General features: G+C 70.8%; 52 protein-coding genes and 1 tRNA gene (2 of these 53 running past the window's edge). 48 read left to right on the top strand and 5 right to left on the bottom strand.

Features of this window, described 5'->3' with window-relative positions; genetic code table 11:
* A protein-coding gene (locus BJ991_RS12175) for a RelA/SpoT family protein (RefSeq protein ID WP_179490356.1) crosses the window boundary here: on the top strand, window positions 1-790 show its final stretch. The gene continues 1,463 nt to the left of window position 1, outside the view; only the last 790 of its 2,253 coding nucleotides appear in the window; the start codon falls outside the window, past its left edge; it ends in the stop codon at window positions 788-790.
* Here BJ991_RS12175 and BJ991_RS12170 read toward each other — a convergent pair.
* The 3 genes from BJ991_RS12170 to BJ991_RS12160 form a co-directional block, all read right to left on the bottom strand.
* Window positions 777-1,340, bottom strand: coding sequence for a type IV toxin-antitoxin system AbiEi family antitoxin (locus BJ991_RS12170; RefSeq protein ID WP_179490354.1), 564 nt, complete (start codon window positions 1,338-1,340; stop codon window positions 777-779). The two genes, BJ991_RS12175 and BJ991_RS12170, sit on opposite strands and share 14 nt — an antisense overlap.
* A gap of 93 nt (window positions 1,341-1,433) precedes the next feature.
* The gene (locus BJ991_RS18845) at window positions 1,434-3,008 is read right to left on the bottom strand and encodes a DUF349 domain-containing protein (RefSeq protein WP_179490352.1); all 1,575 of its coding nucleotides are present in this window, start codon (window positions 3,006-3,008) and stop codon (window positions 1,434-1,436) included.
* Between the two features lie 76 nt (window positions 3,009-3,084).
* Window positions 3,085-3,396 carry a dioxygenase gene (locus BJ991_RS12160; RefSeq protein ID WP_179490350.1) on the bottom strand — a complete coding sequence of 104 codons (312 nt, stop codon included), beginning with the start codon at window positions 3,394-3,396 and terminating at the stop codon, window positions 3,085-3,087.
* Between the two features lie 132 nt (window positions 3,397-3,528).
* Between BJ991_RS12160 and BJ991_RS12155 the strand changes: the two genes are divergently transcribed.
* Window positions 3,529-4,908, top strand: a complete 1,380-nt coding sequence (locus BJ991_RS12155; protein WP_343048744.1) for a replication-associated recombination protein A — start codon at window positions 3,529-3,531, stop codon at window positions 4,906-4,908.
* 3 nt (window positions 4,909-4,911) lie between these two features.
* On the opposite strand, the gene BJ991_RS12150 is transcribed toward BJ991_RS12155, so the two are convergent.
* Window positions 4,912-5,418: a hypothetical protein gene (locus BJ991_RS12150; protein ID WP_179490348.1), complete on the bottom strand. Its 507-nt coding sequence runs from the start codon at window positions 5,416-5,418 to the stop codon at window positions 4,912-4,914.
* A gap of 137 nt (window positions 5,419-5,555) precedes the next feature.
* Between BJ991_RS12150 and BJ991_RS12145 the strand changes: the two genes are divergently transcribed.
* The 44 genes from BJ991_RS12145 to BJ991_RS11930 all read left to right on the top strand — a co-directional run bounded on the left by BJ991_RS12145 (window position 5,556) and on the right by BJ991_RS11930 (window position 55,044).
* The gene (locus tag BJ991_RS12145) at window positions 5,556-6,455 is read left to right on the top strand and encodes a hypothetical protein (protein ID WP_179490346.1); all 900 of its coding nucleotides are present in this window, start codon (window positions 5,556-5,558) and stop codon (window positions 6,453-6,455) included.
* A 210-nt stretch (window positions 6,456-6,665) separates the two neighbouring features.
* Entirely contained in the window at window positions 6,666-7,295 is a 630-nt protein-coding gene (rpsD, locus tag BJ991_RS12140; protein ID WP_179490344.1) for a 30S ribosomal protein S4, read from the top strand.
* A gap of 135 nt (window positions 7,296-7,430) precedes the next feature.
* Window positions 7,431-7,706, top strand: coding sequence for an ATPase (locus BJ991_RS12135; protein WP_179490342.1), 276 nt, complete (start codon window positions 7,431-7,433; stop codon window positions 7,704-7,706).
* Window positions 7,707-7,784: 78 nt separating this feature from the next.
* Window positions 7,785-10,445, top strand: a complete 2,661-nt coding sequence (gene alaS, locus BJ991_RS12130) for an alanine--tRNA ligase (protein WP_179490340.1) — start codon at window positions 7,785-7,787, stop codon at window positions 10,443-10,445.
* A gap of 10 nt (window positions 10,446-10,455) precedes the next feature.
* Window positions 10,456-10,929 (top strand): Holliday junction resolvase RuvX, encoded by a 474-nt coding sequence (gene ruvX, locus BJ991_RS12125; protein ID WP_179490338.1) that lies wholly within the window; start codon window positions 10,456-10,458, stop codon window positions 10,927-10,929.
* A 2-nt stretch (window positions 10,930-10,931) separates the two neighbouring features.
* On the top strand, window positions 10,932-12,701 hold the full coding sequence (gene mltG / locus BJ991_RS12120) for an endolytic transglycosylase MltG (protein ID WP_179490335.1): 1,770 nt from the start codon (window positions 10,932-10,934) through the stop codon (window positions 12,699-12,701).
* Window positions 12,671-13,537: a shikimate dehydrogenase gene (locus tag BJ991_RS12115; RefSeq protein ID WP_343048743.1), complete on the top strand. Its 867-nt coding sequence runs from the start codon at window positions 12,671-12,673 to the stop codon at window positions 13,535-13,537. Before mltG ends, BJ991_RS12115 begins: the two co-directional genes overlap by 31 nt.
* A 31-nt stretch (window positions 13,538-13,568) precedes the next feature.
* Window positions 13,569-14,822, top strand: coding sequence for a chorismate synthase (gene aroC, locus BJ991_RS12110; protein ID WP_179490333.1), 1,254 nt, complete (start codon window positions 13,569-13,571; stop codon window positions 14,820-14,822).
* On the top strand, window positions 14,806-15,381 hold the full coding sequence (locus BJ991_RS12105; protein WP_179490331.1) for a shikimate kinase: 576 nt from the start codon (window positions 14,806-14,808) through the stop codon (window positions 15,379-15,381). The genes aroC and BJ991_RS12105 overlap by 17 nt, the downstream gene beginning before the upstream one ends.
* A complete protein-coding gene (aroB, locus tag BJ991_RS12100) occupies window positions 15,378-16,454 on the top strand; it encodes a 3-dehydroquinate synthase (RefSeq protein WP_179490329.1) in 1,077 nt (358 codons plus the stop codon). The genes BJ991_RS12105 and aroB overlap by 4 nt, the downstream gene beginning before the upstream one ends.
* A gap of 38 nt (window positions 16,455-16,492) precedes the next feature.
* A complete protein-coding gene (locus BJ991_RS12095) occupies window positions 16,493-17,047 on the top strand; it encodes a GNAT family N-acetyltransferase (RefSeq protein WP_179490327.1) in 555 nt (184 codons plus the stop codon).
* A gap of 9 nt (window positions 17,048-17,056) precedes the next feature.
* Entirely contained in the window at window positions 17,057-17,515 is a 459-nt protein-coding gene (gene aroQ, locus BJ991_RS12090; RefSeq protein WP_179490325.1) for a type II 3-dehydroquinate dehydratase, read from the top strand.
* 130 nt (window positions 17,516-17,645) lie between these two features.
* Window positions 17,646-18,206, top strand: a complete 561-nt coding sequence (efp, locus tag BJ991_RS12085) for an elongation factor P (RefSeq protein ID WP_179490323.1) — start codon at window positions 17,646-17,648, stop codon at window positions 18,204-18,206.
* A gap of 9 nt (window positions 18,207-18,215) precedes the next feature.
* On the top strand, window positions 18,216-18,626 hold the full coding sequence (gene nusB, locus BJ991_RS12080; protein WP_179490321.1) for a transcription antitermination factor NusB: 411 nt from the start codon (window positions 18,216-18,218) through the stop codon (window positions 18,624-18,626).
* 43 nt (window positions 18,627-18,669) lie between these two features.
* A complete protein-coding gene (locus tag BJ991_RS18660) occupies window positions 18,670-21,693 on the top strand; it encodes a DEAD/DEAH box helicase (protein ID WP_343048742.1) in 3,024 nt (1,007 codons plus the stop codon).
* An 89-nt stretch (window positions 21,694-21,782) separates the two neighbouring features.
* Complete coding sequence (locus tag BJ991_RS12070; RefSeq protein ID WP_179490317.1) at window positions 21,783-23,357, top strand: Rieske 2Fe-2S domain-containing protein; 1,575 nt, start codon at window positions 21,783-21,785, stop codon at window positions 23,355-23,357.
* 102 nt (window positions 23,358-23,459) lie between these two features.
* On the top strand, window positions 23,460-23,993 hold the full coding sequence (gene pyrR / locus BJ991_RS12065; protein WP_179490315.1) for a bifunctional pyr operon transcriptional regulator/uracil phosphoribosyltransferase PyrR: 534 nt from the start codon (window positions 23,460-23,462) through the stop codon (window positions 23,991-23,993).
* A gap of 4 nt (window positions 23,994-23,997) precedes the next feature.
* Entirely contained in the window at window positions 23,998-24,960 is a 963-nt protein-coding gene (locus tag BJ991_RS12060; RefSeq protein WP_179490313.1) for an aspartate carbamoyltransferase catalytic subunit, read from the top strand.
* 38 nt (window positions 24,961-24,998) lie between these two features.
* Window positions 24,999-26,306, top strand: coding sequence for a dihydroorotase (locus BJ991_RS12055; protein WP_179492762.1), 1,308 nt, complete (start codon window positions 24,999-25,001; stop codon window positions 26,304-26,306).
* Complete coding sequence (locus tag BJ991_RS12050) at window positions 26,303-26,803, top strand: PH-like domain-containing protein (RefSeq protein WP_179490311.1); 501 nt, start codon at window positions 26,303-26,305, stop codon at window positions 26,801-26,803. The genes BJ991_RS12055 and BJ991_RS12050 overlap by 4 nt, the downstream gene beginning before the upstream one ends.
* The gene (carA, locus tag BJ991_RS12045; protein WP_179490309.1) at window positions 26,800-28,002 is read left to right on the top strand and encodes a glutamine-hydrolyzing carbamoyl-phosphate synthase small subunit; all 1,203 of its coding nucleotides are present in this window, start codon (window positions 26,800-26,802) and stop codon (window positions 28,000-28,002) included. The genes BJ991_RS12050 and carA overlap by 4 nt, the downstream gene beginning before the upstream one ends.
* Window positions 28,002-31,313, top strand: coding sequence for a carbamoyl-phosphate synthase large subunit (gene carB / locus BJ991_RS12040; RefSeq protein ID WP_179490307.1), 3,312 nt, complete (start codon window positions 28,002-28,004; stop codon window positions 31,311-31,313). The genes carA and carB overlap by 1 nt, the downstream gene beginning before the upstream one ends.
* A complete protein-coding gene (pyrF, locus tag BJ991_RS12035) occupies window positions 31,310-32,158 on the top strand; it encodes an orotidine-5'-phosphate decarboxylase (RefSeq protein ID WP_179490302.1) in 849 nt (282 codons plus the stop codon). Before carB ends, pyrF begins: the two co-directional genes overlap by 4 nt.
* A complete protein-coding gene (gene gmk / locus BJ991_RS12030) occupies window positions 32,151-33,047 on the top strand; it encodes a guanylate kinase (RefSeq protein ID WP_179490301.1) in 897 nt (298 codons plus the stop codon). Before pyrF ends, gmk begins: the two co-directional genes overlap by 8 nt.
* Window positions 33,048-33,147: 100 nt before the next feature.
* Window positions 33,148-33,402, top strand: coding sequence for a DNA-directed RNA polymerase subunit omega (gene rpoZ, locus BJ991_RS12025; RefSeq protein WP_179490299.1), 255 nt, complete (start codon window positions 33,148-33,150; stop codon window positions 33,400-33,402).
* Between the two features lie 120 nt (window positions 33,403-33,522).
* Complete coding sequence (metK, locus tag BJ991_RS12020) at window positions 33,523-34,716, top strand: methionine adenosyltransferase (RefSeq protein WP_179490297.1); 1,194 nt, start codon at window positions 33,523-33,525, stop codon at window positions 34,714-34,716.
* Between the two features lies 1 nt (window position 34,717).
* Window positions 34,718-36,757 (top strand): primosomal protein N' family DNA-binding protein, encoded by a 2,040-nt coding sequence (locus BJ991_RS12015; RefSeq protein WP_179490295.1) that lies wholly within the window; start codon window positions 34,718-34,720, stop codon window positions 36,755-36,757.
* An 8-nt stretch (window positions 36,758-36,765) separates the two neighbouring features.
* Window positions 36,766-37,689, top strand: a complete 924-nt coding sequence (gene fmt, locus BJ991_RS12010; protein WP_179490293.1) for a methionyl-tRNA formyltransferase — start codon at window positions 36,766-36,768, stop codon at window positions 37,687-37,689.
* A 17-nt stretch (window positions 37,690-37,706) separates the two neighbouring features.
* Complete coding sequence (locus BJ991_RS12005) at window positions 37,707-39,074, top strand: RsmB/NOP family class I SAM-dependent RNA methyltransferase (protein WP_179490291.1); 1,368 nt, start codon at window positions 37,707-37,709, stop codon at window positions 39,072-39,074.
* Window positions 39,075-39,114: 40 nt separating this feature from the next.
* Window positions 39,115-39,813, top strand: coding sequence for a ribulose-phosphate 3-epimerase (gene rpe / locus BJ991_RS12000; protein WP_179490289.1), 699 nt, complete (start codon window positions 39,115-39,117; stop codon window positions 39,811-39,813).
* Window positions 39,814-39,891: 78 nt separating this feature from the next.
* Window positions 39,892-40,155, top strand: a complete 264-nt coding sequence (locus BJ991_RS11995) for a phosphoribosyl-ATP diphosphatase (protein WP_179490287.1) — start codon at window positions 39,892-39,894, stop codon at window positions 40,153-40,155.
* Window positions 40,156-40,199: 44 nt separating this feature from the next.
* Window positions 40,200-41,042, top strand: coding sequence for an ATP phosphoribosyltransferase (hisG, locus tag BJ991_RS11990; RefSeq protein ID WP_179490285.1), 843 nt, complete (start codon window positions 40,200-40,202; stop codon window positions 41,040-41,042).
* 1 nt (window position 41,043) lies between these two features.
* The gene (hisF, locus tag BJ991_RS11985) at window positions 41,044-41,868 is read left to right on the top strand and encodes an imidazole glycerol phosphate synthase subunit HisF (protein WP_179490283.1); all 825 of its coding nucleotides are present in this window, start codon (window positions 41,044-41,046) and stop codon (window positions 41,866-41,868) included.
* Window positions 41,865-42,239 (top strand): phosphoribosyl-AMP cyclohydrolase, encoded by a 375-nt coding sequence (gene hisI / locus BJ991_RS11980; RefSeq protein WP_179490281.1) that lies wholly within the window; start codon window positions 41,865-41,867, stop codon window positions 42,237-42,239. Before hisF ends, hisI begins: the two co-directional genes overlap by 4 nt.
* Complete coding sequence (locus BJ991_RS11975; protein WP_179490279.1) at window positions 42,236-42,832, top strand: Trp biosynthesis-associated membrane protein; 597 nt, start codon at window positions 42,236-42,238, stop codon at window positions 42,830-42,832. The genes hisI and BJ991_RS11975 overlap by 4 nt, the downstream gene beginning before the upstream one ends.
* Window positions 42,833-42,874: 42 nt before the next feature.
* Window positions 42,875-43,105, top strand: a complete 231-nt coding sequence (locus BJ991_RS11970; protein WP_179490277.1) for a DUF6704 family protein — start codon at window positions 42,875-42,877, stop codon at window positions 43,103-43,105.
* A 1-nt stretch (window position 43,106) separates the two neighbouring features.
* Window positions 43,107-43,916 (top strand): indole-3-glycerol phosphate synthase TrpC, encoded by an 810-nt coding sequence (gene trpC, locus BJ991_RS11965; RefSeq protein WP_179490276.1) that lies wholly within the window; start codon window positions 43,107-43,109, stop codon window positions 43,914-43,916.
* A complete protein-coding gene (gene trpB / locus BJ991_RS11960) occupies window positions 43,913-45,121 on the top strand; it encodes a tryptophan synthase subunit beta (RefSeq protein ID WP_179490273.1) in 1,209 nt (402 codons plus the stop codon). Before trpC ends, trpB begins: the two co-directional genes overlap by 4 nt.
* Entirely contained in the window at window positions 45,118-45,915 is a 798-nt protein-coding gene (gene trpA / locus BJ991_RS11955) for a tryptophan synthase subunit alpha (RefSeq protein ID WP_179490271.1), read from the top strand. Before trpB ends, trpA begins: the two co-directional genes overlap by 4 nt.
* A gap of 54 nt (window positions 45,916-45,969) precedes the next feature.
* The gene (gene lgt / locus BJ991_RS11950; protein ID WP_179490269.1) at window positions 45,970-46,944 is read left to right on the top strand and encodes a prolipoprotein diacylglyceryl transferase; all 975 of its coding nucleotides are present in this window, start codon (window positions 45,970-45,972) and stop codon (window positions 46,942-46,944) included.
* A 69-nt stretch (window positions 46,945-47,013) separates the two neighbouring features.
* Window positions 47,014-51,618 (top strand): glutamate synthase large subunit, encoded by a 4,605-nt coding sequence (gene gltB / locus BJ991_RS11945; RefSeq protein ID WP_179490267.1) that lies wholly within the window; start codon window positions 47,014-47,016, stop codon window positions 51,616-51,618.
* Entirely contained in the window at window positions 51,611-53,077 is a 1,467-nt protein-coding gene (locus BJ991_RS11940) for a glutamate synthase small subunit (RefSeq protein WP_179490265.1), read from the top strand. The genes gltB and BJ991_RS11940 overlap by 8 nt, the downstream gene beginning before the upstream one ends.
* Before the next feature lie 50 nt (window positions 53,078-53,127).
* Window positions 53,128-54,576, top strand: coding sequence for a pyruvate kinase (gene pyk / locus BJ991_RS11935; protein ID WP_179490263.1), 1,449 nt, complete (start codon window positions 53,128-53,130; stop codon window positions 54,574-54,576).
* A gap of 78 nt (window positions 54,577-54,654) precedes the next feature.
* Entirely contained in the window at window positions 54,655-55,044 is a 390-nt protein-coding gene (locus BJ991_RS11930; protein ID WP_179490261.1) for an SHOCT domain-containing protein, read from the top strand.
* A 206-nt stretch (window positions 55,045-55,250) separates the two neighbouring features.
* On the opposite strand, the gene BJ991_RS11925 is transcribed toward BJ991_RS11930, so the two are convergent.
* A tRNA-Leu gene (locus BJ991_RS11925) sits at window positions 55,251-55,333 on the bottom strand.
* 39 nt (window positions 55,334-55,372) lie between these two features.
* Here BJ991_RS11925 and BJ991_RS11920 point away from each other — a divergent pair.
* Window positions 55,373-55,987 (top strand): response regulator, encoded by a 615-nt coding sequence (locus BJ991_RS11920; protein ID WP_179490259.1) that lies wholly within the window; start codon window positions 55,373-55,375, stop codon window positions 55,985-55,987.
* Window positions 55,988-56,039: 52 nt separating this feature from the next.
* Window positions 56,040-57,671 carry the 5' portion of a DNA polymerase I gene (gene polA, locus BJ991_RS11915; RefSeq protein WP_179490257.1) on the top strand. The gene runs 1,011 nt beyond the window's last position, so only the first 1,632 of its 2,643 coding nucleotides appear in the window; it begins with the start codon at window positions 56,040-56,042; its stop codon lies beyond the right edge, outside the window.

Here is a 57,671-nt window from a genome sequence, read left to right as displayed (position 1 = left end):
CGGATTCGTCAAGAGCACGCGTGCACGCAACAAGATCCGCGGCTGGTTCACGAAGGAGCGCCGCGAAGAGGCGATCGAGCAGGGCAAGGAGGCGATCGCGCGCGCGATGCGCCGGCAGAACCTCCCGTTGCAGCGCCTCATGAGCCAGGACTCGTTCGCCGAGGTCGCGCAGCAGCTTCGCTACGATGACGTCTCGGCGCTGTACGCCGCCGTGGGTGAGGGCCACGTGTCCACGCAGTCGGTGATCGAGAAGGTCACGGCTCTCGTGAGCTCGAACGACACGACGACGGGGCCGATCGACCTGCCGCCGATCGGGCGCACGCGGGCTCCGCGCGGCGGCGACTCCGGTGTGCTCGTGCGCGGCGCACCCGACATCCTCGTGAAGCTCGCGAAGTGCTGCACGCCCGTGCCGGGCGATGAGATCGTGGGCTTCGTCACGCGCGGCAGCGGCGTGTCGGTGCACCGTTCGGACTGCACGAACGTGCAGTCGCTCAAGTCCGATCCCGACCGGCTCATCGACGTGAGCTGGGCGCCCACGACCAAGAGCGTGTTCCTCGTGCAGATCCAGGTCGAGGCGCTCGACCGCTCCGGCCTCCTGAGCGACGTCACCCGCGTGCTGAGCGAGCACCACGTCAACATCCTGTCGGCCACCGTCTCGACGACGAACGACCGCCTCGCGCTCAGCCGCTTCGTGTTCGAGATGGGCGACATCGTGCACCTCGACCGCGTGCTCAACGCCGTCCGCCGCATCGACGCGGTGTACGACGTCTATCGCGTCACGTCGTCCTGACGGCGGGGCGCCGATCCCGCGCGAGTGCGTGCAGGAGCGGGAGCGCGCTGCGCTTGTTCGGCAGGCGTCCGTGCGCCTCGAGCCAGCAGATCGCGTCGTCCGCGAGACCCGGATGACCCGCCGCCAGGCCACGGGCGGCGTCGAGGTGATCGGAGTCGTCGACGCGCGCGACGTCGGCGAGCGTGCGGACCGGCGTCGTCACGAGGACGCCGCCGATCACGAGCAGGTCGGCGGGGTCGACGGCGAGGTCTCGATACACGAGACGGAGTCCGTGGACGTGGTGCAGTCGCCGCGGCACCGCCCGCTGCACTGTGTGGCGAACAGGCGGATCGTGACGCGCGCCGTGGATCCACGCGGCGCTCACGTGCGTCGCGGCGAGTGTGTCGCGCAGGATCTCACGCAGGGAGCCGGCCCGCAGCGCAGCCGTTTCGACGGCGTCAGCCGGGATGTACGCCTCGCCGAGGCCCACGAGGTGGCCGTCCAGGCACGCCGCCGACAGCTCCGCGGTGGACAGGCGGTCGTCGGCGAAGTACAGGAACGGCGATGGCACGTCGAGAGTCTGCCGGAACGGCGGATGCCGCATCCGTCGGCCCGGTGGGACTGTGGACAACCACTGCCAACCGCGCACCTGGGGGAGAGGTGATCAGCCCCCGAGCGCCTTGAGCCACGTGCGCCGCGCCTCGAGAGCCTCTTTCGCCCTCTCGACCGCAGCGTTGTCGCCGGACTTCTCGGCCGCCGCGAGCTCCTGCTCGAGCTTCTCGATCGCCTCCGTGAGCTGGCGCGTCATGTCGTTCGCGCGCGCCTTCGTCTCGGGGTTGTTGCTCTTCCAATCGGCGTCCTCACGTGCGCGAAGCGCCTGCTCGATCTTGCGCAGGTCGTCGTCGAGGGAGCGCTCGACATCGCGCGGGAAGATGCGACCGAGGTCGTCCCAGCGGCGCTGGATGCCGGTGAGCATGGAGCGAGCCTTGGTGAGGTCGCGCTCGTCCTGGATCGCCTTCGCCTCGACGAGCAGCTCGCGCTTGGCCTCGATCTTCTCGCGTGAGGCCTCGGCCTCGGCCGCCTCGCGCTCACCGCGCGCCCCGTAGAGCACGTCGCCGGCCGCCTTGAACCGCGCCCACAGGGCGTCGTCGGCCTTCTTGCCGGCGCGGCCCGCGGACTTCCACTGCTCGAGAAGCTCGCGGTAGGCGGCGATGCCGTCCTCACCCTTGGGCGCGAGAGCCTCCGCCTTCTCGACGAGCTTGGACTTGCGCTCCCGCACGGCCTTGTGGGCCTCGTCGAGCTGCGCGTAGAACTCGCGGCGCGCCTTGTCGAGGGTCGCACGAGCGTCGCGGAATCGCTTCCAGAGCTGCTGGCTCGTCGACTTGGGAAGGCGCGGCCCGTGCTGCTGCTGGGACTGCCACTGCTCGAAGAGGTCGGCGATCTCGGCCGACGTCTGCTTCCACTGGATCGTCTTCGGGTCACGCGCGGCGAGCGCCTCGGCGCGCTCGACGAGCTCGGCGCGGGCCGTGACGGCCTCTTCGACGGCCTGACGGGCGGCCGCGGCCTCGGATGCCGATGCCGCCGAGAGCTCCTCGATCAGGGCGTCGAGCCGCGCGCGAAGCGACGCGAGGTCGCCCACGGCGGCCGCGTCGGCGATCTTGTCGTGGAGCGTCCGGGCCGTCGCGCGCAGATCGGAGGCGGAGGCGCCGCCGCGGCGGTGGCGCACCTCGAGGAGCGTCACTTCGCTCGCGAGGTCGGTGAACTTGCGCTCGAAGTACGCGAGAGCCTCTTCGCGCGTGCCGTCGGGGAACTGCCCGACCACGCGCCACTCGGTGCCCTCGCGGACCGACACGGTGCCGTCGTCGTCGACGCGGCCCCACGGCTCGTCGCTGCCCGCGGATTCGGCGGCGGGGGCGTCGGAGGCGGGGGAGTCGGCGGGGACGGCCTCGTCCGTGGTCTCGGCGGCGGGCGTGGCATCCGCCTCTTCGGCCGCCTGCGCGGCATCTGCGGTCGCGTCCGCGTCAGCCGTGGCATCCGTCTCTTCGCCACCAGCCGTAGCCGCCTCAGCGGCCTCTTCCGGCTCGGTCGCGGCCTCTTCCGGCTCGGCGGCCTCCGCGGACGCGGCCGCGGAGTCGGGCGCCTCGACGGACTGCTCGTCGGGGGCGGCGGGCTGCTCGGAGACGGCCTCGGCGTCGAGGTTGTCGGGCGTTTCGGGAGTGGACTCGGCTGCGGAAGTCACGGGATGCACCTCATCGCGGCAGTGCGCCGCCTGCGGGAAATGGACGGCCCAAGCCTAGTACGGCGGGGTGAGCCGCTCAGGACGTCGCGGTCGGTTCCGGGGTCGGCTCGACGGAGTCGGTGGGAGTCGGCGTCGGCGTCGGCGGAGCCTCGGTCGGCGTCTGCGTCGGCGTCAGGCTGGGAGCGGGCTCGGGCGCGCCGGGACCGAGCGTGAAGTACGCGATCTGGCCGCCGACCACCGCGAGGATGAGGATGCCGCCCACGATGCCCGCGATGAGGTTGTCGCGCGTGCGGCGGCGAGTGCGTCCTTCGTGGAACTTCTGCCGAGCCTGATACAGCCGTGCACGTTCGCGCGCAGCGCGCGCTTCGCGTTCCTTGCCCGTTGCCACAGGACCTCCCTCACCCCGGTGCTCCGGGCCGGGTCGATCCTACAAACACGCAGGGGCCGGGCCAAACCGCCCGTCGGAGCGTCGGGCAGGTGGTGCGGAGCCCGCGTCGGCGGCCGCGGCTAGCCTGGTCGAGTGACTTCGCCCGCCGCTCTCTTCCAGGGGCAGACCCCGCTCGCCGTGCGCATGCGGCCGGTCTCGCTCGACGAGGTGGCCGGTCAGTCGCACCTGCTGCGGCCCGGGTCGCCGCTGGTCACCCTGGCGAATCCGGATGCCACGGCCAAGCCGGGCACGTCGGTGATCCTCTGGGGGCCGCCGGGCACCGGAAAGACGACGCTCGCGCAGGCGATCGCGCGGTCGTCCGGCCGCCGCTTCGTCGAGCTGTCGGCGATCACGGCGGGCGTGAAGGACGTGCGCGAGGTCATGCAGGACGCGCTGAACCAGCGCGACCTGTACGGGCAGTCGACGATCCTCTTCCTCGACGAGATCCACCGGTTCACGAAGGCGCAGCAGGACGCGCTGCTTCCCGGGGTCGAGAACGGCTGGGTGGTGCTCATCGCGGCGACCACCGAGAACCCGTCGTTCTCGGTGATCTCGCCGCTGCTGTCGCGGTCGCTGCTGCTCACGCTCCAGCCGCTCACCGACGACGACCTCGGGATGCTCATCGACCGGGCGGTCGACGATCCGCGGGGACTCGCCGGCGCCGTCGAACTCGGCCCGAGCGCACGAGAAGCCCTCATCCGCCTCGCATCCGGCGATGCGCGCCGCGCACTCACCGCGCTCGAGGCGGCGGCGTCGATAGCGGCCCCCGAGGAGGAAGCCGACGACGACATCGCGGACGATCGGGGCTCCGAAGACGGCGCCGAGGCCCCGACCCCTGTCGAGATCTCGGCCGAGCACATCGCGCAGGCGGTAGACCGCGCCCTGCTGCGGTACGACCGGCAGGGCGACGAGCACTACGACGTCATCAGCGCCTTCATCAAGTCGATCCGCGGCTCCGACGTCGACGCGGCGCTGCACTACCTCGCCCGCATGATCGAGGCCGGGGAAGACCCGCGGTTCATCGCGCGCAGGCTGATCATCTCGGCATCCGAAGACATCGGCCTCGCCGACCCGCAGGCGCTGCCGCTCGCCGTCGCCGCAGCCGACGCCGTGCAGTTCATCGGCATGCCGGAGGGGCGGATTCCGCTCGCCGAGGCGACGGTGTACCTCGCGACGACGGCGAAGTCGAATGCGGCGTACGTCGCGCTCGACAAGGCCATCGCCGACGTGCGGGCCGGCGGATTCGGCCGCGTGCCGGCCCACCTGCGCGACGCGCACTACCCGGGCGCCCAGCGCCTCGGGCACGGGAAGGGCTACAAGTACCCGCATGACTCCGACGTCGGGGTCGTCGCGCAGCAGTACCTTCCCGACGAGCTGCGCGACAAGCGCTACTACGAGCCGACGAACCACGGGCAGGAGCGCGACGTGCAGGCGCGGCTCGAGAAGATCCGTCGCATTCTCGGCGGCGGCTGAGGATCAGGCGGTGGCGGGCGCGCGTTTCGTGGGGTCCGAGCGCGCGCTCCCGATCGCGATGGCTCCGAGCAGTGCGAGCAGCGCGATCCCGCTCGTGGCGTAGTGGGCGAACGCCCAGGAGACATAGTCGGCGCCGCTGATCAGGAATGTGTCGGCGAGCGCCATGCCCGGCCCGAATGAGGCGACGAAGTACGCCGGAGCGCCGAGGACGAGCATGAGGAGGTGCGCCGTCGCCGCGGCGAAAGGCGTGGCATCCGCTCTTCCCGCGAAGAGAGCGAGCAGCCCTCCGGCCAGGAGCACGCCGAGGCCGAGGATGCCGATCGTGACGGGGATGCCGGGCGACTCGCCCATCCGCGCCATCTCGGCGTGGATCTCGCGCAGCGTCGCGCTTGGCACGGCCGCGAGCGGGTTCAGCACGATGATCTGGAGCGCCGCCAGCACGGCGTAGGCGGTGACGAGGAGGGTTCCCGAGATCGCGATCCCGATGGTGAGGCGACGGCGAGGGGGCATGCGTCGAGCATGCCGCACGTTCGCCCGCGCATCCAGGTGAGACGATCCGCGTCGTCGAGACACTCCGTGAGTGAGGCGGGCAGGTCCCGCCGCGTCGGCGTGCGACCGAGTGGGGAGCGATGATGCGGGAGAACCGGATGCCACGACCGGCCGTGCTTGGAGCGGTGGCGGTCGTCGCCGCCCTCGCGCTGGCCGGGTGCGCGACCCCTCGAGCGGGTTCCGTTCCGCCGGGAGGATCCGGACCCGACTCCGCGGCGCTGGTCACGACGAAGCATCCGGTCACCGTGCTCGACGACGGCGACGGCGCCGAGCTGTGCCTCGGGGCGATGGCCGCCTCGTATCCGCCGCAGTGCGGCGGGCCCTCCCTCGTCGGCTGGGACTGGAGCCGGTACGTCGGCGAGTTCGAGGACGCCGCCGGGGTTCGGTGGGGCTCGTTCATCCTCACGGGCACTTACGACGCGGACGCCGACGCGTTCACGCCGATCGAGGTCGCATCCGGGGCGGACTACGAGTGGCCGCAGGTCGACATGACCGACTTCGCGAGCCCGTGCCCTGACCCGGACGGCGGTTGGCGCGTCCTGGACGAGGCGAAGGCGACGTTCGAGGCGATGAACGCCACGTTCGAGCTCGCGGCGCGCCTCGACGGCTACGCGACAGCATGGATGGATCAGTCGCCGAATCCCGCCGCGCGTTCGGGCGACTCCGCTGGATCCGAGACGGGCATGAACGACCCGCTGCTCACGATCGTCAATGTGCGGGTGACCGGCGATCCGGCCGTCGCCGAGGCCGAGCTGCGCGAAGTGTGGGGCGGGATGCTGTGCGTCACCCAGGCTACGCGCACGGCCGCGGAGCTTCAGGCGATCCGGACCGAGATGATGGCGTCGACGCCCGGCGTGCTGTCGGCCGGCGAGAACGGACTCGCGGGCACGGTCGACGTCACCGTGGTCTACGACGACGGACGACTGCAGGCTCGCTGCGACGCCGAGTACGGGCCGGGCGTGGTGCGTATCACGTCGGCGCTCGTGCCGGTCGGCTGAGGCCGGCTGAGGTCACGCGGCTTCGACGTCACCGGGAGCCGAGCGCCCCTCTGTTAGACTTGATCGGCTCGAAACCGGGTTTTCGGGCATCTCCCTCCTCTGACGAAGACCTTCCGGCGTGCCCCGGCGTGCAGTCCGGACAGGGCGAGGAGTGGGGGATACGTCCGCGAGCCGTGAAAGACACGGCCGCGTCAACGGAAGGAACACTTCGTGGCAACGAAGTCCCAGGACCGCCGCAAGGTCCGCCTGTCGCGCGCGCTCGGCGTCGCGCTGACCCCGAAGGCCGCCCGCTACCTCGAGAAGCGTCCGTACGCTCCGGGTGAGCACGGCCGCACCAAGCGCAAGGCCGACAGCGACTACGCCGTCCGTCTGCGCGAGAAGCAGCGTCTTCGCGAGCAGTACAACATCCGCGAGAAGCAGCTGCGCATCCAGTTCGAAGAGGCCCGCCGCAAGGACGGCCTGACCGGTGAGAACCTCGTCGAGCAGCTCGAGATGCGTCTCGACGCGCTCGTGCTCCGCTCGGGCTTCGCCCGCACCATGGCGCAGGCCCGCCAGCTCGTCGTGCACCGTCACATCCTCATCGACGGTCAGCTCGTCGACCGCCCGTCGTTCCGCGTGAAGCCGGGCCAGCTCATCCACGTCAAGGCCAAGAGCGAGGGCCTCGAGCCGTTCCAGGTCGCGGCTGCCGGCGGTCACGCCGATGTCCTGCCCCCGGTTCCGGCCTACCTCGAGGTCGAGCTCGACAAGCTGCAGGCGCGTCTCGTGCGTCGTCCCAAGCGCGCCGAGGTTCCGGTCGTCTGTGACGTCCAGCTCGTCGTCGAGTACTACGCCGCCCGATAGGGCCGCGTACGACAAGGACGCGATAACGCCGCCCTGCCTGAGACCGCGCGAGGGGCGCCGGGTTCCAGCCCGGCGCCCCTCGCCGTTCTCGCTTAAGATGTACCCATGCCGCGCCCGCGGCGAAGGAGTGGTGACATGAAGAACCTGGTGTGGTTCGTGCTCGGCCTGGCCGGCGGCTTCGTCCTCGCGCACTTCGTCAACAAGGACCCCCGCGGCCGCGAGGTGCTCGCCGACATCGACGCGCGCATCGCCGAGTTCACCGACCGCATCAGCGCGGCGTACCACGAGCAGGAGGCGCGCTTCACGGAGGGTGCCGAGACGGCGACGGATGCGGCGGCCGAGGCGGTCGCCGCGGCATCCGGCTCTACGGCCTCCGGCGACACGGATGCCGCACCCAAGCCCGCCGCCTGACTCATCGGCTCACCCGAACCGCTCGCATCCTCCCGCCGTGCCGGGGCAGGATCCGCTCGTCCCGAGGAATCCCCACGAATGAAGACCGCCGAGATCGCCCGTCGCTTCCTGGCTTATTTCGAGAAGAACGACCACACGATCGTGCCGTCGGCGTCGCTCGTCACCGACGACCCGGCGCTGCTGTTCACGGTTGCGGGCATGGTGCCGTTCATCCCGTACCTGAGCGGTGACGTGCCGCCGCCGTACCCGCGTGCGGCCGACAACCAGAAGTGCATCCGGACGAACGACATCGAAGAGGTCGGCAAGACGCCGCGTCACGGCACGTTCTTCCAGATGCTCGGGAACTGGTCGTTCGGCGACTACTTCAAGCGCGACGCGATCGGCTACGCGTGGGAGCTGCTCACGATGCCGGAGGACGAGGGCGGCCTCGGCTTCGACCCGGCCGACCTGTGGGTGACCGTCTACGAAGAGGACGACGAGGCCTACGACCTGTGGCGCGAGGTCGCGCGGCTGCCCGAAGACCGCATCCAGCGGCTCGGCAAGGACACGAACTACTGGAGCACGGGCCTTCCGGGGCCGGCGGGGCCCTGCTCGGAGATCTTCTTCGACCTCGGCCCGGAGTACGGCATCGACGGCGGGCCGGCGACCGACGACGATCGCTACGTCGAGATCTGGAACCTCGTGTTCATGCAGTACGAGATCACGAACGTGCGGTCGAAGTACGACTTCGACGTTGTGGGCGAGCTGCCCGCGAAGAACATCGACACCGGCATGGGCCTCGAGCGCATCGCGTTCATCAAGCAGGGCGTCGACAACATGTACGAGACCGACCAGGTGCGGCCGGTGCTCGACAAGGCGGTCGAGCTGTCGGGCCGCACCTATGGAGCCGATCACGAAGACGATGTGCGGTTCCGCGTCGTCGCCGATCACGTGCGCTCGTCGCTCATGCTGCTCGCCGATGGCGTGACGCCGTCGAACGACGGCCGGGGCTACATCCTGCGCCGTCTCATGCGCCGCGTGATCCGCTCGATGCGGCTGCTCGGAGTCGAGCGGCCGACGTTCGCCGAGCTGTTCGCCGTGTCGCGCGACGCGATGGCCGAGGCCTACCCGGTCGTCGCGGAGGACTGGGCCCGCATCTCGCAGTACGCCATCGCCGAGGAGGAGACCTTCCTCCGCACGCTCGCGGCGGGCTCGGCGCTCCTGGACGACTCGCTCGCTCAGACGAAGGCGTCCGGCGGAACGACGATCCCCGGCTCCGAGGCGTTCCTGCTGCACGACACGTACGGGTTCCCGATCGACTTGACGCTCGAGATCGCGCAGGAGGCGGGGCTCACCGTCGACCGCGCCGCCTTCGACACGCTCATGCAGGAGCAGCGTCAGCGTGCGAAGGCCGACGCGCGTGCGCGCAAGCGCCAGCTCGCCGACACGAGCGTCTACCGCGACCTGCGGGCGCGCGGAGAGACGGTCTTCACGGGCTACACCGATCTGCAGACCGAATCCACGGTGCTCGGCATCCTCGTCGACGGGATGTCGGTCGATCGCGCGGCCACCGGCCAGATCGCCGAGATCATCCTCGCCGAGACGGCGCTGTACGCGGAGTCGGGCGGGCAGGTCGCCGACAAGGGCATCATCGTGGGCCCGGGCTATGAGCTCGATGTGCTCGACGTGCAGAAGCCGGTCGCGGGTCTGATCAGCCACACCGTCGAGGTCACGTCGGGCGAGGTGGGCGTCGGACAGCCCGCGACCTCGGTCGTCGACGCCGAGAACCGCCGTGGCGCGCGCCAGGCGCACTCGGCGACGCACCTCGTGCACGCGGCCCTGCGCGACACGCTCGGCCGCTCGGCGACGCAGGCGGGCTCGCTCAACCGCGCGGGCTACCTCCGGTTCGACTTCAGCTGGGGGCAGGCGCTGTCCGACGACACGAAGACCGAGATCGAAGAGATCGCGAACAACGCCGTCCGAGAGAGCCTCGAGGTCACCACGCGCGTGCTGCCGCTCGACGAGGCCCGCTCGCTCGGTGCGATCGCGCTGTTCGGAGAGAAGTACGGCGACAAGGTGCGCATGGTCGACATCGGCGGCCCGTGGTCGCGCGAGCTGTGCGCGGGCACGCACGTGTCGACGAGCGCGGAGGTCGGGCTCATCAGCCTCGTCGGCGAGTCGTCGGTCGGCGCGTCCAACCGCCGCGTCGAGGCTCTCGTCGGCCTCGACGCGTTCCGGCAGCTCGCGGCCGAGCGCGCGCTCGTGTCGCAGCTCACCTCAACCCTCAAGACGCCGCGCGAGCAGCTTCCGGCGCGCATCGCCGAGCTCACGGCGAGCCTCAAGGCCGCCGAGAAGAAGATCGCGGCGTACGAGGCGAAGGCCCTCGCCGATCGGCTGCCCGCGCTCGTCGAGAAGGCGACCGCGGTCGGCCCGCATCGCGTGGTCGCCGAATCGCTCGGCACCGCGTCGTCGGCCGACGACGTGCGCTCGCTCGCCCTGCAGGTGCGCGATCGCCTGGGTGCGGATGCCACGGTCGTCGCCCTTGGAGCGGAGCTCAACGGACGCCCGGTCGTCGTCGTCGCGACGAACGAAGCCGCGCGCTCGGCGGGCGCCAAGGCCGGCGTGCTCGCGAAGGCCGCCGCGACCGCGCTCGGTGGCGGCGGTGGCGGGCGCGACGACGTCGCGCAAGGCGGTGGGACGGATGCCTCGGCCCTGCCGTCGGCGCTCGCGGCGGTGAAGGGCGCGCTGAACGCAGCGTGATCCGGACGGTATGAGCGATTTCCGCAGGGGGGTCCGGCTCGGGGTCGATGTGGGCCGGGCGCGGATCGGCGTGGCCCGGTGCGATCCCGACGGGCTGCTCGCGACGCCCGTCGAGACCATCCCGCGCTCGGACGCGTCGATTTCGCGGCTGCGCGAGCTCATCGCGGAGGACGAGCCCCTCGAAGTGCTCGTCGGCCTGCCGTTGAGCCTGAGCGGCGGCGACACGCCGTCGACCACCGACGCGCGCGACTTCGCGGCGGCGCTGGCCGCGGCATCCGGCGTGCCTGTGCGCCTTGTGGACGAGCGTCTCAGCACCGTCTCGGCACACGCGGCCCTGCGCGATTCGGGCAGAACCCAGCGTTCGTCTCGTAGCATTGTTGACCAAGTCGCCGCGGTGGTCCTGCTCCAGCAGGCTCTTGATGTCGAGAAGAGCACCGGACGACCACCCGGCCTACCCGTACCCGCCGCCGAGGAGCCCGCCTGAACATGCCCCAGTCGCCTTCGCCGTACGACGACCCGTTCGCGGGCCTGTTCGGCAAGCTGCCCGACCCGCGAGCGCACCTCGCGCGGTCGGCCTCCGAGGGCTCCGGGCACAGCGGCGACGGCGTCAGCGGCGGCGCCCCTGCCACGGGAGGGGTTCCACCGCAGACCGGCGCGGTGCCGACGTACACGGGCGCGGTGCCGACGCAGACCGGAAGCGTGCCGCTTTCGCGCCGCGCCGCCCGCGAGGCCGCGGCGCGAGAAGCGGCGGCCCGCGATGCCGCGCCGCGCGAGGCGGCAGCACAGCCCGAGACCGTCGCACTCCCGACACCGCCGCAGGCATCGCCCCACACGCCGCAACCGGCCACGACGGCGTTCGAGACGCCGGTCGCGGCATCCGCCCCTCCCGGTTCCATCCCTGCGGGCCCGAACTCGCCGACGGCCGGGGAGTCTGACGCGTATGACCTCGACGACGACCCCGCCCGCTCGTGGCAGCTCTCGGGCGAGGTGGCTGCGCAGCCGGCGCTGCCCTACAGCCGTACGGGGAGCATCCCGATCATCTCGGAGTCGGAGGCACGGGCCGCCGCGAAGCGCGCCGGTGCGGGGGACGCGGGCGGTGGGCTCGAGGCGCTGTTCTCGGGGGACGTGTCGACGACCGACATCGGTTCCCCGCCGCCCCCGAAAGACAAGCGCAAGCGGCGCATCGGCGGCTGGATCGCGCTGGGTGTGATCGTCGCCCTGCTCGGAGGCATCGCGCTCGGCGGCTGGTGGGTGTGGAACACGTACGAGAGCCAGATCCGCGCGGTGCTCGGGTGGGAGGAGCCCAAGGACTTCGAGGCGGGGATGGCCAACGGCGAAGCGCTCGTGACGATCGAGTCGGGCGACACGGGGCAGTCGATCTCGCCCAAGCTCTACGAGGCGGGTGTCACGAAGACGCCCGAGGCGTTCTACGCCTACCTCATCGAGACGCAGCAGAACCCGCCGTTCCAGCCCGGCGTCTTCCGGCTGCAGAAGCAGATGACGTCCGAGGCCGCCCTCGCGATGATCCTGGATCCGGCGAGCAAGCTCGAGAACTCCGCGCTCATCCCCGAGGGAAAGACCGTCGAGCAGACGACCGAGATCCTCGCCGACAGCCTCCAGATACCGATCGAGGACTTCCAGGCGGCGATCGCCGACCCGGCGGCGTACGGCGTCGCAGCCGACTCGCTCGAGGGCTGGCTCTTCCCCGCGATGTACACGTTCGATCCGGGCGTGACCGCCAACGACGTCATCGCGCGCATGGTCGCGCGCACGATCCAATCGCTCGATGAGGCGGGTGTGCCCATCGAGGATCGCCAGCGCATCCTCACGATCGCCTCGATCATCCAGCGCGAGGCGCGGTACGAAGCGGACATGCAGAAGGTCTCGCGAGTCATCCAGAACCGCCTCGACCCGAACAACCAGGAGACGTTCGGCCTCCTGCAGATGGATTCGACGGCGCAGTACGGCTTCGGCGAGATGCACGACGGGACGGTCAGCTCGTCCGAGGAGGCGCTCACCGACCCGAACCCGTGGAACACGTACGTGAACCCCGGGCTGCCCATCGGGCCGATCTCGAACCCCGGCGACGTCGCGATCTCGTCGGCGATGCATCCCGCAGACGGCGATTGGCTGTACTTCGTGACGGTGAACCTCGACACCGGCGAGACCGTGTTCACGTCGAACATCAACGACCACAACCGCGCGGTCGATCAGTGGCGCGGCTGGTGTCGCGAGCACCCGGACTCGGGGTGCTGACCGGCCGCCGGCTCGCGGTGTGGGGCGATCCGATCGCCCACAGCCGCTCCCCGCAGCTGCACGGCGCCGCCTACCGCGCCCTCGGCCTGGACTGGGAGTACGGCCGCGAGCGCGTCGACGAGGAGTCGTTCGCGTCGCGCCTTGCGACACTCGGGGAACCGTGGCGCGGCCTGTCGCTCACGATGCCGCTCAAGGGCGTCGCGTTCGGCGCTGCCGAGACGCGCGATCGCGCGGCCGAGCTCACGGGCGCCGTCAACACGCTGCTGCTCTCCGAGGGCGGTCCGCACGGCTTCAACACGGACGTCGGCGGGATCGTGCGGTTCCTGACCGAGCAGGGGATCGCCGACCCCGCACGCGCGCGCATCATCGGCGCGGGCGCCACGGCGACCTCCGCGCTCCTGGCACTCGAGACGATGGGCGTGCGCGAGATCGAGGTCGCGGCACGGCGCCCCGAAGCCGCGGAGCACCTCGTCGCGCTGGGCGAGCGCATCGGCGTCCGCGTCACGCTCGCGCGCATCGAGGCTCCGTCGGGCGCCGTGGACCTCACGGTCGCGACGCTTCCGGGTGGCGCGGACATACCGGATGCCACGGCCGACCGCCTCGCGGCATCCGGCGGTCCCCTCCTCGACGTCGTCTACGGCCACTGGCCGACCGTGCTCGCGTCGGCGTGGGAGCGCGCCGGCGCGCGGGCCTGGGACGGCAGCGGGATGCTCCTGCACCAGGCCGTGCTGCAGGTGCGGGTCTTCGTCCAGGGTGACCCGCACGCCGTCCTCCCGCACGAGGATGACGTCGTGGCGGCGATGCGCGCGGCGCTGGAGGCATCCGCGACGGCATAACCGTCCCCTCGGGGCGTGGGAGACTGGAGCAATGCTCCGCGTGCTCACGGCCGGCGAATCGCACGGCCCCGAACTCATCGCCGTCATGGAGGGCCTCCCGGCCGGCGTGCCGGTGTCTCGCAGCGCGATCCAGGCCGATCTGGCCCGCCGCAAACTCGGATACGGCCGCGGATCGCGCATGAAGTTCGAAGAGGACGAGCTGACCATCTCGGCCGGTGTGCGCCACGGGTACTCGCTCGGCAGCCCCATCGCGCTGCGCATCGGGAACACCGAGTGGCCGAAGTGGGTCGAGGTCATGAGCGCCGAGCCCGTGGAGCTCACCGACAAGTCGCGGGGCAGGGGAGCGGCCCTCACGCGGCCGCGGCCGGGGCACGCCGACCTCGTGGGCATGCAGAAGTACGGGTTCGACGAGGCGCGGCCCATCCTCGAGCGCGCGAGCGCGCGCGAGACGGCGGCGCGAGTCGCGCTGGGCGCCGTCGCGCGGTCGTTCCTCGGCGAGCTCGGCATCCGGCTCGTGAGCCACACGCTGTCGATCGGGCCCGTCCAGGTGCCGGAGGGCGCGGCACTGCCGGCACCCGACGACGTCGACGCGCTCGATGCCGATCCGCTGCGGTGCTTCGACCCCGAGACGTCCGCCCGCATGGTCGCGGAGGTCGACGCCGCCCGCAAGGACGGCGACACGCTCGGCGGCATCGTCGAGGTGCTCGCGTACGGGCTGCCGCCCGGGCTCGGATCCCACGTGCACTGGGACCGCCGCCTCGACGGGCGGCTTGCGCAGGCGCTCATGAGCATCCAGGCGATCAAGGGCGTCGAGGTCGGCGACGGCTTCGAGACGACGCGCCGACGCGGCTCGGCCGCCCACGACGAGCTGTTCGCGACCGACGACGGCATCGCGCGTGCGAGCGACCGTGCGGGCGGCACCGAGGGTGGGATGTCGACGGGCACCGTGCTGCGCGTGCGCGCCGGCATGAAGCCGATCGCGACGGTTCCGCGCGCGCTGCGCACCATCGACGTCGCGACGGGGGATGCGGCATCCGCCCACCACCAGCGTTCCGACGTGTGCGCCGTGCCCGCGGCGGGCGTCGTCGCAGAGGCGATGGTCGCCATCGCCCTCGGCGAGGCGGTGCTCGAGAAGTTCGGCGGTGACTCGGTCTCCGAGACGCGCCGCAACCTCGACTCGTACCTCGCGTCGATCCCCGAGACCCTGCGCTCGTCCCGCGAGAGCGACGCGTCGCTCGGCGACGAGGACGCGGAGCCGCTCGCCGAGCATGGCCTCGCCCGCTGAGCACGCGCCCGTGCCCGTGGCGCGGGAGGCGGCATCCGCTGTCGTCCTCATCGGGCCGATGGGCGCGGGCAAGACGAGTATCGGACGGCGCGTGGCCAAGGCGCTCGCCCTCCCGTTCACCGACACGGACGTCGCGGTCGCGCGCGAGCACGGACCGCTCGAGACCGTGTTCGCGACGCTCGGCGAGAGGCGCTTCCGCGAGCTGGAGCGCGAGGCCGTGCGCGCCGCACTCGCCACGGGCGGAGTCGTGTCGCTCGGCGGGGGCGCGGTGCTCGATCCGCACACCCGTGCCGACCTCGAAAGGCACCGGGTCGTGCTGCTCACCGTGACGCCCGAGGTCGTCGCGGGGCGCATCCGCGGATCGAGCCGCCCGCTGCTGCAGACCGAGGACCCCGTCGAGCGCTGGACCGCGATCCTCGACGAGCGGCGCCTGCTGTACGACGAGGTCGCCGACATCGAGTTCGACACATCGACGGGCCCGCTGCAGGACGTCGTCGAGGGGATCGTCGAGTGGGTCCGCAGCGGCACGACGTCCATGACGGGCGAGGAGGAGACATGAGCGAGCCGACGACGATCACCGTGCGGGGAGATGCCCCGTACGACGTGCGCGTGGGGCGCGGCATCCTGAGCACGCTCGGCGAGACGCTGCCGGCATCCGCCCGGAAGGTGCTCATCGTGCATCCGCCGACGCTCGCGGCGCAGGCCGAGGCGCTGCGCGCGAGTCTCGTGGGCGACCGTGAGGTGCTGCTCGCCGAGGTCCCCGACGCCGAGCAGGGCAAACGCATCGAGGTCGCCGCGTTCTGCTGGCAGGTGCTCGGCCAGGCCGATTTCACGCGCACGGACGCGATCGTCGGCTTCGGCGGAGGCGCGGTCACCGACCTCGCGGGCTTCGTCGCGGCGACCTGGCTGCGCGGCGTGGCGGTCGTGCAGGTCCCGACGACCGTGCTCGGCATGGTCGACGCCGCGGTGGGCGGCAAGACCGGCATCAACACGGCCGAGGGCAAGAATCTCGTCGGCGCGTTCTGGCCGCCGCGCGCCGTGATCTGCGACCTCGACCTCCTGGACTCCCTCGGCCGCAACGAGCTCGTCGCGGGGTTCGCCGAGGTGGTCAAGGCCGGATTCATCTGGTATCCGGAGATCCTCGACCTGATCGAGGCGGATGCCACAGCCGCCGTCGACCCGCGCAGCGACGCCTTCCGCCGGTGCGTGGAGCTCGCGATCGACATGAAGGCGCGGGTCGTGGGAGAGGACCTGCGCGAAGCGGGGCTCCGTGAGGTGCTCAACTACGGCCACACGCTCGGCCACGCGATCGAGCACGCCGAGCGCTACCGCTGGAGGCACGGCGCCGCGATCTCCATCGGCATGGTCTTCGCGGCCGAGCTGTCGAGGCTCGCAGGACGACTGCCGGATCCCGCGGCCCAGCGTCACCGCGACATCCTCGAGCTGCTCGGGCTGCCGACCTCCTACCGCGCGGGCGCGTGGCCGCAGCTGCTGGCGACGATGCAGCGCGACAAGAAGGCCCGCGGGGGGATGCTGCGGTTCATCGTGCTCGACGACATCGCGAAGCCGACGACGCTGCAGGCGCCGGACGAGTCGCTGCTTTTCGCGGCGTACCAGGAGGTGGCGGGCTGACCCTGCGTCACGATGAGCATCGTCGCTAGGGTGGCGGGATGCGGAGCATCCGTCGAGTCCGGGCCGACGAATGGGAAGCCGTGCGTGACCTGCGCCTCGAGTCGCTGAGCGATCCGCTCGCTTCGATCGCGTTCCTCGACACGAGGGCGAACGCCCAGACGCACAGCGACGACTTCTGGCGCGACCGCACCGCGAGGGCGGCCGAGAGCGACGACGGCGCGCAGTTCGTCGCAGAGGACGACGGAATGTGGGTGGGCTCGCTCACAGTGCTGCTGCGCCGTCCGGGTGCGACGGATCACCTCGAGCGCACGGCGTCTCGCCTCGGAGCCGACGTCGTGGGCGTGTGGGTGCGTCCCACGCACCGCGGTGACGGCACGATCGACGCGCTGCTGGAGGCGGCGGTGGGGTGGGCGGTCGCGCGCGGCGCCGAGACGGTGTCGCTCGACGTGCACGTCGACAACCACCGCGCGCAGGGCGCGTACCGTCGATTCGGGTTCCGCGAGACGGGCGAGGTGACGCAGAGCGTCGCGGGGAGGGAGCTGCGAATGACGCTCGCACCCTCGCACTCGGACGACGTCCCGGCCGATGGCTAGGGTGGTGCCGTGACGACACCCCGGCGCCTGCTCCTCGTGAACGGACCGAACCTCAACCTGCTCGGCGTTCGCGAGCCCGAGGTGTACGGCACCGCGACGCTCGCCGACGTCGAACGCATCGCGACGGATGCCGCACGAGCGCGCGGGTTCGAGGTCCGTGCGGTGCAGAGCAACCACGAGGGCGCGCTCCTGGACGCGATCCACGCCGCGCGCGAGGACTGCGCGGGCATCGTCATCAACCCGGCAGGGCTCACGCACACGTCGGTCGTGCTCCGCGACGCGTTGTCGGGCGTCGCCCTACCCGTCGCGGAGGTGCACGTCTCCGACATCTCGAAGCGCGAGCCGTTCCGGCAGCACTCGTACGTCGCCGACGTCGCCCTCGTGCACGTGATGGGGGAGGGCGTCCAGGGGTACGCGACCGCGGTCGAGCGACTCATCGACGTCATCGCCGGTCAGGCCGACGGGTGACCTCCGGGTGCCGCCACGGGGGCATCCCGTAGAATCGAACGTCGGCCGCTGACGGATGCGCTCGGCCCCACTCTCGTTCGGCCTCGACTCGGGGCCGCGTCATCACCACACGAACGGACTTCCCACACACATGGCATCGACCGCAGACATCAAGAACGGCGTCGTCCTCAACATCGACGGACAGCTCTGGAGCGTCGTCGAGTTCCAGCACGTCAAGCCCGGCAAGGGCGGGGCGTTCGTGCGCACGAAGCTCAAGAACGTCGTCACCGGCAAGGTCGTCGACAAGACGTACAACGCGGGCGCGAAGATCGACATCGAGAACGTCGACCGCCGCGACTTCACGTACCTCTACAACGACGGCGAGGGCTTCGTGTTCATGGACACGACGGACTACGACCAGATCACGGTCCCGGCGGCCACCGTCGGTGACGCGAAGAACTTCCTGCTCGAGAACCAGCAGGTCACGATCGCCCTCAACAACGGCAACCCCCTCTACCTCGACCTCCCGGCCTCGGTCGTGCTCGAGATCACCTACACCGAGCCCGGTCTGCAGGGCGACCGCTCGTCGGCGGGCACCAAGTCCGCGACCGTCGAGACCGGCTACGAGATCCAGGTCCCGCTGTTCCTCGAGACCGGCACGAAGGTCAAGGTCGACACCCGCACGGGCGAGTACCTCGGCCGCGTCAACTGACGCCGCGCGATGAGCGCACGAACGAAAGCGCGCAAGCGCGCACTCGACATCCTCTTCCAGAGCGACGTCCGCGGCGACGCCCTGCCCACGGTGCTGGCCGCCGAGGCCAAGCGCGCCGCGAACGAGCCGGCGCGTGAGGCGTCCTGGCTCTACGCCCGCGAGATCGTCGACGGCGTGATCGACAACCAGGGCGAGATCGACGAGCTCATCACGACCTACTCGAAGGACTGGTCGCTCGCGCGCATGCCGGCGGTCGATCGCGCCCTGCTGCGCATCGGCGTGTGGGAGATCGTCTACAACGACGAGGTCCCGACGGCGGTCGCGATCGACGAGGCCGTCGAGCTCGCCAAGGAGTTCTCGACCGACGAGTCGGGGGCGTTCGTCCACGGCGTGCTCGCCCGCATCTCCCGCGCCGGCTGACGCCGCGGCGGCACTGTCGGAGCGGGGGACCATGATGGATCCCGTGACCCCGCCGTTCGACGACGCCGCGCACCGCGGCATCCCCGCGCAGGGTGCGGCGACGGTGTCGTCCGAGTGGCGGCGGCTCTTCGCGGCATCCGCGTCGGCGACACCCGGTTCATCGATCGGGCTCGCCCTCGGCGTGGAATTGCGCCAGCGTGTGCGCCGCGACGGCTCGGCGTGGTCGCCCGTCCGGATCGAGACCGCGACGGCGCGCGGGCTGCACCGGGACGGCACCGACGTGCTCGTCGGACTGCGCCCGCTCGAGCGCGGTGCGCGAGACGACGCGTGGATCAAGGGCGAGACGTCCTGGGACGAGGTCCGGCGCGCCACGAACCGCTACGACCCGGCGCAGGCGCGCTGGTTCACCGAACTCCACAGCATCGGCCGCGACCTGCGCACGTACGGTACGTTCTCCGACGTCGCGGAGTGGCTGACCCTCGACGACATCACCTCGTCGCTGTTGTGGCCGCACCTCGAGAAGGGGGCGCGGCTCGGAATCCCGATCGTCGCCGCGAAGCGCCACCAGTCGGTCGAGCTCGTGGGCGAGGCGTCCGTCTCGGTGCGGGTCTCGCGTTCGCGAGGTGCGCTCATCGTCGCGCCCGTCGTCGAGATCGGGAGAGAGAGGGCGGATGCGGCGACCGTCCGCCCGATCGGAGGGAACGGCGTCTACCGGTTCGAGGTCACGGGTGCGCGCATCCGGATCGACCTCGCGCCCGCCCCCGTGCCCGACGCCGTGCGTGCGCTGCTGACCGCGGCGGCGCCCGTCGCGGTGCCCGCGGAGGACGCCGCCGAGTTCATCGAGGAGCACCTCGCACCGCTGTCGCGCCACGTCGCGGTGCGCGCGCCGGGCATCGAGATCCCGTCGCCCGATCGCCCGACGCTGGTCGTCGCGGTGCGGTTCTCGCCCTCGCATCGGCTGGAGTACACGCACGCGTGGCGGTATCGCGGCCGTGAGGACGCCCCCTTCAACGCACCCGCCTCGACCGACCGCGATCCGGAGGCCGAGGCGGCCATCCGCGGCCGGGTCGAGGAGGCGTGGCGAGAGGAGTCGCCCGTGGAATGGGCGCCCTCCGCCGTGCTCACGGGGCTCGATGCGGCGGAGTTCGCGTCGCGCGTGCTCCCGCGGCTGGACGCGCTCGACGGCGTCGTGGTCGAGGTGACGGGGGAGCGGCCCCGTTACCGCGAGCTGACGGGCGACCCGCGCATCGAGGTCACCACGGTCGAGTCTGCCGACCCGGACTGGTTCGACCTCGGCGTCGTCGTGACGATCGACGGCCGACGCATCCCGTTCGGCAAGCTGTTCATCGCGCTGTCGCGCGGCCGCCGCAAGCTGCTCCTGAGCGACGGCGCGTACTTCTCGCTGTCGCATCCGTCGCTGAAGAGGCTGCGCGACCTCATCGAGGAGGCGGGCGAGCTCGACGAGTGGGAGACGGGCCCGCGCCTCAGCCGCTACCAGACGACGCTGTGGGCCGATTTCGAGGATCTCGCCGACCAGTCCGAGCCCGCGGTGTCGTGGCGCGCGATCGCGGAGGGCCTTCGCGACGCCGAGGGCGTGCCGGAGGCCCCGCTGCCGCGCGGGCTGCGCGCGGAGCTCCGGCCGTATCAGCGGGCGGGGTACGACTGGCTCGCGTTCTTGTGGCAGCACAAGCTCGGCGGCATCCTCGCCGACGACATGGGGCTCGGCAAGACGCTGCAGCTCCTCGCGCTCATCGCGCACACACGCGACGCCGGTGAGACGCGCCCGTTCCTCGTGGTGGCGCCGACGTCGGTCGTGTCGACGTGGCGCACGGAGGCCGCGCGCTTCACACCCGACCTCCGCGTGACGGTGCTCGACGGCACGCGAGGCGGTCAAGGACGGAGGACGGATGCTCCGCCCGTCGCGCGGGCCGCGGCATCCGCCGATGTCGTCGTCACGTCGTACCCCCGCCTGCGCCTCGACGAGACCGCGTTCACCAGCGTCGAGTGGGCGGGACTCGTCCTCGACGAGGCGCAGTTCGTGAAGAACCGGGCAACCATGACGCACCAGGCGGTCGCGGCGCTGCGCGCCGACGTCGTGTACGCCGTCACCGGCACGCCGCTCGAGAACAGCCTGAGCGAGCTGTGGTCGCTGCTCGCCCTCGCGGCGCCCGGGCTCTTCCCGTCGGCGCGGCGCTTCCGCGAGGAGTACATCGGCCCGATCGAGCAGGGCAAGGTGCCCGAGAACCAGGAAGGGGGCGAATTCCGCGCCCGTCGCCTCGCACGGCTGCGGCGGCGCATCCGTCCCCTCGTCCTGCGGCGCACGAAACAGCACGTCGCCTCCGACCTGCCGCCCAAGCAGGAGCAGTCGGTCACCGTCGAGCTCGGCCCGGCGCACCGCGCGCTGTACGACACCGTGCTGCAGCGTGAACGGCAGAAGGTGCTCGGGCTGCTCGATGACCTCGATCGCAACCGGTTCATCGTGTTCCGGTCTCTGACGCTGCTGCGGATGCTGAGCCTCGCGCCCGAGCTCATCGACCCCGAGTACGCGCACATCGAGCCTGGCAAGCTCACCGCGCTGTTCGAGCAGCTCGACGAGGTGCTCGCCGAGGGGCACCGTGCGCTCGTGTTCAGCCAGTTCACGTCGTTCCTGGGGCTCGTCGCCGAGCGGCTCGAGGAGCGCGGCATCCGACACGCCTACCTCGACGGGTCGACGCGCGATCGAGACTCCGCGATCGCGAGCTTCCGCGGAGGTGAAGCGCCGGTCTTCCTCATCAGCCTCAAGGCCGGCGGGTTCGGGCTCACACTGACCGAGGCGGACTACGTGTTCATGCTGGATCCGTGGTGGAACCCCGCCGCCGAGGCGCAGGCGGTCGACCGCGCGCACCGCATCGGGCAGGAGCGACCGGTCAACGTGTACCGGCTGATCGCGGCGGGCACCATCGAAGAGAAGGTGATGGCCCTGCAGCAGCGGAAGGCGCGCCTGTTCCAGGCCGTCATGGACGACGACGCGCTGTTCGGGCGCGCGCTGTCGGCCGACGACATCCGGGGGCTGTTCGAGGCCGACTGAGGCGCGGGATCCGCATTTCCACGGCCGTCCGTCGGGGGGCCTCTCGCGTCCTCGCCTACAATCGGTGTGCGTCGATCGGAAGGATTTCCATGCGCATCACGGGCCTCGGCCATGCCGGCATGTTCATCGAGACGGCAGGCGGGAGCATCCTCTGCGACCCCGTCATCGGGCCGACGTTCTTCGGCTCGTGGTTCCCGTTCCCCGACAACCGGGCGCTCGACTGGGAGCGCTTCGGCAAGGCGGACTTCCTCTACATCTCGCACCGGCACCGCGATCACTTCGACCCCGCGCTCATGGAGCGCCACGTGCCGAAGGACATCAAGGTGCTCCTGCCCGAGTACCCGACCGACGACCTCGAGACGGATCTGCGAACGCTCGGCTACGACAACATCGTCTACACGCAGGCGGGCGTGCCGCTCGAGTTCGGCCCGCTCAAGGTCATGGTCACGCCGCTGCGCGCGCCGAGCGACGGCCCGATCGGAGACTCGTCGCTCAGCGTCGACGACGGCACGGCGAGCATCCTCAACCAGAACGACTCGCACCCGCTCGACCTCGAGAAGCTCATGTCGTTCTCGAAGCCCCAGGCGTACTTCACGCAGGTGTCGGGCGCGATCTGGTGGCCCATGGTCTACGACCTGCCGCAGGACGCCAAGCAGAACTTCGCGCGCCTCAAGCGCGAGGCGCAGAACAAGCGCGCGATGTACTACATCGAGAAGGTCGATGCCGAGCACGTCTTCCCGATGGCCGGCCCGCCGATGTTCCTGCGCGAGGAGCTGTTCCGCTACAACGGCTACGGCCTCGAGGACGACGCGATCTTCACCGACCAGCGCCAGTTCCTCTCGCACATGGCCGAGCTGCGTCCGCAGCAGAAGGGCCACCTGTTCCTGCCCGGGACGCAGGTCGACCTGAACGACGGCGAGATCGAGGTCACGCAGACGCTCTACACGGATGCCGAGATCGAGCGCATCTTCGGCGACAAGTGGTCGTACCTCGCCGAGCAGCGCGACTCGCGCCAGGACGAGGTCCGCGCCGAAGAGGCGTCGCGTGCGCCGGTGCTGCCGCCGGACGAGATGCTCGCGGCGCTCAAGGAGTGGTGGGAGCCCCTCCTGCGCCGTGCACGGACGATCCGCACCGGCGTGGGCGGGCCGGTGCGCTTCACGATCGGCGAGCTCGACATGGTCGCCGACTTCCCGAAGGCCAAGTTGCGCGAGTACGACGGCGAGGAGGTCGAGTTCTGGTACACGATCCCGGCCGACCTCGTGTCGACGAACATCCGCGACCATGAGATCGACTGGTCGAACTCGATCTTCCTGTCGATGCAGTTCCACGCCGGCCGCAAGGGCAAGTTCAACGAGTTCATCTACACGTTCCTCAAGTGTCTCTCGCGCGACCGGATCGAGTACGTCGAGAACTGGTACGCCGAGCAGTCCGACACGTCAGAGGACGCTCAACTGGGCGACTGGATCGTGCAGCGGCGCTGCCCGCACCTGCGTGCCGACCTCACCAAGACCGGCAAGATCGAGGACGGCGTGCTCACCTGCAGCCTGCACGACTGGAAGTGGGACCTCGCCTCGGGACGCTGCCTCACGACGCAGGGGCACCCGATCCGCGCATCCCAGGTGGAGGACGACCTGCACCGCGACGCGACGCAGCCGGCGGCCTGAGCCCGGACGCGAGAAGGCCGGGGCGCGCCGTCGCGTCGGGTAGGGTGGGAGCACGACAGCAACCTTTAACCCCGTCCCGTGAGGCGGAGAAGGGAGCGGCGGATGAGCACGCGCACCGTGCTGCACGAGGCCGACATCGCCCGGGCATTGACTCGGATCTCGCACGAGATCCTCGAGTCCAACAAAGGCCCCGAGAACCTCGTGATCCTCGGCATCCCGACCCGCGGCGTCACGCTCGCCGAACGCATCGGCTCGCTCGTGAGCGAGTTCGGCGGCGAAGCCGTGCCGGTCGGCTCGCTCGACGTCACGATGTACCGCGACGACCTGCACCGCAACCCCACGCGCGCCCCGCAGCCGACGCAGATCCCGCCCGGCGGCATCGACGGCAAGGTGGTCGTGCTCGTCGACGACGTGCTGTTCTCGGGGCGGAGCATCCGTGCCGCCCTCGACGCCCTGCAGGACATCGGCCGTCCCGCCGTCGTGCGCCTGGCGACCCTCATCGATCGCGGTCATCGCGAGCTCCCGATCCGCCCCGACTTCGTCGGCAAGAACCTGCCCAGCGCGCGTGACGAGCGCGTGTTCGTGCGTCTGGCCGAGGTCGACGGCGAAGAGTACGTCTCGATCGAGGGGCGGTGAGGGCATGAGGCACCTGCTCGACACGAAGACACTCTCGCGCGACGCCGCGCTGCGTATCCTCGACGTCGCGGAGGACATGGCCGACACGCAGCAGCGCGAGGTCAAGAAGCTGCCGACACTCCGCGGCAAGACCGTCGTGAACCTCTTCTTCGAAGATTCCACGCGCACGCGCATCTCGTTCGAGGCGGCCGCGAAGCGGCTGTCGGCGGACGTCATCAACTTCTCGGCGAAAGGGTCGAGCGTCTCGAAGGGCGAGAGTCTGCAGGACACCGCGCAGACGCTCCAGGCGATGGGGGCGGATGCGGTCGTCATCCGCCACGGGGCCTCCGGCGCCCCCCGCACGCTCGCGACGAGCGGCTGGATCACCGCGGGCGTCGTGAACGCGGGCGACGGCACGCACGAGCATCCGACGCAGGCGCTGCTCGACGCCTTCACGATCCGCAAGCGGCGGTTCGGGACCGACAGCCGCGGACGCGACCTCAGCGGGCTCGCGGTGACGATCGTGGGGGACATCCTCCACTCGCGCGTCGCCCGCTCGAACGTGTGGCTGCTGCACACACTCGGCGCGACCGTGACGCTGGTCGCACCGCCGACGCTCGTGCCGCAGGACATGTCGGCGTGGCCCGTGCGCGTGGTCTACGACCTCGACGCGGCGGTCGCCGAGGCGCCCGACGCGCTCATGATGCTGCGCATCCAGCTCGAGCGCATGAACGCGGCGTATTTCCCGACCGAACGGGAGTATTCCCGGCGATGGGGCCTCGACGCGACGCGTTTGGCGGGGCTCGCGGCGGATAGCATTGTCATGCACCCCGGTCCCATGAACCGCGGGCTCGAGATCTCCGCCGACGCCGCCGATTCGTCTCGGTCGACCGTGCTCGACCAGGTGTCGAACGGCGTCTCGGTGCGGATGGCGGTGCTGTATCTGCTCCTGGCGGGGGAGCGCGACGACGATGGGAGAGCCGCGTGACGGCCGTGGGACACGCCGCCGAGAGCGGCAGCTCGGCGATCGAAACGCTGCTGTTCCGCGGCGCGTCGCTCGAAGGCACCGGCGCGGTCGACCTCCTCGTCGAGGACGGCGTGATCGTCGAGACCGGCACCGGGCTCAGCCGCGCCGGGGCGACGGTGATCGACGTCGACGGGCTGGTGGTGCTGCCGGGCCTCGTGGACCTGCACACCCACCTGCGCGAGCCGGGCTACGAGGCATCCGAGACCGTGCTCACCGGATCGCGCGCCGCGGCCGCCGGCGGCTACGCGGCCGTCTTCGCGATGCCGAACACGTCACCCGTGGCCGACACGGCGGGCGTCGTCGAGCAGGAACTGGCACTCGGCGAGGCCGCCGGGTTCGTCACGGTGCAGCCCATCGGCGCGGTCACCGTCGGGCAGAAGGGCGAGCGCCTCGCCGAGCTCGGCGCGATGGCCGACTCGCGCGCTCGGGTGCGGGTCTTCAGCGACGACGGATTCTGCGTGTGGGACCCGCTCATCATGCGACGCGCCCTCGAGTACGTGAAGGCGTTCGACGGCGTCATCGCCCAGCACGCGCAGGACCCGCGACTCACCGAGGGCGCCCAGATGAACGAGGGCGTCGTGTCGGCCGAGCTCGGACTCGCCGGCTGGCCCGCCGTCGCCGAGGAGTCGATCATCGCGCGCGACGTGCTGCTCGCGGAGCACGTCGGCTCGCGCCTGCACGTGTGTCACCTGTCGACCGCGGGATCGGTCGACATCATCCGGTGGGCCAAGCGCCGCGGCGTCGACGTGACGGCCGAGGTGACGCCTCACCACCTGCTGCTGACCGACGAGCTCGCACGCGACTACGACCCGCGCTTCAAGGTCAACCCGCCGCTGCGCCGCGAGGAGGACGTCCTGGCGGTGCGCGAGGGGCTCGCCGACGGCACGATCGACATCGTCGCGACCGATCACGCGCCGCATCCGCCCGAGGCGAAGGCATGCGAATGGCAGGCGGCCGCGAACGGCATGGTCGGGCTCGAGAGCGCTCTGCGCGTCGTGCAGCTCGCGATGGTCGACACGGGGCTCATCACGTGGGCGGACGTCGCACGCGTCATGAGCCGTGAGCCGGCGCGGATCGGGCGGCTGGAGGGCTTCGGCGCGCCGCTGACGCCGGGGCACTCGGCATCCGTCACCTTCTACGACCCATCGCCCGTACGGACGTTCTCGGCCCACGACCTGCGGGGCCGCAGCACGAACTCGCCGTACCTCGGCCGCGAGCTGCCCGGCGAGGTGCGCTGGACTGTCCACCGCGGCGTGCCCACCGTCGTCGACGGGACGCTGCTCGACCGGCCGGGGGTGCGCGCATGACCCGCGAAGGAGCTGTCGCGATCCTGATCGCGGCCGCCGTCGTGATCCTCGGTGCGCTCGCGATCGGGTGGTGGCTGCGGACGCGCCGCGACCGGGGTCTGCGCGCTCCGTTCGGCGAGCCGCCGGTCGGAGCGGTGGCGCAGCACTGGTTCCCGGCGCTGTACGTGGCGACGACCCGCCATGACGAGCCGCTCGAGCGCCTCGCGATCAAGGGGCTCGCGTTCCGCGCGAAGGCCGAACTCATCGTGGCCGACTCGGGCCTCGTGATCGACCTCGCGGGGCAGCCCCGCATCCACCTCCCGGCCGAACGCATCGCGTCGGTCGGCCAGTCCACCGTCGCGATCGACCGCGTCGTCGAGAAGCACGGCCTCGTGCGCGTCACGTGGCGCCTCGAGGACACGATGCTCGCCGACTCGTACTTCCGGCCACAGGACGCCTCTGCCCGCGCTCTCGCCGACGCGATCGCGACGCTCATCACGACAGGAACCGACGCATGACCTCGCTGTTCACGACCGATCCCGCGGTCCTCGTCCTCGAGGACGGCACCCGACACGTCGGGCGCGCCTACGGGGCGCGCGGCACGACGCTCGGCGAGGTCGTCTTCGCGACCGGCATGACCGGGTACCAGGAGACCCTCACCGACCCGTCGTACGCGGGCCAGATCGTGCTGCAGACGGCGCCGCACATCGGCAACACGGGCATGAACCAGGAGGACCCCGAGTCCCGCCGCATCTGGGTCTCGGGCTACATCGTGCGCGACCCTTCGCGCGTGGTCTCGAACTGGCGCGCCGAGGAGTCGCTCGACGAGGCGCTCGAGCGAGACGGCATCGTGGGCATCAGCGGCATCGACACCCGCGCGGTCACGCGCCACATCCGCTCGGCCGGCAGCATGCGCGGCGGAATCTTCTCGGGCGACTCCGCCTCGATCGAACCCGACGAGCAGCTCCGCATCGTCCGCGATGCCCCGCAGATGGCGGGCCTCAACCTGTCGGCGGAGGTCTCGGTCCCCGTCGCGCAGGTCACTCCCGCGGAGGGCGAGCGCATCGGCAACCTCGCGGTGCTCGACCTCGGGGTCAAGCAGGCGACGGTCGACAACCTCGCGGCGCGCGGGTTCGAGGTGCACGTCCTCCCGCAGAGCGTCACGATCGACGAGCTGCGCGCGATCGACCCGGTGGCGGTGTTCTACTCGAACGGGCCGGGCGACCCCGCGGCATCCGACGCCCATGTCGAGCTTCTGCGCGGCGTGCTCGACGAAAGGCTGCCGTTCTTCGGCATCTGCTTCGGCAACCAGCTGCTGGGCCGCGCGCTCGGCCTCGGCACGTACAAGCTGCCGTTCGGGCACCGCGGCATCAACCAGCCCGTGCTCGACAAGTCGACGGGCCGCGTCGAGATCACGGCGCACAACCACGGCTTCGCGGTCGACGCCCCCGTCGAGGGGGAGTTCGAGAGCCCCGCCGGCTACGGCCGCATCGAGGTGAGCCACGTCGGCCTCAACGACCGCGTGGTCGAGGGCCTGCGCGCGCTCGACCTCCCGGCGTTCTCGGTGCAGTACCACCCCGAGGCCGCGGCCGGACCCCACGACGCGAACTACCTGTTCGACCGCTTCCGCGACATGGTGCTCGCGTCGCTCGCCGGGCGGGAGAATCGAGACCAGGTCGAGCAAGGCGACACGGCGACGACCGGAGAGAACGACTGATGCCCAAGCGCGACGACATCCAGAGCGTCCTCGTGATCGGGTCGGGCCCGATCGTGATCGGCCAGGCCGCCGAGTTCGACTACTCGGGCACCCAGGCGTGCCGCGTGCTGCGCGGCGAGGGGCTGCGCGTCATCCTCGTCAACCCGAACCCGGCGACGATCATGACCGATCCGGACTTCGCCGACGCGACGTATATCGAGCCGATCACGCCCGCCGTGATCGAGACGATCATCGCGAAGGAGCAGCCGGATGCGATCCTGCCCACGCTCGGCGGGCAGACCGCCCTCAACGCCGCGATCGCGCTCCACGAGCAGGGCATCCTCGACAAGTACGGCGTCGAGCTCATCGGCGCGAAGGTCGACGCGATCCGCAAGGGCGAGGACCGGCAGATCTTCAAGGAGCTCGTCGTCGCTGCGGGCGCCGACGTCGCCGCCTCGCGCATCGCCCACTCGATGGACGAGGTCCTCGCGGCCGCCGACGAGCTCGGCTACCCGCTGGTCGTGCGACCGTCGTTCACGATGGGCGGCCTCGGCTCGGGCTTCGCGTTCGACGAGGAGGACCTGCGCCGGATCGCCGGCGCCGGCCTGCACGACTCGCCCACGCACGAGGTGCTGCTCGAGGAGTCGATCCTCGGGTGGAAGGAGTACGAGCTCGAGCTCATGCGCGACACGGCCGACAACACCGTCGTCGTCTGCTCGATCGAGAACGTCGACCCCGTCGGCGTGCACACGGGCGACTCGATCACGGTCGCGCCCGCCCTCACCCTCACCGACCGCGAGTACCAGATGCTCCGCGACATCGGCATCGACATCATCCGCGCGGTGGGCGTCGACACGGGCGGATGCAACATCCAGTTCGCCGTCCACCCGGACACGGGCCGCGTGATCGTGATCGAGATGAACCCGCGCGTCTCGCGGTCGTCGGCACTCGCGTCGAAGGCGACGGGGTTCCCGATCGCGAAGATCGCCGCGAAGCTCGCGATCGGGTACCGCCTCGACGAGATCCCGAACGACATCACGAAGGTGACGCCGGCGAGCTTCGAGCCGACACTGGACTACGTCGTCGTGAAGGTGCCGCGCTTCAACTTCGAGAAGTTCCCCGCGGCCGACACGACGCTCACCACCACCATGAAATCGGTGGGCGAGGCCATGGCGATCGGGCGCAACTACGCGACCGCGCTGCAGAAGGCGCTGCGTTCGCTCGAGAAGCGCGGATCGGGCTTCCACTGGGGCGATTACCCTTCGACGAGCTCAGGGACCGAGATGTCGGTCGAGGAGCTTCTCGAGGTCGCCAAGACCCCGACCGACGGCCGCATCGTCGTGCTGCAGCAGGCGCTGCGCAAGGGCGCGACGGTCGAGCAGGCGTTCGACGCCACGAAGATCGACCCGTGGTTCCTCGACCAGATCGTGCTCATCAACGAGGTGGCCGAGTTCGTGCGCACCGCGGGAGAGCTGGACGCGCACACGCTGCGCATCGCGAAGGAGCACGGCTTCAGCGACGCGCAGATCGCCCAGCTGCGCGATGACACGGAGGCGGAGGTGCGCGGCATCCGTCACGCCCTCGGCGTCCGTCCCGTCTACAAGACGGTCGACACGTGCGCGGGGGAGTTCCCGGCGCTGACGCCGTACCACTACTCGAGCTACGACGCCGAGACCGAGGTCGCGCCGTCCGACCGCACGAAGGTCGTCATCATCGGCTCGGGGCCGAACCGCATCGGGCAGGGCGTCGAGTTCGACTACTCGTGCGTGCACGCGTCGTTCGCGCTGTCGGCGGCAGGCTACGAGACCGTCATGGTCAACTGCAACCCCGAGACGGTCTCGACCGACTACGACACGAGCGACCGTCTGTACTTCGAGCCGCTCACGCTTGAGGACGTGCTCGAGGTGCTGCACGCCGAGTCGCAGTCCGGTGAGATCCTCGGCGTGATCTGCCAGCTCGGCGGCCAGACCCCGCTCGGTCTCGCGAAGGGCATCCAGGACGCCGGCTACCGCATCCTCGGCACGAGCCCCGACGCGATCGACCTCGCCGAGGAGCGAGGGCTGTTCAGCGGCATCCTCGCGTCGGGCGGCCTCGTCGCACCGCGTCACGGCACCGCGATCGACGTCGGGGGCGCCGTTGCCGTGGCGGAGGACATCGGGTACCCCGTGCTCGTGCGCCCGAGCTTCGTGCTCGGCGGGCGCGGCATGGAGATCGTCTACGACACCCCGAGCCTGCACGACTACTTCGACCGCATCGCCGACCAGGCGATCATCGGCCCCGGCCTTCCGCTGCTCGTGGACCGCTTCCTCGACGACGCGATCGAGATCGACGTGGACGCGCTCTACGACGGCGACGAGCTGTACGTCGGCGGGGTGATGGAGCACCTCGAAGAGGCCGGAATCCACTCGGGCGACTCGAGCTGTGCGCTGCCGCCCATGTCGCTCGGCCGGTCCGACATCGACCGCGTGCGCGACGCGACGCGCGCGATCGCCGAGGGCGTCGGAGTGCGCGGGCTCATCAACGTGCAGTTCGCCATCAGCGCCGGTGTGCTCTACGTCATCGAGGCGAACCCGCGTGCAAGCCGCACGGTGCCGTTCGTGTCGAAGGCGCTCGGCATCCCGCTCGCGAAGGCGGCCGCGCGCATCATGGCCGGCGCGACGATCGGCGAGCTCGTGGCGGAGGGGCTGCTGCCGTCGGTGGACGGCTCGCGCGTCCCGTTCGGGGCGCCGGTCGCCGTGAAGGAGGCCGTGCTGCCCTTCAAGCGCTTCCGCACGGCCGACGGCCACATCGTGGACTCCGTGCTCGGTCCCGAGATGCGCTCGACGGGCGAGGTCATGGGAATCGACCGTGACTTCCCGACCGCGTTCGCGAAGAGTCAGGAGGCCGCTTACGGCGGCATGCCGCTGTCGGGCACCGTGTTCATCTCGGTCGCCGACAGCGACAAGCGCGCCGTGATCCTGCCGGCGCACCGCCTGCAGCAGCTCGGCTTCTCGCTTGTCGCGACGGAGGGCACGGCCGAGATCCTGGGCCGCAACGGCATCGACGTCACGGTCGTGAACAAGTACAGCCAGACCCAGGCGACGGGGGAGACGAACATCGTCGACCTCATCAACTCGGGCGAGATCGACATCGTCGTGAACACACCGAGCGGCGGTGCGGCCCGCGCGGACGGGTACGAGATCCGCGCCGCGGCGGTCGCCGGCGACAAGGCCCTGTTCACGACGATGGCCGTGCTCGGGGCCGCCGTGACCGCGATGGATGCGATGCAGGACGGCTTCGGCGTCAAGAGCCTGCAGGAGTACGCGGCCGACCGCGCGGCGGTGACGGCGTGACCGCCGGGTTCGGCGGGCGCCTGCGCACCGCGCTCGACACCTACGGCCCGCTGTGCGTCGGGATCGACCCGCACATCTCCCTCGTAGAGGAGTGGGGCCTTGACGCGTCAGCGGCCGGCATCTGCGAGTTCGGCCTCCGCGTCGTCGAGGCGGCGTCGGGACGCGTCGGCGTCGTGAAGCCGCAGGTCGCGTTCTTCGAGCGGTTCGGCTCGGCGGGCTTCGCTGCCCTCGAGGACGTGCTCGGGGCCGCGCGTGACGCCGGCCTCGTCGTGATCGCCGACGCCAAGCGCGGCGACATCGGCTCGACGATGGACGGATACGCGGCGGCGTGGCTGTCTGCGGGTTCGCCGCTCGAGGCGGATGCCGTGACCCTGAACCCCTTCCTGGGCGCAGACTCTCTGCGCGACACGCTCGCCTCGGCGCTGGCCGCGGGCAAGGGCGCGTTCGTCCTCGCGGCGACGAGCAACCCCGAGGCGCACGTGCTGCAGGGCGCCCGCGTGGCGGATGGCGCGGACGAGACGGTCGCCGCGCGCGTCGCGCGCGACGCCGCGGCGGCGGGCGGCGCATCCGGTGAAGCCCTCGGCTCGATCGGCGTCGTCGTCGGGGCGACGGCCGATCGCGCGGCAGTCGGCCTGACGGATGCCGCGCTCGAGGGGCTTCCCATCCTCGCTCCGGGTTTCGGCGCACAGGGCGCCGAGCCGAACGATCTGCGTCGGCTGTTCGGGCGCTTCTGCGGGAACGTCGTCGCGAGCGAGAGCCGCAGCATCCTGTCGGCCGGACCCGACCGGCTGGCCGCCCGCATCGAGGAGCGAGCGGGCCTCTATGCGGAGGTGAACCGTGACTGAGCGGCAAGGGCCGCCCGAAGTCGACCGTGTGGCTGCTTCCCGACGGGCCGTCGCGGCTCGGCGTGAGCGCGCGTCGCTCAAGCGGGACGTCACGACCCGTGTCATCACGCCGCAGGAGCTGCTGCGTCGGGCGCTCGCCGACCCGGCCTCGCCCGCCGGCGCGATGCGGGTGACCGAGTTCCTCACGAGCATCCCGGCGATCGGCGAGGGCAAGCGCGACCGCATCCTGCACGACCTCGGCATCTCGCCGGTCAAGCGCCTGGGCGGGCTCGGTGCGCGGCAGCGCCGCGCGCTCCTGGACTTCCTCGACCGGCGCTGGCCCGAACCCCGGCCGCGCGCGGGGCGGAGCCGGCTCGTCGTGCTCGCGGGGCCGACCGCCGTCGGCAAGGGCACCGTTGCGGCGCAGGTCAGGAAGCGGCATCCGGAGATCCACCTCTCGGTGTCGGCGACCACGCGTCCGCCGCGACCCGGCGAGGTCGAGGGCGAGCACTACTTCTTCGTCGACGACGCCGAGTTCGACCGGCTGATCGCGTCGGGCGAGCTGCTCGAGCACGCGACGGTGCACAACAGGTACCGCTACGGCACTCCGCGCAAGCCGATCGTTCGCGCGCTCGAGGACGGCCGCACGGTGCTCCTCGAGATCGACCTGCAGGGAGCGCGGCAGGTGCGCGCCGCGGAGCCGTCGGCGACGCTCGTGTTCCTGCTCCCGCCGAGCTGGGACGAGCTCGTGCAGCGCCTCGTCGGCCGCGGCACCGAGGGCGAGGAGGAGCGCGCGCGGCGCCTCCGCACGGCGAAGGTCGAGCTCGCTGCGCAGGGCGAGTTCGACTATCGCGTCGTCAACGACCACGTCGAACGCGCCGCCGACGAGGTCGTCTCGCTGGTGACCTGACCCGTTCGGCAGGTGTCGGGGCTCGCTCGGGTAGAATGAGAGGATGCCTCGGCGCGGCCGGGCACGCAGACTTTCCCTTCCACTTCTCCAGGAGGACCCCATGGCCGGAACCAACCAGGGCATCATCGAGCCCCCCATCGACAGCCTTCTCGAGAAGGTCGACTCGAAGTACCAGCTCGTGATCTACGCGGCCAAGCGCGCGCGCCAGATCAACGACTACTACTCCGACCTCCACGAGGGCAACCTGTTCGACAACGTCGGACCGCTCGTCGACTCGACCGTCGAAGACAAGCCGCTCACCATCGCGCTCCACGAGATCAACGAAGACAAGATGCGCCTGCGCTCGGCCGAGTGATCACGGAGCCGGGCGCCTGAGACGCCCGGTGTCGGCGCGACCCATCCTGTCGCACGCCGTCGGCATACTGGTGCCACCGCGTCTGCCGCACACCCGAACCGTCCCTCGAGCTGGAGCACCATGACCGACCTGCGTCTGTTCACGTCCGAGTCCGTCACCGAGGGGCACCCCGACAAGATCTGCGACCAGATCTCCGACAACATCCTCGACGCGATCCTCGCCGACGACCCCAACGGGCGTGTGGCGGTCGAGACGCTCGTGACGACCGGGCTCGTGCACGTCGCGGGCGAGGTGTCGACGTCGGCCTACGTCGAGATCCCCGCGATCGTGCGCCGCGTGGTCAACGAGATCGGCTACACGTCGAGCGACACCGGATTCGACGGCGACTCGTGCGGCGTGAGCGTGTCGATCGGCGCGCAGTCGTCCGACATCGCGGCCGGTGTCGACAAGGCGTTCGAGCGTCGCGAAGACGGGTCCGAAGACCCGCACGACCTCCAGGGCGCGGGCGACCAGGGCATCATGTTCGGCTACGCGACGACCGAGACCCCGCAGCTTATGCCGATGGCGGCATGGACCGCGCACCGCATGGCCGAGCGACTCGGCGAGGCGCGCCGCTCCGGCGCGCTCCCGTTCCTGCGACCCGACGGCAAGACGCAGGTGACTCTCGGCTACGAGGGCAGCACGCCGCGAACCGTCGAGTCCATCGTGCTCTCGACGCAGCACCACCCCGACATCTCGCAGAAGGCGCTGCGCGCCGCGGTCCGCGCCGAGGTCATCGACCCCGTGCTCGAGTCGACGGGCCTCGATCTGTCGGACGTGAAGTTCTACATCAACCCCGCCGGTCCCTTCGTCACCGGCGGTCCCAAGGGCGACGCGGGTCTGACCGGTCGCAAGATCATCATCGACACGTACGGCGGCGCGGCGCGGCACGGCGGCGGCGCGTTCAGCGGCAAGGACCCGTCCAAGGTCGACCGCTCCGGCGCGTACGCGATGCGCTGGGTCGCGAAGAACGCGGTCGCAGCGGGTCTCGCGGAGCGCCTCGAGGTGCAGGTCGCGTACGCGATCGGCAAGGCGAAGCCGGTGGGGCTCTACGTCGAGACGTTCGGCACGGGCGTCGTGTCCGACGAGGTCATCACGCGGGCGATCCTCGACGTCTTCGACCTCCGTCCCCGGGCGATCATCGAGCACCTCGACCTGCTGCGCCCGATCTACGCGCAGACGGCCGCGTACGGCCACTTCGGACGCGAGCTCCCCGATTTCACGTGGGAGCGCACCGACCGCGTCGACGATCTCCGGTCGGCCGCAGGACTCTGACATGCGGGCGCGCCGCGTCGCGCGGGTCCTGATCGACTCACCGCTTCCGCAGCTCGATCGCCTCTTCGACTACGCGATCCCCGACGCCCTCGCCGACGAAGCGCAGCTCGGTGTGCGCGTGCGCGTCCCGCTGCGGTCGGCGGGCCGGGTGGTCGACGGTTACCTCGTCGAGATCGGCGAGCCGGATGCCACGGACCGCCCCCTCTCCGAGCTGGACGCGCTCGTGTCGCCGGTCCCCGTGCTCACGCCTGGGCTGTACACGCTCGCGCGGCGCGCCGCCGACCGTGCGGCAGGTTCCGCGAGCGACGTCCTCCGCCTCGCGATCCCGCGGCGCATGGTGCGGGCCGAGAAGGCCTGGCTCGCGGGGCCGCCCGTCGAGCGGCCGCGGGTCGAGGCATCCGTCGTGTCCGAAGCCGACGCGACCCTCGCGACGTTCCCCAGCCTCATCGAAGCACTCGACGGCGGGGATCGTGTCGCGATCGACGCGCCGCCCGTCGCGCGTCGCCTGGCCACCGGTGCCGAGGTGGCGGCGTGGGCGGACCTTCTCGCGGCGGCCGCCGCGCACATGCTCGCCGCGGGGCGCAGCGCGGTCATCGCGGTGCCCGATTACCGCGACCTCGCGCAGCTCGAGGCGGCTCTCGCGGGGCGTGTGCCCGATGACGCGATCGTCCGCGACGACGCGCGGCAGCCGGCGCAGGCGCGCTACGCGCAGTACCTCCGCCTGCTCGCGCCTGAGCCGTGCGTCGTGATCGGAAACCGTTCGACGGTGTACGCGCCCGCGCACGATGTCGGACTCGTCGCGCTGTGGGACGACGGCGATCCGCTGCTCGCCGAGCCGCTGAGCCCGGGTGTGCACGCACGCGACGCGGCGCTCATCCGGCAGGAGCTCGACGGCTGCGCACTGCTGTTCGCGGGCCACACTCGCACGACCGACGTCGAGCGCCTCGTGCAGCTCGGCTGGGTGCGCGACGTTCCCGCCGCCCGGCGCGTGACACCTCGCGTCGTGCTCTCCCCGCCCCGCGAGGGGGAGGGGAGGGGAGTGCGTGTGCCTTCCGCGGCCTTCGCCGCGGCGCGGGAGGCGGTCCAGCACGGCCCCGTGCTCGTGCAGGTGGCCCGGCCGGGATACGCGCCCGTGCTCGTGTGCGCCGACTGCCGTGCGCCCGCCCGCTGCGCGCACTGCGGCGGCCCGTTGCACGCTTCCCGCCCGCGCGCGGTGCCGGAGTGCTCGTGGTGCGGCCGTGCGGCGTCGCCGTGGTCGTGCCCGAAGTGCTCGTCCGGGCGGTTCCGCATGGCGTCGTCGGGCAGCGAGCGCACCGCCGACGAGCTCGGCCGCGCGTTCCCGGGGGTGCGCGTCATCGTGGCGGACGGCGAGCACCCGGTCGCCACCGTCGAGGCGCGCCCGGCCCTCGTCGTCGCGACGCGGGGAGCCGAGCCGGTCGCCGAGGGCGGCTATCGCGCGATCGTGCTTCTCGACGGCGACCGGATGCTCCTCGCCGACGACCTCCGCATCGGCGAGCACTGCCTGCGGTGGTGGTCGAACGCCGCCGCGCTGGCCGCGCCCGGAGCCCCTGTGCATCTCGTCAGCGTCCAGGGGCCGGTCGCGCGGGCGTTCGCCACGTGGACCCAGCCCGCGTACGCGCGCAGCGAGCTCGCCGAGCGCGCCCCGCTGCGGATGCCTCCGACCGTGCGCGTCGCGTCGATCCGGGGCCAGTTGCAGGTCGTCGAGGAGGTCATCGGCCAGTTGCGCGACGCCGTCAAAGACCACGACCCGACCGCGGTGCTCGGCCCGGTGCCGGTCGAGGAGGAGCGCCGCCCCGGAGGAGCGCGACGCTCGGGGGGTGCGGGGGGCGCATCCGGTCTCGTGCGTGCTCTGTACCGCTTCGACTACGCACACGGACCCGTCATCGCTCAGACGCTGCGAGCCGCGGTCATCGCCGACGCGCTGCGGTCGGCGCGTTCGCCGAAGGGCCGACCGCGTGTTCCCGAAGCCGCCCGCAATACACTCAGAGTTCGGGTCGATGTGCCCGATCTCGACCTGTGAGGAACACCATGCGACTCGTGTTCGCCGGGACGCCGGATGCGGCGGTCCCGTCCCTGCGGCGCCTCGCGTCCTCGTCGCACGAGGTCGTGGGCGTCGTGACGCGCGCGGACGCGCCCGTCGGGCGCAAGCGAGTGCTGACGCCGTCTCCCGTCGCGGTCGCGGCCGAGGAGCTGGGCCTTGAGTCGATCAAGACCGACCGCCTCGATGCGGCGGCGACCGAGCGCGTCGCGGCGCTCGAGCCCGACCTCGGGGTCATCGTCGCGTACGGCGGTCTCGTGCGCGAGCCACTCCTGTCGGCGCCGCCCCACGGCTGGATCAACCTGCACTTCTCGCTGCTGCCGCGCTGGCGCGGCGCCGCTCCCGTGCAGCACGCCCTCATCGCGGGGGATGAGCGCACGGGCGCGGCGGTGTTCCAGCTGGTGCCCGAGCTCGACGCGGGCGACGTGTTCGGCGTGATCGAGCAGGAGGTGCCGGCGGATGCCACCGCCGGCGAGCTGCTCGGATCCCTCGCCGCCGACGGGGCCGAGCTGCTCGCACATGTCGTCGACGAGATCGCCGCGGGCACCGCGCGCGCCGTTCCTCAGGAGGGTGAGCCGTCGTACGCGCCGAAGCTCGCCGACGACGACGGCCGCATCCGGTGGGACGAACCGCGTGAGGCGGTGCTCGGCCGCATCCGCGGTGTCACGCCCGAGCCTGGTGCGCACACGACCGTCGAAGGAGCACGCCTGAAGGTCCTCGCCGCGCGAGGCGCGAGTGACGGGTCTCCTGCCCTGAATCCGGGCGAGATCGCCCTCCATGGCAAGGAGGTGCTCGTGGGGACGGGCACGCTCCCGATCGTGGTCGACCGCGTGCAGCCCGCCGGCCGCAACGCGATGGGCGCGGCGGACTGGTGGCGCGGAACGCGCGACGCGGTCAGCCGGGTGGGCACGTGAGGCGCAGGGAGCGGCCGATGAGCAGAGCACAGGCGTCCCGGCGTGTCGCGTTCGACACGATCCGCGCGGTGCACGAATCCGACGCGTACGCGAACCTCCTTCTTCCGCACTCGATCGCGCGCGCGGGACTCGACGAATCGGATGCCGCGCTGGCGACCGAGCTCACGTACGGCACGCTGCGCCGACAGGGCACGTACGACGCCGTGATCGAGATCGCGGCCGACCGGCCCCTGCACGACATCGACCCGGTCGCCCTCGACGCGCTCCGTCTCGGCGTGCACCAGCTGCTGTCAACGCGCGTCGCGTCGCATGCTGCCGTGAACGAGTCCGTCGAGCTCGTGCGGAACGCCGGACGCGGCATGACCGGGTTCGTAAACGCGGTGCTGCGCCGCGTGTCGCGCGATACGCCGGGGGACTGGCTCGAACGCATCGCCGAGGGCGCGCGGTCGGACGACGAGCGCATCGGCCTCGTGTACTCGCACCCGGTGTGGGTTGTTCGGGCGTTCCGCCGCGCTCTCGCGGCCGAGGGGCGCGCCGACGAGCTCGAGGCGCTGCTCACAGCCGACAACGCGTCGCCGCGCGTGACGATGACCGCGCTTCCGGGGCTGGCCGATCCGCCCGAGGGCGCCCGTGCGACACCCTTCTCGCCGGTCGGGTTCCGGCTCGGCGGCGGGGACCCCGACCGCATCGTGCGGTCGGCGGGCGGTCGCCTGCGCGTGCAGGACGAGGGCTCGCAGCTCGCGGCACTCGCGCTGACGCGGGTCTTCCCGGTGCAGGAGGGCGAGCGGTGGCTCGACCTGTGCGCGGGTCCGGGCGGCAAGACGGCCGTGCTCGCCGCCGAGGCCCTCGCCGGCGGTGCGCGCGTCGAGGCGAACGAGGTCTCGCCGTCGCGTGCGGGCCTCGTGCGCCAGGCGCTCGCGGGCGTCCCGCTCGAGGTGCCCGTGTCCGAAGAGGACGGGCGTGTGCGCGCGGCGTCCACGCCGGAGACGTACGATCGCATCCTCGTCGACGCGCCGTGCACGGGGCTGGGAGCGCTGCGGCGCCGCCCTGAGGCGCGCTGGCGCAAGTCGCCCGCCGACATCCCCGCGCTCACCGACCTGCAGCGCGAGCTGCTGATGTCGGCGGTGACGGCGCTCAAGCCCGGCGGCGTGGTCGCCTATGTCACGTGCTCGCCGCATCTCGCGGAGACGGCCGGTGTGGTCGCCGAGGTCAAGCGCGAGCTGGGCGCGTCGATCGAAGACCTCGACGCGCGCGAGGTCGTGACGGCGGTGTCGTCGTCCGACCCGGGTCTCGTGCCGCAGGCGGACGGCTCCGGCCGCGCGCAGCTGTGGCCGCACCGCCACAACACGGACGCGATGTCGATCTCGCTCCTGCGCAAGGTCTGACCGCGCGTGGGCGGGTGGTCGCGCTGGCCATAATGGACGGATGCACAGCCGCTCCCACGAAGACAGCGACGTCCGCATCAACCCGAGCATCCTCGCGGCCGACTTCGTGAACATGCAGGCCGAGCTCGCCCGCATCGCGGGGGCCGATTTCGTCCACGTCGACGTCATGGACAACCACTTCGTCCCGAATCTCACGTTCGGCCCGCAGATGGTCGAGCGCGTCCAGGCGACGAGTCCCGTGCCGCTCGACGTGCACCTCATGATCACCGACCCCGACCGGTGGGCTCCGGGTTACGCCGAGCTCGGCGCGGCATCCGTCACCTTCCATCTCGAGGCCGCGACCGAGCCCGTCGCGCTCGCTCGCCGCCTGCGCGCCATCGGCTCGCGCGCCGGCGTCGCCGTCAAGCCCGCGACCCCGGTCGAGGGGCTGTTCGATCTGCTCGACGACTTCGACCAGATCCTCGTGATGACGGTCGAACCCGGCTTCGGCGGGCAGTCGTTCATGCCCGAGACGATGCCCAAGCTGCATCGCCTCGCCGAGGAGGCGCGGCGCCGCGGATCGAGCGTCTGGCTGCAGGTCGACGGCGGCATCTCGGAGTCGACGATCGGGCAGGCCGCGCAAGCGGGCGCCGACACGTTCGTCGCGGGGTCGGCGGTGTTCGGCTCGGACGATCCGGATGCCGCGATCCGCGCCCTCCGCGAGTCGGCGCTGCGTCACCGGCACGACGTCGCCAGTTGATTCGCGAAGCCCCGTTCACCGGGGGAGTGGGGCGCCCGCGCGGGCCGAGACACAGCGGCGGTTCGCTAACCTTGACGGGTGAAGACGTTCGACGAGTTGTTCACCGAGCTGAGCCGCAAGGCCGCCGAGCGGCCCGAGGGCTCCGGCACGGTCGCGCAGCTCGACGCGGGCGTCCACGCCATCGGCAAGAAGATCGTCGAAGAGGCGGCCGAGGTCTGGATGGCCGCCGAGTACGAGTCGACCAATGCTGCGGCCGAAGAGATCTCGCAGCTGCTCTACCACCTGCAGGTGCTCATGCTCGCGAAGGGCCTCACGCTCGACGACGTCTACCGACATCTGTGAGCGAAGCCCCACCGACCGCCACGACTCACGAAAGCCCTGCACACATGTTGCGAATCGCCGTGCCGAACAAGGGATCGCTCGCCGACACCGCCGCCGAGATGCTGCAGGAGGCCGGCTACGTCGGCCGCCGCGACCCGAAGGACCTGCACGTCATCGATCCTCAGAACGAGGTCGAGTTCTTCTACCTGCGCCCGAAAGACATCGCGACGTACGTCGGCTCGGGCGCCCTCGACGTCGGGATCACGGGCCGAGACCTCCTCCTCGATGCGCGCATGCCCGGCGCGCGCGAGATCGAGGCGCTCGGCTTCGGGGACTCGACGTTCCGCTTCGCCGGGCCTCCCGGCCGCTTCTCGTCGGTCGAGGACCTCGAAGGTCACCGCGTGGCGACCGCATACCCGGGCCTGGTCGACGGCTTCCTCGACGAGCGCGGCATCGCCGTCGACCTCGTGCCGCTGGACGGTGCGGTCGAGTCCGCCGTGCGGCTGGGTGTGGCGGATGCCGTCGCCGACGTCGTCTCGACGGGCACGACACTGCGCCAGGCGGGCCTCGAGATCTTCGGCCCCGTGATCCTCGAGTCCGAGGCGGTGCTCATCGGCGCGCCGGTCGAGGCGGACGGCACGCAGACGCTCCTGCGACGCCTGCGCGGCGTCATGGTCGCGCGGCGCTACGTGCTCATCGACTACGACCTTCCCGTGTCGCTCGTCGACAAGGCGGTCGCGATCGCGCCCGGCATCGAGTCGCCGACGATCTCGCCGCTGCGCGACCCCGAGTGGGTCGCCGTGCGCGTCATGAGCCCGCGCAAGGGCGTCAACCGCGTGATGGACGAGCTGTACGCGATCGGCGCGCGGGCGATCCTCGTGACCGCGATCGATGCTGCGAGGTTGTGACATGAGCCTCGCATGCCGTGTCATCCCGTGCCTCGACGTGGCCGCGGGCCGCGTCGTGAAGGGCGTCAACTTCCTGAACCTGCGCGACATGGGAGACCCCGTCGAGCTTGCCGCCCTCTACTTCGAGCGGGGCGCCGACGAGCTGACGTTCCTCGACGTCACTGCCACGGTCGACGAGCGGGCGACGATGTACGAGGTCGTGCAGCGCACGGCCGAGCAGGTGTTCATCCCCCTCACGGTGGGCGGGGGAGTGCGCTCGGCCGATGACGTGGGCCGTCTCCTGTCGGTCGGCGCCGACAAGGTGGGCGTCAACTCGGCGGCGATCGCCCGTCACGAGCTCATCGACGAGATCGCCGACCGCTTCGGCGCGCAGGTGCTCGTGCTTTCGCTCGACGTGAAGCGGGCTTCGACCGGGGTCACCGATCGATACCCGTCCGGCTTCGTCGTGACGACCCACGGCGGGCGCACCGAGACCGACCTCGACGCGCTCGCGTGGGCGCGCGAGGCGATCGAGCGCGGAGTCGGTGAGCTGCTCGTCAACTCGATCGACGCCGACGGCACGCGCGAGGGCTTCGACCTCGAGCTCGTGGCGCTCATGCGCGAGATCTCGAGCGTGCCGGTCATCGCGTCGGGCGGGGCGGGAAGCGTCGAGCACTTCGCGCCCGCGGTGCGCGCCGGTGCCGATGCGGTGCTCGCCGCGAGCGTGTTCCACTCCGGGCAGCTCACGGTCGGGCAGGTCAAGGCCGCCATGGCGGCCGAGGGCATCGTGGTGCGCGACGGCGCGGCGATCGCGGATGCAGTCAGCGAGGGGAGCGGGCCCGCATGAGCCAGACCGTGGACGAACGCATCGCACGCGTCGCCTTCAACGCCGATGGCCTCGTGGCCGCCATCGTGCAGCAGTGGGACACGCTCGACGTCCTGATGCTGGGCTGGATGGATGCCGAGGCCCTGCGCCGGACGCTCACCGAGGGACGCGTGACTTTCTGGTCGCGGTCGCGCCAGGAGTACTGGCGCAAGGGCGACACGTCGGGCAACATCCAGCTCCTGCGCGGCGCGCGTCTCGACTGCGACGGCGACGCCGTGCTGCTCCAAGTCGAGCAGATCGGGCCAGCGTGCCACACCGGCACACGCACGTGCTTCGACTCCGACGACCTCGAGCCCGCGACCGGCGCCCCGGCTGGCGAAGAAGCCCGATGACCCGTCGCGCACGGCTGCTCGGCGTCCTCGCGGTGCTCGCCGCGGGGGCAGTCGGCGTGATCGCGGCGACGCAGACGTGGCTCGAGGTGACCCTCGCGGACGGGGCGTCCGACACCCTCCCCGTCGCCGGCGCCGACGCCGTCCCGCTGCTGACCCCGCTCAGCCTCGCGGCCCTGGCGATCGGAGCGGCCCTCACGATCGTCGGCACGGTGCTGCGATACGTCCTCGGCGCGTTGACCGTCCTCATCGGCGCCACTCTGGTGTACGTCGTCGGTCGCGTCGTGTTCGCGCAGCCCGTCGACGCCGTCGCGGGAGCGGTCACCGACGCGACCGGCATCACGGGCGACGCGGTCTCGTCGCTCGTCTCCGACATCGCCGCGACGCCCTGGCCGGTCGTCGCGCTGGTCGCCGCCGTCGTCCTGGCTTCGGCGGGCGTATTCGTCCTCGCGACGGCGCGGCGCTGGCGCGAGAGTGCGCGACGCTTCCGCACGGATGCCGCCACCGCCTCGCACATGTCGGGCGAGGCATCCGCCAGACCCGACGCGATCGACTCGTGGGACGAGCTCTCGCGCGGCGAGGACCCCACTGCGTGAGCGGCTAGACTGGCCCACGCCCGAGCAACACGGAGGAGACCCATGAGCAACCCCATCGGCGACCCTGGCCACGGACACTCGCCTGCCGCCTGGACGGCCGTCGTCATCATGCTCCTCGCGATCACGATCGGCACGGTCGCGTTCTTCCTCGACATGGCATGGCTCGTGTGGGCGAGCGTGGTGCTGCTCGTCGTCGGCCTCATCGTCGGCTGGGTGATGGCGAAGATGGGCTATGGCGTGAACGGTCCGAAGTACTCACCGAAAGCCCACTGACGTGCTCGCCGACCTGACGGCCGGCGCGGTGGAGGATGCCGAGGCTCGCGCCTCGCAGCGGCCGCTCGCCGTCGTCGAGGCGGCCGCTTCGGCGCAGGCTCCCGCGCGCGACGCCCTCGCCGCGCTGGCGCCGGCCGACCACGTCAAGATCATCGCCGAGGTCAAGCGCGCGAGCCCCTCGCGCGGCGACCTCGCCGCGATCCCCGATCCCGCCCTGCAGGCGACGCTGTACGAGCAGGGCGGCGCATCCGCGATCTCCGTCCTCACCGAGGGGCGCCGGTTCAAGGGCAGCCTGACCGACCTCGAGGCCGTCAAGGCCGCGGTGTCCCTGCCCGTTCTCCGCAAGGACTTCATCGCGACCGAGTATCAGGTGCTCGAGGCGCGCGCCGCAGGCGCCGACCTCGTTCTCCTGATCGTCGCGGCCCTTGAGCAGCCGGTGCTGGCGCGACTGCACGCTCTCATCCTCGATCTCGGCATGACACCGCTCGTCGAGACGCACTCGGCCGACGAGGTCGAACGCGCCAACGAGCTCGGTGCGCGCGTCGTCGGCGTCAACGCCCGTGACCTCACGACTTTCGAGCTTGACCGTGACCTCTTCGGCCGGCTCGCGGACCGCATCTCGCCCGACGCGGTGAAGATCGCCGAGTCCGCCGTCCTCGCGCCCGCCGACGTCGCGCACTATCGCGGGGCGGGTGCCGACGTCGTGCTCATCGGCGAGGCTCTCGTGACCGGCGACCCCGTCGCGACGCTCCGCTCGTTCCTGGCGGCCGGGGCATCCGTCTCATCGACTGACAGGAGGAGCGCGTCGTGAGCCTGCGCGCACAGACCGGACCGTTCTTCGGCGACTTCGGCGGACGCTACATGCCCGAGTCGCTCATCGCGGCGATCGACGAGCTGACCGTCGTCTACGAGGAGGCGATCGCGGACCCTGCCTTCCAGGCCGAGCTGCGGCGGCTGCTGCACTCGTATGCGGGGCGCCCGTCGCCCATCACCGAGGTGTCCCGCTTCGCCGAGTACGCGGGCGGCGCGCGCGTCTTCCTCAAGCGCGAGGACCTGAACCACACCGGGTCGCACAAGATCAACAACGTGATCGGCCAGGCGCTGCTCACGAAGCGGCTCGGCAAGACGCGCGTGATCGCCGAGACGGGCGCCGGGCAGCACGGTGTCGCGACGGCGACCGCCGCGGCGCTGTTCGGCTTCGACTGCACGATCTACATGGGCGAGGTCGACACGCAGCGCCAGGCGCTCAACGTCGCGCGGATGCGCCTCCTGGGCGCCGAGGTCGTGCCGGTCCGCACCGGATCGCGCACGCTCAAGGACGCCATCAACGAGGCGTACCGCGACTGGGTCGCGAGCGTCGAGACGACCAACTACATCTTCGGGACAGCGGCGGGGCCGCATCCGTTCCCCGCCATGGTGCGCGACTTCCAGAAGATCATCGGCGAAGAGGCCCGCGCCCAGCTCCTTGACGAGGTCGGACGCCTTCCCGACGCCGTGCTCGCGTGCGTCGGGGGAGGCTCCAACGCCATCGGCATGTTCGACGCGTTCCTCGACGACGAAGGCGTGCGGCTGTACGGCGTCGAGGCGGCCGGCGACGGCGTCGACACCGATCGGCACGCCGCCTCGATCGAGCGCGGGCGTCCGGGCGTGCTTCACGGGGCGCGCACGTTCGTGCTGCAGGACGAGGATGGCCAGACGATCGAGTCCCACTCGATCTCGGCCGGCCTCGACTACCCGGGTGTCGGGCCCGAGCACGCGTGGCTCGCCGCGATCGGCCGCGCCCAGTACATCCCTGCGACGGACGCCGAGGCCATGGACGCCCTGCGCCTGCTCTCCGAGACCGAGGGCATCATCCCGGCGATCGAGTCCGCGCACGCGCTGGCCGGAGCGATGCGGATCGGGCGGGAGCTGGGGCCCGACGCCCTGCTCGCGGTGTGCCTCTCGGGCCGAGGCGACAAGGACATGGACACCGCCGCACGCTGGTTCGGCCTGTACGACGAGGAGACCGCGCCGTGACCTCTCGCGTCGCCGCCGCCATCGACAGCGCCCGCGCCGCGGGCAGAGGAGCCTTCGTCGGGTACCTGCCCATCGGGTTCCCCGACCTCGCGACGAGCATCGAAGCCGCTGTCACGCTCGCCGAGAACGGCGCCGACATCCTCGAGCTCGGTCCGCCGTATTCCGATCCGGTCATGGACGGCCCCGTCATCCAGGAGGCCACGCAGGCGGCTCTCGCGGCGGGATTCCGCCTGCGCGACACCTTCACAGCCGTGCGCGACATCAGCCGGCGGATCGACATCCCCGTGCTCGTCATGTCGTATTGGAACCCGATCGTGCAGTACGGCGTGGACCGCTACGCCGACGATCTGGCCGCCGCTGGCGGAGCGGGCCTCATCACGCCCGACATCACGCCGGAAGCGGCGGGGGAGTGGATCGCGGCCTCGAAGCGCACCGGACTCGACCGCGTGTTCCTCGCTGCCCCCACGTCGACCGACGAACGCCTCGAGCTCATCGTCGAGAACTCGACGGGCTTCGTGTACACCGTGTCGACGATGGGCATCACCGGTGAACGAGAGCAGCTCGACGCGGCCGCACGCACGCTGGTGGCGCGTCTGCGCGAGCACGGCGCCCAGCACGCGTGCGTGGGCATCGGCATCTCGAACGCCGAACACGTCGCGGGCGTCCTCGAGTACGCCGACGGCGCCATCGTCGGCACGGCGCTCGTGCGGGCGCTGGGCGAGCGCGGGCTCGACGGCCTCGCGGAAACCGCGCGAGCACTCGCCGCGGGAACGGCCCTCGGCACCGCCAAGTAGACTCTCCACGCCGGCCCACCACCGGCGAGCCCCCTCAGCAAGGACGATCTCTCCATGATCCATGCCGCCGCGCAGACCGCGTTCGCCAGCATCCCGAGTCCTCCGGTCAGCTATTTCGACGTCGGTCCGCTCCGCATCCACTTCTACGCGCTGTGCATCATCCTCGGCATCATCGTCGCGGTGCTCCTGACCAACTGGCGCCTCACGAAGCGCGGGGCCGAGCCGTGGGTGGTCATCGACATCGCGCTGCTCGCGGTGCCGCTCGCGATCATCGTCGCGCGCATCTACCACGTCGTCACGCATTGGGACTTCTACTTCGGCGAGGGAAGGAACCCCCTGTCCGCCCTGTACATCTGGGAGGGCGGCATCGCGATCTACGGATCGCTCATCGGCGGCGCGATCGGCGCCTGGCTCGGGTGCCGCTGGACGGGCATCCGCTTCACGTCCTTCGCCGACGCCCTCGCGCCCGGCCTCCTGCTGGCGCAGGCGATCGGCCGCTTCGGCAATTGGTTCAACCACGAACTGTTCGGCCTGCCGACCGACCTGCCGTGGGGCCTCGAGATCGCCTCGGACAACCCCGCGTTCCCGCCCGGACTGGCCGAGGGCACGCTGTTCCACCCGACCTTCCTCTACGAGGTGATCTGGAACGGGCTCGGCGTGGTCGTGCTGCTGTGGGCCGGTCGCCGATTCCGCCTGCAGTGGGGGCGCCTGTTCGGCCTGTACCTCGTCTGGTACAGCGCGGGCCGCGTCGTGTGGGAGTCGATCCGCATCGATCCCAGCGAGATCATCCTCGGCCTGCGTACCAACGTGTGGGCCGCGATCATCGGCGTGCTGCTCGGCCTCGCCATCTTCTTCGTACAGAAGAGGCGGCACCCCGGGTTCGAGCCGTCGCCCTATGTGCCCGGTCGCGAGTGGACGCCCGAGGGCGCTGTACAATCGCAGGACACTCAGGAGTACGTCGACACCAGCGAACCCCCGGCAGACGGCGTTCCAGAGGGCACAGCCACAAGCGCACCCGCCAGCAAGTAGAGCTGCTCCGGCAGCAATTGGGCCGACGGCGTCCCACCTTTGACGATCAACTGTGAGGACGGTACGCGTATGGCTTCGAGCCCTCGTGTCGACGTGAGCCGCGGCGGCGAGCGCGCCCCGGCGGTGGGCGGCGCGCTCCCACCGAAGCAGGGCATGTACAACCCCGCCTTCGAGAAGGACGCGTGCGGCCTCGCGATGGTCGCGACGCTGCGCGGCGAGGCCGGGCACGACATCGTCGACCTCGCGCTGACGGCCCTGCGCAACCTCGAGCACCGCGGAGCGATCGGATCCGACGCGGGCACGGGTGACGGCGCGGGCATTCTGACGCAGATGCCGGATGCCTTCCTCCGCGCCGTCGTCGACTTCGAGCTTCCGCCCGTCGGGGAGTACGCCGCCGGCATGATCTTCGTGCCGCGCGACGAGGACGAGCGCAACGCGCAGAAGGAGAAGATCGAGCGGCTCGCCGCCTCCGAGGGTCTCACGGTGCTCGGCTGGCGCGAGGTGCCCACCGACGAGGCCCACCTCGGAAAGCTCGCGTACGAGGCACGTCCCGCTTTCGAGCAGCTCTTCCTCTCGCGCCCCGCAATCGGTGGCGCGCCGGCCATGTCGGGGATCGACCTGGATCGACTCACGTATCGCCTCCGCTCGCGCGCACGCACCGAGTCGGGGGCGTATTTCGTATCGCTCTCGTCTCGCACGCTCGGCTACAAGGGCATGGTCACGACGCTTCAGCTCGAGCCGTTCTATCCCGACCTGCAGGATGAGCGGTTCGCGTCCGAGCTCGCCGTCGTCCACTCCCGCTACTCGACGAACACCTTCCCGTCCTGGCCGCTCGCTCAGCCGCTGCGGATGCTCGCGCACAACGGCGAGATCAACACGGTCAACGGCAACCGGAACTGGATGCGGGCTCGGCAGTCGCAGCTCGAGTCGCAGCTCCTCGGCGATGTCCGCCCGCTGCTGCCGATCTGCACCCCCGGTGCGAGTGACTCCGCGTCGTTCGACGAGGTGCTCGAGCTGCTGACCCTCACGGGGCGCTCGCTGCCGCACGCGATGATGATGATGGTGCCCGAGGCCTACGAGAAGCAGGCCGACGTCAGCCCGGAGCTTCGCGCGTTCTACGAGTACCACTCGATGCAGATGGAGCCGTGGGACGGTCCGGCGGCGCTCATCTTCACGGACGGCACCCTCGTCGGCGCGACACTCGACCGCAACGGCCTGCGTCCCGGCCGCTGGACCGAGACGACGGACGGACTGGTCGTCATCGGCAGCGAGACCGGCGTGCTCGACTTCGAGCCCTCGCGCATCAAGCGCCGGGGGCGCCTGCGTCCCGGCCGCATGTTCCTCGTCGACACCGCGCAGCGGCGCGTCATCGAGGACGACGAGATCAAGCGCGAGCTGGCGACGATGCATCCGTGGCAGGAATGGCTCGACAAGGGCAGCGTGCGACTCGCCGACCTGCCGGATCGCGAGCACATCGTGCACCCGATCGCGTCGATCACCCGCCGTCAGCGCACCTTCGGCTACACCGAGGAAGAGGTGCGCATCCTGCTGACGCCCATGGGGCAGACGGGCGCGGAGCCGCTCGGCGCGATGGGCAGCGACACGCCGGTCGCGGTGCTGAGCGATCGCCCGCGCCTGCTGTTCGACTACTTCACGCAGCAGTTCGCGCAGGTGACGAACCCGCCGCTCGACTCGATCCGCGAAGAGGTGGTGACGTCGCTCGGCTCGGGGCTTGGCCCTGAGCGCAACCTCCTGTCGTGGGGACCCGACCACGCGCGCCAGGTCGTCCTCGACTTCCCGGTCATCGACAACGACGAGCTCGCCAAGATCCAGCACATCGACACGGCGCTCCCGGGCCGCACGTCGGTCACGATCCGGGGCCTGTACCGCGTCGAGGCAGGCGCGAAGGGCATGAAGAGGCGCCTCGAGCAGATGTGCACGGAGGTCGACCAGGCGATCGAGGACGGCGCGGAGCTCATCGTCCTGAGCGACCGCGACTCGAACAAGGACCTCGCACCGATCCCGTCGCTGCTCATGCTGTCGGCGGTGCATCACCACCTCATCCGCAAAGAGACGCGCATGAAGGTGGGCCTCGTGGTCGAGGCCGGCGACGTGCGCGAGGTGCACCACGTCGCGACGCTGATCGGGTACGGGGCATCCGCCGTCAACCCGTATCTCGCGATGGAGACCGTCGAGTACCTCGTGCGCTCGGGCTTCATCACGGGAATCACGCCCGAGAAGGCCGTGCGCAACCTCATCTACGCGCTCGGCAAGGGCGTGCTGAAGATCATGTCGAAGATGGGCATCTCGACCGTGTCGTCCTACGCGGGCGCACAGGTCTTTGAAGCCGTCGGCCTCTCGCAGGAGCTCATCGACACGTTCTTCACCGGGACCGAGTCGAAGCTCGGCGGCATCGACCTGGACGTCATCGCGGCCGAGAACGCGGCCCGGCACGCGTACGCGTACCCGGAAGACGCCGCGGTGCGCGCGCACGAGCGGCTGTGGACCGGCGGCGAGTACCAGTGGCGTCGCGACGGATCGCCGCACCTGTTCAACCCCGACACGGTCTTCCGCCTGCAGCACTCGACGCGCACGCGCCGGTACGACATCTTCCGCGAGTACACGAAGCTCGTCGACGACCAGGCACAGGAGGTCAAGACCCTGCGCGGCCTGTTCCGGCTGCGAACCGACGGCCGCACGCCCGTGCCGATCGACGAGGTCGAGCCCGTGGAGTCGATCGTCAAGCGGTTCTCGACCGGTGCGATGAGTTACGGCTCGATCTCGAAGGAGGCGCATGAGACGCTCGCCATCGCGATGAATCGCATCGGCGGCCGGTCGAACACGGGCGAGGGCGGCGAAGACGTCGAGCGGCTCCTGGACCCGGCTCGCCGGAGCGCGATCAAGCAGGTGGCCTCCGGGCGCTTCGGCGTCACGAGCCTGTACCTCACCGAAGCCGACGACATCCAGATCAAACTCGCGCAGGGCGCGAAGCCCGGTGAGGGCGGGCAGCTGCCTCCCGCCAAGGTGTATCCGTGGATCGCGCGCACGCGCGGTGGCACCGCGGGCGTCGGCCTCATCTCGCCGCCCCCGCACCACGACATCTATTCGATCGAAGACCTCAAGCAGCTCATCTTCGACCTGAAGCGCGCCAATCCCGGCGCCCGCGTGCACGTGAAGCTCGTGAGCCAGTCGGGCATCGGCGCCGTCGCCGCAGGCACCGCGAAGGCGCTCGCCGACGTGATCCTCATCTCCGGACACGACGGCGGAACGGGCGCGAGCCCGCTCAACTCGCTCAAGCACGCCGGCACGCCGTGGGAGCTCGGTCTCGCCGAGACGCAGCAGACGCTCATGCTCAACGGCATGCGCGACCGCGTCGTCGTCCAGGTCGACGGACAGCTCAAGACCGGTCGCGACGTCATCATCGGCGCGCTCCTGGGCGCCGAGGAGTTCGGGTTCGCGACGGCCCCGCTCGTCGTGTCGGGCTGCGTCATGATGCGCGTATGCCACCTCGACACGTGCCCGGTCGGCGTCGCGACGCAGAATCCGGTTCTGCGGTCGCGGTTCACCGGCAAACCCGAGTTCGTCGTCAACTTCATGGAGTTCATCGCGCAGGAGGTGCGGGAGTACCTCGCGCAGCTGGGCTTCCGTTCGCTAGACGAGGCGGTCGGCCACAGCGAGCTCCTCGACGTCGACGGCGCGATCGAGCACTGGAAGGCGAGCGGCCTCGACCTCTCGCCGGTGCTCGAAGGGCCGCTGTTCGGCCCCGACGAGCCGCGCCGCAACGCGCGCCCGCAGGAGCACGAGCTCGACAAGCACTTCGACGTGCAGATCATCGAGCGGGCGCGCGACGTCATCGCGCAGGGCGGGCACATCGAGGTCTCGCTCCCGATCCGCAACACGGAGCGCGCAGTCGGCACGCTCCTCGGTCATCACGTGACGCGGGCGCGCGGCGAGAACGGCCTTCCGTCGGGCTCGATCGTGGTGAACCTGACGGGGTCCGCGGGGCAGTCGTTCGGTGCGTTCATGCCGGCCGGCATCACGCTGCGCCTCGAAGGCGACTCGAACGACTACGTCGGAAAGGGCCTGTCGGGCGGTCAGATCGTGATCCGACCGCCGCGAGGTGCCACTTTCGACGCGTCGAAGAACGTGATCGCAGGCAACGTCATCGGCTACGGCGCGACGCAGGGCACGATGTTCCTCCGCGGAGTGGTGGGGGAGCGGTTCCTCGTGCGCAACTCGGGTGCGACCGCCGTCGTCGAGGGCGTCGGCGACCACGCGCTCGAGTACATGACGGGCGGGCTCGCCGTGATCCTCGGCCCGACCGGCCGCAACCTCGGGGCCGGCATGTCCGGCGGCACGGCCTACGTGTACCGGCTCGACGAACGGCTCGTGAACCGCGAGGCGATCGCCGCCGGCGAGCTCTCACTCGGCGAGCTCGGCTCGGGCGACGCGGCGATCCTGCGCGACCTGCTCGAGCAGCACGTCGCCGAGACGGATTCGACCCTGGCACGGGAACTCCTCGACGACTTCGACGAGGAGCTCGCGAACTTCGTGCTCGTGACTCCGCGCGACTACGCGGCCGTGCTGCAGACCCGCCAGGAGGCGGTCGCCGAGGGGCTGGACCCCGACGGCGACGTCGTCTGGAGCCGCATCCTGGAGGTGACGGGTGGCTGACCCGAAGGGCTTTCTCAAGGTCACCGAACGCGAGCTGCCGCCGCGGCGGCCCGTTCCGGTGCGCATCCTCGACTGGAAAGAGGTCTACGAGCCGGGCGACTCGGCGGTGCTCCGCCGTCAGGCGGGCCGCTGCATGGACTGCGGCATCCCGTTCTGCCACAAGGGCTGCCCACTCGGGAACCTGATCCCCGAGTGGAACGACCTCACGTGGCGGGGAGAGGGCCGCGCGGCGAGCGAGCGCCTGCATGCGACCAACAACTTCCCCGAGTTCACGGGGCGGCTGTGCCCCGCGCCGTGCGAGGCCTCGTGCGTGCTCGGCATCAACCAGCCCGCCGTCACGATCAAGCAGGTCGAGGTGTCGATCGCCGACGAGGCGTTCTCGAGCGGATGGATCGAGCCCGAGCCGCCCGGGCGGCTCACCGGCAAGACGGTCGCCGTGGTCGGCTCCGGCCCCGCGGGGCTCGCCGCCGCGCAGCAGCTCACGCGCGCCGGGCACACGGTCGCGGTGTTCGAGCGCGACGACCGCATCGGAGGTCTCCTGCGCTACGGCATCCCGGACTTCAAGATGGAGAAGCGCCACATCGAGGCGCGCCTGCGCCAGATGCGCGACGAGGGCACGCGGTTCCGCGCCGGCGTCGAGATCGGCAAGGACATCTCGTGGAAGGACCTCCGCGCGCGCTACGACGCCGTCGTGATCGCGACGGGCGCGACCGTGCCGCGCGATCTGCCGATCCCGGGCCGGGACTACGCGGGCGTCCACTACGCGATGGAGTACCTCATCGAGTCGAACCGCGCGATCGCGGGCGACTCCGTCCCGAACCAGATCACGGCCGAGGGCAAGCACGTCGTCGTGATCGGCGGCGGCGACACGGGCGCGGACTGCATCGGCACGGCGCACCGCCAGGGCGCGCTGAGCGTGACGAACCTCGCGATCGGACGTCGTCCTCCGGGTGAGCGCCCCGAGCACCAGCCGTGGCCCATGACGCCGACGATCTTCGAGGTGCAGTCCGCGCACGAGGAAGGCGGTCAGCGCGAGTACCTCGCGTCGACGGTCGAGTTCCTCGCGAACGGCGCGGGCGAGGTGCGGGCGCTGCGCGTCGCCGAGACCGAGTTCGTCGACGGCCGCCGCGTGCCCAAGGCCGGCACCGAGCGCGATATCCCCGCCGACCTCGTGCTCATCGCCATGGGCTTCACCGGCCCGGAGCGCACGGCGCTCGAGGACCAGCTCGGCACGGCGTTCACCGACCGCGGCAACGTCGAGCGAGACGACGTCTTCCAGACCTCGACGCCCGGCGTCTTCGTCGCGGGCGACGCCGGCCGCGGCCAGTCGCTCATCGTGTGGGCGATCGCGGAGGGGCGCGCGGCCGCCGCGCGCGTCGACGAACACCTCATGGGCGTCACGGCGCTTCCGGCGCCGGTGCGCCCGCGCGATGTCGCCATCGGACTGCAGCCCGCGTAGGCTTGCTGCGTCTGTTCAGACCTTGAATACAACCCGGAGCTAACACACGGATGAGACGCGCCAAGATCGTCGCAACCCTGGGCCCGGCGACTTCGACGTACGAGATGGTTCGCGCCATCATCGACGCCGGAGTCGACGTGGCTCGCATGAACCTCAGTCACGGGGATTACACCGTGCACGAGAACAACTTCGCCAATGTGCGCAAGGCGGCCGAGGACGCGCAGCGGCCCGTCGCGGTGCTCGTCGACCTGCAGGGGCCGAAGATCCGGCTCGGCAAGTTCGCCGACGGCCCGCACGAGCTCGCCGAGGGCGACATCTTCAAGATCACGATCGAAGACGTCCCCGGCACCAAGGAGCTCGTCTCCACGACGTTCAAGGGCCTTCCTGCCGATGTGCGGCCGGGCGACTTCCTGCTGATCGACGACGGCAAGGTACGCGTCAAGGTGCTCGAGACGGACGGCACGGTCGTCACGACCGAGGTCGTGGTCGGCGGGACCGTCTCGAACAACAAGGGCATCAACCTGCCCGGCGTGGCCGTGAACGTGCCGGCGCTGTCCGAGAAGGACGAGGCCGACCTGCGCTGGGCGCTCCAGATCGGCGCGGACCTCATCGCCCTGTCGTTCGTGCGCGACGCGAAGGACGTGCAGCGCGTGCACGTCATCATGGCCGAGGAGGGGCGCCGCATCCCGGTCATCGCGAAGATCGAGAAGCCCCAGGCCGTCGACAACCTCGAGGAGATCATCGACGCGTTCGACGGAATCATGGTGGCGCGCGGCGATCTGGCCGTCGAGCTGCCGCTCGAGGCGGTGCCGATCGTGCAGAAGCGCGCGGTCGAGCTGTGTCGCCGCATGGCCAAGCCCGTCATCGTGGCGACGCAGATGCTCGAGTCGATGACGCACTCGCCCGTGCCGACGCGGGCCGAGGCATCCGATGTCGCCAACGCCGTCCTCGACGGCGCAGACGCGGTCATGCTGTCGGGTGAGACGAGCGTCGGCGAGTATCCGGTCGTGACCGTCGAGACGATGGGCCGCATCATCGAGTCGACCGAGGAGCACGGCCTCGAGCGCATCCTGCCGCTCAACACGAAGCCCCGCACGCAGGGCGGCGCCATCACGCTCGCCGCGATGGAGGTCGCCGAGTTCGTCGAGGCGGAGTTCGTATGCATCTTCACGGAGTCCGGTGACACCGCTCGCCGCATGTCGCGCCTGCGTCCGCGCATCCCGATGATGGCGTTCACGCCCGAGCCGGCGATCCGCCGTCGCATGGCGCTGACGTGGGGCATCGAGTCGGCGCTCGTCGAGCACGTGCCGCACACCGACCGCATGTTCATCCAGGTCGACGATTACTTCCTCGGCAACGACCTCGCGAAGGTGGGTGACAAGGTCGTCGTGATCTCGGGGTCGCCCCCCGGCATCATCGGCACGACCAACGACATCCGCGTCCACAAGATCGGCGACGCCGTGCACGGCGCAGCGCCGATCTACAAGTCCCGCGAGTAGGGCGTTCTACAGCCCTCTCCCGGACAGTGGCCGCGCTCGCTAGAGTGAACGCGGCCACGTCTGTCGAGAGGGTGGGACATGTTCTTCTGGGACTTCTTCTGGTACCTGCTGTGGGCGTTCTACTTCGTCGCCTACATCTACGTGGTGATCCTCATCATCACCGACCTCTTCCGTGACACGAAGCTCAACGGGTGGTGGAAGGCGGTGTGGATCATCTTCCTCGTCTTCCTGCCCTTCCTGACGGCGCTCGTGTACCTGATCGCGCGTGGCAAGGGCCTGGCGGAGCGCTCGGCGGCCGCACGCGGCGGAGTCGTTCCCGAAACGGACGACTACCGGCCCGCGGCATCCGCGAGTCCGACCGAAGACATCGCGCAGGCCAAGGCGCTCCTCGACGCGGGAACCATCACCCAGGGCGAGTTCGAGGCGCTCAAGAGCAAGGCGCTCGGACACCAGTACTTCGGCGCGTAGCGCGACGACAGACGACGGATGCCTCGACCGACGCATCCGTCGTGAGGAGTGCCGGTGGTGGGAGTCGTCCCCACGGCCCCTCCACGCGTCGCTTCGCGCCGCGCGGAGCCTCCGGCCGCGTGGGCCCACCCACAAGTGAGCCCTTCCCGAGCCCGACTTCCGCACGTGCGCAACGGGGCAGCCGATGGCCGCCCCCGTCTCGCACGTGCCGGTGGTGGGAGTCGAACCCACACGCCCTTTCGGGCAACCGAGTTTGAGTCGGTCGCGTCTGCCATTCCGCCACACCGGCCGCTGCGCGCTTCGATTGACCATACCTTAGGATTCAAAGGTGACTGAGAACGAGCAGCCTGCAGCGTCGTCCGCCGCTCCGCGCCGAGTGGTCGTAGCCGAAGACGAGTCGCTCATCCGGCTCGACATCGTCGAGATCCTGCGCGACAACGGCTTCGATGTCGTGGGTGAGGCGGGAGACGGCGAGACCGCCGTTCAGCTCGCGACCGAGCTGCGTCCCGACCTCGTGATCATGGACGTCAAGATGCCGCAGCTCGACGGCATCAGCGCCGCTGAGAAGCTCAGCAAGAACAACATCGCACCCGTCGTGCTGTTGACAGCCTTCAGCCAGAAGGAGCTCGTCGAGCGCGCGAGCGAGGCCGGCGCGCTCGCCTATGTCGTGAAGCCGTTCACGCCCAACGATCTGCTGCCCGCGATCGAGATCGCGCTGGCCCGTCACGAGCAGATCATCACGCTCGAGGCCGAGGTCGCCGACATGGTCGAGCGGTTCGAGACGCGCAAGCTCGTCGACCGCGCGAAGGGCCTTCTCAACGAGAAGATGGGCCTCACCGAGCCCGAGGCGTTCCGCTGGATCCAGAAGGCGTCGATGGACCGTCGCCTCACGATGCAGGACGTCGCGAAGGCCATCATCGAGCAGCTCGCTCCCAAGAAGTGAGACGCCTCCACAGCACGGATTCGGTGTCACCGGCCCTGGCTAGGCTTGCAGGGTGACGGACTCCGCAAAGCCCACCCTCCTGGTCGTCGACGGTCATTCGCTCGCGTATCGCGCGTTCTACGCGCTCCCTGTCGAGAACTTCTCGACGAAGGACGGCCAGCACACGAACGGCATCTACGGCTTCCTCGCGATGCTGATCAACCTGATCAAGGCCGAGAAGCCGACGCACATGGCCGTGGCCTTCGACACGTCGCGTCAGTCCTTCCGCACGCGCGAGTATCCCGAGTACAAGGCGAACCGCTCCGAGACCCCGGCCGAGTTCCGCGGGCAGATTCCGCTGCTGCAGGACTGCCTCGCCGCGATGAACATCCCGGTGCTCTCGCTCGAAGACATCGAGGCCGACGACATCCTCGCGACGCTCGCGACCCAGGGCGAGGAGCAGGGCTTCCGCGTGCTCGTGTGCTCGGGCGACCGCGACACGATCCAGCTCGTCGACGATGACATCACGCTGCTGTACCCGAACGTGCAGGGCGTCTCGCAGCTCAAGCGCTACGACACCCAGGCCGTCATCGAGAAGTACGGCCTGCCGCCGCAGAACTACCCCGACATCGCGGCGCTCGTCGGCGAGACGAGCGACAACCTTCCGGGCGTGCCGAAGGTCGGCGAGAAGACAGCGGTGAAGTGGCTCAACCAGTTCGGGTCGCTCGACGAGCTGCTCGCGAACGCCGACAAGGTGACGGGCGTGGTGGGCAACAACCTCCGCGAGCACCTCGAAGCCGTCAAGCGCAACCGCGCGCTCAACCGGCTGCTGCGCGACGTCGAGCTTCCGGTCGGGCCGGCCGACCTCGAGGTCAAGCCGATAGACGCGCAGGCGGTGCGCGACATCTTCTCGCGGCTGGAGTTCCGCACCCTGCTGCCGCGCGTCTTCGAAGCGGCGGGGCTCGACGGGGCGGCGGGCACGACCCAGTCGACGGCCGAAGTGCCGCCGATGCCGAAGTCGGCCGAGCCGTCGCCGACCGAGCTCGCCGACTGGCTCGCAGCTGCGGCCGGCGAAGTGGGCGTGACCGTCACGATCGAAGGCGGGCTGCCGCGCCGCGTCGGCTTCGCGACCCTCGAGGCGGCGGTCGAGATGACGTGGACTCCCGAGGTCGCCGAGGCGATCGCGTCGTGGTTCGCGTCCGACGCACCGAAGGTGTTCAGCGACACGAAGCCGCAGCTGAAGGCACTGCGCCGTGCCGGCGTCGACGTCGGCGGGCTCGCGTTCGACACGATCCTCGCCGGGTGGCTCATCCGTCCGAGCTTCCCCGACAAGACGCTGTCCGATCTCGTCGACCGCTACCTCGGCGAGCGCCTTCCCGAGTCCGATCCGACGCAGCTCGTGCCCGAGACCGAGGGCGCCACGCCGGGCCAGGTGTCGTGGTTCACGCTGCGGGTCGCCGACGCCCTGCGCGTCGAGCTGCCGGCGCGCGTGGCATCCGTCCTCACCGACATCGAGCTGCCCACGCTCGTCACCCTCGCCGGCATGGAGCTCGCGGGCGTCGCCGTCTCGCACGACAAGCTCGCGGCGCTCTCGGGCGAGCTGGGCGAGCGCGCCGATGCGATCGCGCAGCAGGCGTTCGCCGCGATCGGGCGCGAGGTCAACCTCGGCTCGCCGAAGCAGCTGCAAGAGGTGCTCTTCGAAGAG

Origin of the sequence: Microbacterium immunditiarum, assembly GCF_013409785.1 — a bacterium.
GTDB classification, from domain to species: domain Bacteria; phylum Actinomycetota; class Actinomycetes; order Actinomycetales; family Microbacteriaceae; genus Microbacterium; species Microbacterium immunditiarum.
This window is presented reverse-complemented; position numbering and strand designations above follow the sequence as displayed.

Coding starts and splice junctions, on each gene's coding strand:
- carA (WP_179490309.1), top strand. CDS start 26,800: ATGACCTCGCTGTTCACGACCGATCCCGCGGTCCTCGTCCTCGAGGAC.
- BJ991_RS11975 (WP_179490279.1), top strand. CDS start 42,236: ATGACCCGTCGCGCACGGCTGCTCGGCGTCCTCGCGGTGCTCGCCGCG.
- BJ991_RS12150 (WP_179490348.1), bottom strand. CDS start 5,418: ATGCCCCCTCGCCGTCGCCTCACCATCGGGATCGCGATCTCGGGAACC.
- hisG (WP_179490285.1), top strand. CDS start 40,200: ATGTTGCGAATCGCCGTGCCGAACAAGGGATCGCTCGCCGACACCGCC.
- ruvX (WP_179490338.1), top strand. CDS start 10,456: ATGAGCGATTTCCGCAGGGGGGTCCGGCTCGGGGTCGATGTGGGCCGG.
- BJ991_RS12060 (WP_179490313.1), top strand. CDS start 23,998: ATGAGGCACCTGCTCGACACGAAGACACTCTCGCGCGACGCCGCGCTG.
- alaS (WP_179490340.1), top strand. CDS start 7,785: ATGAAGACCGCCGAGATCGCCCGTCGCTTCCTGGCTTATTTCGAGAAG.
- pyrR (WP_179490315.1), top strand. CDS start 23,460: ATGAGCACGCGCACCGTGCTGCACGAGGCCGACATCGCCCGGGCATTG.
- carB (WP_179490307.1), top strand. CDS start 28,002: ATGCCCAAGCGCGACGACATCCAGAGCGTCCTCGTGATCGGGTCGGGC.
- BJ991_RS11930 (WP_179490261.1), top strand. CDS start 54,655: ATGTTCTTCTGGGACTTCTTCTGGTACCTGCTGTGGGCGTTCTACTTC.
- hisF (WP_179490283.1), top strand. CDS start 41,044: ATGAGCCTCGCATGCCGTGTCATCCCGTGCCTCGACGTGGCCGCGGGC.
- BJ991_RS12095 (WP_179490327.1), top strand. CDS start 16,493: ATGCGGAGCATCCGTCGAGTCCGGGCCGACGAATGGGAAGCCGTGCGT.
- efp (WP_179490323.1), top strand. CDS start 17,646: ATGGCATCGACCGCAGACATCAAGAACGGCGTCGTCCTCAACATCGAC.
- rpoZ (WP_179490299.1), top strand. CDS start 33,148: ATGGCCGGAACCAACCAGGGCATCATCGAGCCCCCCATCGACAGCCTT.
- mltG (WP_179490335.1), top strand. CDS start 10,932: ATGCCCCAGTCGCCTTCGCCGTACGACGACCCGTTCGCGGGCCTGTTC.
- lgt (WP_179490269.1), top strand. CDS start 45,970: ATGATCCATGCCGCCGCGCAGACCGCGTTCGCCAGCATCCCGAGTCCT.
- gltB (WP_179490267.1), top strand. CDS start 47,014: ATGGCTTCGAGCCCTCGTGTCGACGTGAGCCGCGGCGGCGAGCGCGCC.
- metK (WP_179490297.1), top strand. CDS start 33,523: ATGACCGACCTGCGTCTGTTCACGTCCGAGTCCGTCACCGAGGGGCAC.
- hisI (WP_179490281.1), top strand. CDS start 41,865: ATGAGCCAGACCGTGGACGAACGCATCGCACGCGTCGCCTTCAACGCC.
- BJ991_RS12145 (WP_179490346.1), top strand. CDS start 5,556: ATGCCACGACCGGCCGTGCTTGGAGCGGTGGCGGTCGTCGCCGCCCTC.
- BJ991_RS12070 (WP_179490317.1), top strand. CDS start 21,783: ATGCGCATCACGGGCCTCGGCCATGCCGGCATGTTCATCGAGACGGCA.
- rpe (WP_179490289.1), top strand. CDS start 39,115: ATGCACAGCCGCTCCCACGAAGACAGCGACGTCCGCATCAACCCGAGC.
- BJ991_RS12135 (WP_179490342.1), top strand. CDS start 7,431: ATGAAGAACCTGGTGTGGTTCGTGCTCGGCCTGGCCGGCGGCTTCGTC.
- aroC (WP_179490333.1), top strand. CDS start 13,569: ATGCTCCGCGTGCTCACGGCCGGCGAATCGCACGGCCCCGAACTCATC.
- nusB (WP_179490321.1), top strand. CDS start 18,216: ATGAGCGCACGAACGAAAGCGCGCAAGCGCGCACTCGACATCCTCTTC.
- BJ991_RS12105 (WP_179490331.1), top strand. CDS start 14,806: ATGGCCTCGCCCGCTGAGCACGCGCCCGTGCCCGTGGCGCGGGAGGCG.
- BJ991_RS11970 (WP_179490277.1), top strand. CDS start 42,875: ATGAGCAACCCCATCGGCGACCCTGGCCACGGACACTCGCCTGCCGCC.
- BJ991_RS12015 (WP_179490295.1), top strand. CDS start 34,718: ATGCGGGCGCGCCGCGTCGCGCGGGTCCTGATCGACTCACCGCTTCCG.
- fmt (WP_179490293.1), top strand. CDS start 36,766: ATGCGACTCGTGTTCGCCGGGACGCCGGATGCGGCGGTCCCGTCCCTG.
- BJ991_RS12050 (WP_179490311.1), top strand. CDS start 26,303: ATGACCCGCGAAGGAGCTGTCGCGATCCTGATCGCGGCCGCCGTCGTG.
- BJ991_RS12005 (WP_179490291.1), top strand. CDS start 37,707: ATGAGCAGAGCACAGGCGTCCCGGCGTGTCGCGTTCGACACGATCCGC.
- aroB (WP_179490329.1), top strand. CDS start 15,378: ATGAGCGAGCCGACGACGATCACCGTGCGGGGAGATGCCCCGTACGAC.
- pyk (WP_179490263.1), top strand. CDS start 53,128: ATGAGACGCGCCAAGATCGTCGCAACCCTGGGCCCGGCGACTTCGACG.